Genomic DNA, 56,350 nt, shown 5'->3' with positions numbered 1-56,350 from the left:
AAGCATCACCCCTGAGCAAGGACGCTCACGATGCTGCGTTTGTTGTCAGTTCTACTATTAAGCCTCACCAGCCTGATCAGCCATGCCAACTGTCCGCAATGGTCTTCTGATCAGGCACAGCGTGAAATCACCACCCTGCAAAACCAGATCAACCAATGGGACGACGCCTATCACCGCGAGGGTCGCTCCCTGATCGCCGATGAACTCTACGATCAATCCCGAACCCGACTGAGCGAATGGCGTCAGTGTTTCAATCTGCCATCGGCATCCGAACCGTTGCGCACGGCAGCAGGCCCCATCGCACATCCGATAGCCCATACCGGCCTGGATAAAATCCGTGACGCAGCAGCCGTCGAGGCGTGGCTTCGAACCCGCCAGGATATCTGGGCACAACCCAAAGTGGACGGAGTTGCAGTGACGCTGATTTATCGCGGCGGCCTGTTGCAGCAGGCGATCAGTCGCGGTGACGGAATCAAGGGACAGGACTGGAGCGCATCGGCAAAAAAGATCGGCGCCATCCCTCAACGACTGACGCAACCGCTGGACTTGCTGGTGCAGGGCGAACTCTATTGGCGCTTGAACGAACATGTTCAGGCCCGCTCCGGCAGCGTCAACGCTCGCGCCACCATTGCCGGGCTGATGGGGCGCAAAGACTTGAGCACGGAACAAGCGGCAGGCATCGGGTTATTCGTCTGGGACTGGCCGGAAGGCCCGGACAATCTGCCTGAACGGATTTCCACGCTAACGACGCTGGGCTTCGCTTCAACTGAAGCCTACAGCCACCCCGTCAGCAATCTTGCAGACGCGCAGCAGTGGCGCGATCACTGGTATCGCTCGCCACTGCCCTTCGCCAGCGATGGCATCGTTCTGCGCCAGAACCAAAGACCTGTTGCCGAGCGCTGGCAGGCACGCCCACCTTACTGGGCCGTGGCCTGGAAATATCCGTTCGCCCAGGTTTTGGCCGATGTGCGCGGCATCAATTTCAAGATCGGTCGTACGGGGCGCATCACCCCGGTGCTGGAACTGACGCCGATCACGCTTGATGACCGGCAGATCAAGCGCGTCAGCGTCAGTTCGATGAAGCGCTGGCAGGAAATGGACATCCGTCCGGGTGATCAAGTCGCGATCAGCCTCGCGGGCCTGACCATCCCGCGTCTCGATAGCGTCGTACTGCGCACAACTGAACGTGCAGAGATGAACATCCCGAATGCCGGTGACTTCCATGCCTTGAGTTGCTGGCAACCAACGCCAGACTGCAAAAGCCAGTTTCTCGCCCGCCTGACCTGGCTTGGCGGCAAACAAGGGCTGGCGATGCCACATGTCGGTCGCGGCACCTGGGAGAAACTTCTGGAAACAGGCCGTCTGAACAACCTGCTGGATTGGTTGACCCTCGATGAGCCAGAGCTTGCTAACATTGCTGGCTTCGGCGAGCGCAGCAGCGCCCGCCTGATTCACAGTTTTCACAGCGCCCGCCAACGACCATTTGTTCAATGGTTGAAAGCGCTGGGCTTGCCGCCCACAGGTCAGGCAATACTCAGCGATTCGTGGCAGACGCTGGCACAACGCGACATCGAACAATGGCAGGCAGAAGCCGGTATCGGCCCGGGCCGCGCGGCGCAATTGAGCGCATTCTTCCGCGACCCGCAGGTGCTGGCCCTGAGTGAAACCTTACGTGCCGCCGGAATCGACGGTTTCTGAATACGCAATCCCCGGCAGCGGGAACCCAAGGGCCGCCAAGCGCTCCAACAGCGCAGTGCCCCACCGACCCGATTGCTTTTGCACATGGAGCTTTTATGAAATTTCTCGCACCACTTGCCCTGCTGACTCTTTGTGGCGTCCTGGCCGCTCCGGTGATGGCCGACGAAGACGCCCCGGGACTGACCGGCTGCGCAGCCAAGAAGCAGGGCATCATCAACCAGATCGAACAAGCCAAGTCGCGCGGCAACGCCGATCAGCAGGCAGGTCTGGAAGCAGCGCTGGACGCAGTGAAAAAGAACTGCACCGACGCCGGCCTGAAAAAGGAACGCGAGAACAAGGTTCTCGATGCCAAGCACGAAGTGAGCAAGCGTCAGGCTGATCTCGACAAAGCCATGAAGAAAGGCGATGCCGACAAGATCAACAAGCGTAAGGACAAGCTCGCCGAGTCGCGCAAGGAACTGCAAGACGCGCTGGATGAAATCGACAAGTAAGCATCGGGTATCGCGCTGAAGGTCAAACCGCCTTCGCGACCAGGCTCGCTCCCACAGGATATACATTTCAACTGTGGGAGCGAGCTTGCTCGCGAAGGCGTCAGATCAAACTACACAGATCAGTGGTCGCGAAACTCTTTATGGCAGGCACTGCAGGCATCTTCGACTTTCTGCACCGCAGGCCCCAGGTTGCTGGCCTTGTAGGGCTGGACCTTGCTGGCGATCACCAATTCACCGGTGGCCGCTTCAAGATTGCGGGCCATTTCCTGAAAACGTGCCTGTCGCGACCAGACAGCGTCCTTGGCGCTGGTGTGATCTTCTTCGCGCACCTGCGGGAAATGCTTCCACGGCTCATGCGACAGAGCATCGAGTTTCACCGCACCTTCGGCGAATTTCGGCCCGTCGAACGGAATGCGTCCGCGCAACATGCCGCCCAGGTCTTCACCGGTCTTGAGCATTTGCTTGAAGATCGCCTTGCGTTGACCCAAAGGGGAATTCGGATCGACACCGCCGCAGGCGGACAAGGTCAGACAGGCCAGCAATACAACAGAAATTCTTTTAAGAGTCATGGTGGCTTCAGGTCACGGAATTCGGCGGCCAGTATCCTCGCGTCACCGGCAAACACCAATAGCCCTATTAAAAATACGGGTTGCTTGAGCGCATGGAGCACTTCGGCAACCGACACAGGAATTACTCCATGAACAGCCGCTTCAAGGCCTGGCGCCATCCACTGCTCGCAACCCTGCCGTTGCTGGCGATTCTTGCCGGCTGCACCGGTGGCGACAGCGCCAAGCCGAAAACCCACGCATTGGCGACTTATTCCAGCGCAACGTGGGAAGCTCTGCCGGCAGTGTCCGACAGCGATCTGGTGGCCGGTTTCGGCTCATGGCGCAGCGCCTGCACCCGACTCAAGGCTGATCCGGTCTGGGGCGGCACCTGCGCGGCAGCGGCCAATGTGCCGCAGAGCGCCAGCGAGATCCGCGCCTTTCTCAAGCAGAACCTCGATGTCTTCGGCCTGCGCGCTGAAAACGACAATTCCAATGGCCTGATCACCGGCTACTACGAACCGGTCTACCCCGGCAGCCTGACGCCAACCGAAACCGCGAACGTACCGGTTTACGGCGTTCCGGAAGACATGATCATTGTCTCGCTCGACAGCATTTATCCCGAGCTGAAAGGCAAACGCCTGCGCGGACGCCTTGAAGGTCGGGTGCTCAAACCTTATGACGATGCAGCGACCATTGAGTCCAAAGGGGTAAAAGCGCCGGTGGTTGCCTACCTCACCGACCCGATGAACCTGCAATTTCTGCAAATCCAGGGTTCCGGGCGAATCCAGACCCAGGACGGAAAACAGCTGCGGATCGCCTATGCCGACCAGAACGGCCATCCGTACCGGCCAATCGGTCGCTGGCTGGTGGAACAGGGCGAGCTGAAAAAAGAAGACGTGACCATGGGCGCGATCAGCAACTGGGCCAAGGCCAATCCAGCGCGCATCCCGGAACTGCTGGGCAGCAATCCGAGCTACGTGTTCTTCACCCGTAACCCGGACAGCAACGAAGGCCCGCGCGGCTCACTGAATGTACCGCTGACCGCCGGTTACAGCGCAGCGGTGGATCGCAAGGTGATTCCATTGGGTAGCCTGTTGTGGCTGTCGACCACTCGCCCGGATGGCACCGCACTGGTTCGCCCGGTAGCGGCGCAGGACACTGGCGGCGCGATTGCTGGTGAAGTTCGCGCGGATCTGTTCTGGGGCACTGGCGATGCAGCCGGGCAACTGGCCGGGGACATGAAGCAGCAAGGGCAAATCTGGATGCTCTGGCCTAAAGGCGCAGCGTTGCCGCAAGTGCCGCAGGTGGCGGATGCAGTAAAAAATTAATCGTTGAAATCAGCGCTGCCTGTTAGATAGCTATCGCGAGCAGGCTCACTCCCACATGGACACGTATTCCAATGTAGGAGTGAGCCTGCTCGCGATGAGGCCAGTCATTACACTCTGAAATCAGGCTGACACCACAAAGAAACTGATGATCAACCCCATCCCGACAAACCACACCAGCGAACGCGCAACCGCCCAGTCCGCCAGATAGCAAATGATGTACAGCAGGCGGCTGGTGATAAACAGCACCGCCAGCACATTGACCGTGACCAACTGCGCGGTCCCCACCAGGTGCGCAACGAGCACCGCCGCCGTAAATGCCGGCATCACTTCAAAACTGTTCAGTTGCGCCGCATGCGCCCGTCGAGCCAGCCCGTTGAGGCTTTCCATGAAATCCCGTGGATCATGGTTGTCACTCAGCCGGTAACCACCCACAGCCTTGGCCACGCCCGTACACACATACGGTAAAAAGATCGCGATCAACACACACCATAGAGCCACCGTCATAACGCCATCCTTTTTTCGAGTTATAGAATTCGCGGGCCATCAGAACTTCATTATCAGTATGCCGATCAGCACCAGCCCACAGGCTAAGAGCCGCGGCCTGCCAAAAGGTTCTTTCAGGTAACGCATACCGAACAGCACCACCAGAATCACGCTGATCTCGCGCAATGCCGCCGCTTCGGCAATCGAGCCCAGCTGCATCGCCCACAGCACCAGAGCGTAGCTGAACAACACGCAGAACCCGACCGCCAGCCCCAGACGCCATTGCTCACGCCAGAACTGCAAGAACGCCGGACGTTTTGCGACCCACGCCAGCAACGGAAACGGCCAGGCGCTGAGCAGCGTGACCCAGACCAGGTAATCCAGCGGATGCGACCAGCGCCGCAAGGCCTGACCATCGATGTAGGTGTAACAGCCGATGCACAGCCCGATCAGCGCCACCACCGGCAGCATCGTCCATGGCAAATGCTTTCCGCCGCCGCCCTGCCAAAGCAGGCAAGCCATGCCGAACGGGATCAGCATGATGCCGAAGATCTGCTGCGTGGTGAGCACTTCACCGGCGAAGATCAAGGTCAGCGCCAGCACCACCAGCGGCGACAGTCCACGCATCAGCGGATAGACCAGCCCCAGATCACCAACCCGATAAGCCTGAATCAGCAAATAGCGATACAGCAGCTCGAACGCCGCTGAAGCCAGAATCCACGGCCAGATTTCCACGGGTGGCAAGTTCACGAACGGCAGTGCGACGGCGACAAACAGCAGCGCCACAGTGTCCATGCACGCCACCACCAGCAGCCGCTCAGCGCTGAATTTGATCAAGGTATTCCACGCCGCATGCAACAGCGCCGCCACCAGTACCAACCCCGTTGCAAGCACGACCCACTCCTTATTATTTTTCACACGTCTGATGTTGACGGTGCCGCAGACTGAAACTCTTTGATGTTCAAAAAACAAAGAGTACCGCCAAGACTACCTACCGAGATCCAGAACATTCAATCTCTGCAACGCCGAGGCATGGTTGTGGTCAATGTGTCCGGCTGAACCACACATTTTCGCCAGGCAACCACTTACTCCGTGGTGAGGGGATTTATCCCCGACCGGCGGCGGAGCCGCCGTAAACCGGACAAACCGATTGCTCCTGACTCAATGCGATTGAATGGTTTGGGGCTGCTTCGCAACCCATCGGGGATAAATCCCCTCACCACAATTGAATCTTCGCTGTGTCGTCTATCGGTGTCAGCCCATCAAACCCTTGCGCCCAAACATCGGTGCACTCTTCTCACCCTCCATCCAAAGGACCCCGGATGCTTGAACTCGTCGCCGCTTTTATCTGCCTCACCACCCTCCTCACGTTCGTGAACTTCCGCTTCATCGGCCTGCCGCCGACCATCGGTGTGATGGTCACTGCACTGATGTTTTCCCTGTTGCTGCAAGGCCTGAGCTTCATCGGCTACCCCGGCCTCGAAGAGCGCGTGCAGCAACTGATCGGCCAGATCGACTTTGGCGATCTGCTGATGAACTGGATGCTCTCGTTCCTGCTGTTCGCCGGCGCGCTGCACGTCAACCTGAATGACCTGCGCAGCTATCGCTGGCCCATCGGCCTGCTCGCGACTTTCGGTGTATTAATCGCCACAGCAGTGATCGGCAGCCTCGCCTATTACATCTTCGCCCTGTTCGGCTGGCACGTGAGCTTCCTCTACTGCCTGTTGTTCGGCGCGCTGATTTCCCCGACCGACCCGATTGCGGTGCTCGGCGTGTTGCGTACCGCCAATGCTTCGAAACCGCTGAAAACCACCATCGTCGGCGAATCACTGTTCAATGACGGCACCGCCGTGGTGGTGTTCACCGTGCTGCTGGGCATCGCCCAACTCGGCGAAACCCCGACCGTCAGCGCTACGGCCATGCTGTTCGCTCACGAAGCGATTGGCGGCGTGTTGTTCGGCGGGCTGATCGGTTATCTGGTGTACCTGATGATCAAGAGCATCGAGCAGCACCAGATCGAAGTGATGCTGACCCTGGCGCTGGTGATCGGCGGCTCGGCGATGGCCAGCGAACTGCACGTCTCGGCACCGATTGCGATGGTGGTCGCCGGTCTGATCATCGGCAACCTGGGGCGCAACCTGGCGATGAACGACATGACCCGCAAATACCTCGACGGTTTTTGGGAGTTGCTCGATGACATGCTCAACGCGCTGCTGTTTGCGCTGATCGGCATGGAGCTGTTGCTGCTGCCGTTCAACTGGCTGCATGTGGCGGCGGCAAGTCTGCTGGCGTTGGCGATTCTGCTCTCGCGCCTGCTCACCGTGGCCCCGGCGATTGTGCTGCTGCGACGCTGGCGCACGGTGCCGCGCGGCACCATCCGGATTCTCACCTGGGGCGGTTTGCGTGGCGGTGTCTCGGTGGCACTGGCGCTGGCCCTGCCGCTGGGCCCGGAGCGTGATCTGATCCTGAGCATCACTTACATCGTGGTGCTGTCGTCGATCCTGTTGCAGGGTTTGAGCATCGGCAAACTGGTGAAACACGTCACCCGCGACGAACCGGCGAGCGTCGCCGAACCGGTTCGCCACTGATCATTTCTTGAGTTTCTGCGGATCAGGTTGCCCGGCCTGATCCGTAGCTTCCTTGGGCGGGCCGCCCTCGCTGCGGATCTGCGCATGGCTGATCAGAGCAAAAATGAAGCTGCCGCCAATGATGTTCCCGGCCAATGTCGGCCCGGCGAACACCAGCCAGAAATCACTCCACGGCAACTCGCCGGCAAACACCAGATATGACACCTCTGCCGAGCCAACGACGATGTGGGTGAAGTCGCCCAGCGCCATCAGGTAAGTGATGAGGATGATGATCCACATCTTTGCGCTTTCCATGGACGGGATCATCCATACCATTGTGGCGATCATCCACCCGGAAATAATGCCTTTGGCGAACATCTGGCTGGCGTGGTTTTCCATGACCTTGCGACCGATTTCAAGAAAGGCCAGATCGGTCTTGCTGTCGAAGATCGGCAACTCCAGCATCACGTAAGCCACGAGGATCGTGCCGCACAGGTTGCCGAACAGCACGACCGTCCACAGGCGGATCAGCCGGCCGAAATTGCCTAACGTCGGTTTGGTCATGACCGGCAGAACCGCGGTCAGGGTGTTTTCGGTGAACAATTGCTGACGGGCAAGAATCACCGCGAGAAAGCCTGCGCAGTAGCCGAAACTGGCGATCACCTTGAACTCGTCGCCCTCTGGCAACCGTGAGTTGAGCAGACCCATGCCCATCAGCGACAAGCCCATGGTCAGCCCTGCCGCGAGCGCCGACCACCACAACGCAGCGATGCTGCGCTCCAGTTCCTGATCGCCCTGAGTGCGGATGATTTCGTGCAACACCGCCGCACGGGGCGGCTGGCTTTTCTCGACTTCGTGTTTTTCTTCGGCCGAGAGGTCGGGGGTCTTGCCGTCGGTGGGCGTGGTCATGGCGTGGGAACCGGTGGGGGGCTTTTAGCTACGACCCCCACGGTTCACGGCTGTTCAGTGGCCAGATGAATCTTCGGTGACAGAACAATCGCCATCGCTAGCAAGGCTAGCTCCCACAGTTGACCGTGTTGCCAGGTAGGCCTCAGCCTAGTGTGGGAGCTAGCCTGCTAGCGATGGCCACGCCGCCGATGTCACTTGGTGACTAATTCATCTTCCTGGAACTGGTCTTTGACGTACTTGATCTCGGTCCGCCCATGCGGGGCCGGCAGGCCGTCTTCGCCGAGATTGACGAAGACCATTTTCTCGACCGTCAGAATGCTCTTGCGGGTGATTTTGTTGCGCACTTCGCAGGTCAGGGTGATCGAGGTGCGGCCGAACTCGGTGGCGGTGATGCCCAGTTCGATGATGTCGCCCTGGCGCGAGGCGCTGACGAAGTTGATTTCGGAAATGTACTTGGTCACCACGCGCTGATTGCCCAACTGGACGATGGCATAGATCGCCGCTTCTTCGTCGATCCAGCGCAACAGGCTACCGCCGAACAGCGTGCCGTTGGGGTTGAGGTCTTCGGGTTTTACCCATTTGCGGGTGTGGAAATTCATCTTCACTCCTGAGTGTCTTGCCGAACGATGGACGGTATCTTGGCAGACTGAGCGGTCATGCTCCATGCGGCTTCGACTATGGTCGCGATTAACGATCTTCATCTGGCCGACAGAAACCCTTTGGAAGATCAGTCTAGACGGCTATAATCGCCACCGTTTCAAAACGGTCATCTTCAATTGATACCGTTTTCCCGCCACCTGTCCGAGGGGCGCTGCAGCAGGTTCAACCTGTCAGGCTCGGATGGGGCGTTGACTGGCACTAAGCCGGACACTAAACGCACAACGGCGCCCATTCGCATACATTACGAATGGAGGCTCTTCATGAGCGCTGTTATCACGCCTGCAGATTTTACCGATTACAAAGTTGCCGACATGTCCCTGGCTGCCTGGGGCCGTCGCGAAACCATCATCGCCGAGTCGGAAATGCCAGCTCTGATGGGTCTGCGTCGCAAGTACTCCGGCGAACAGCCGTTGAAAGGCGCGAAGATCCTCGGCTGCATCCACATGACCATTCAGACTGCCGTACTGATCGAAACCCTGGTTGCCCTGGGTGCCGAAGTTCGCTGGTCGTCGTGCAACATCTTCTCGACTCAGGATCAGGCCGCTGCCGCTATCGCTGCTGCCGGCATCCCGGTTTTTGCCTGGAAAGGCGAAACTGAAGAAGAGTACGAGTGGTGCCTGGAACAGACCATTCTGAAAGACGGCCAGCCATGGGCTGCCAACATGATCCTCGACGACGGCGGCGACCTGACCCAGCTGCTGCACGACAAGTACCCACAGGTTCTGGATCGCGTTCACGGCGTGACCGAAGAAACCACCACTGGCGTACACCGTCTGCTGGACATGCTGGCCAAGGGCGAGCTGAAAATCCCGGCCATCAACGTCAACGACTCGGTTACCAAGTCGAAGAACGACAACAAGTACGGCTGCCGTCACAGCCTGAACGACGCGATCAAGCGCGGCACCGACCACCTGCTGTCCGGCAAGCAAGCGCTGGTCATCGGTTACGGTGACGTGGGCAAGGGTTCGGCCCAGTCCCTGCGTCAGGAAGGCATGATCGTCAAAGTTTCCGAAGTTGACCCGATCTGCGCCATGCAAGCCTGCATGGACGGCTTTGAACTGGTTTCGCCATTCATCGACGGCATCAACAACGGCACCGAAGCAAGCATCGACAAAGCACTGCTGGGCAAGATCGACCTGATCGTGACCACCACTGGTAACGTCAATGTTTGCGACTCGAACATGCTCAAAGCCCTGAAGAAGCGCGCTGTTGTCTGCAACATCGGTCACTTCGACAACGAAATCGACACCGCTTTCATGCGCAAGAACTGGGCATGGGAAGAAGTTAAGCCACAGGTACACAAGATTCACCGTACCGGCCCGGGCGCTTTCGACGCTCAGAACGACGACTACCTGATCCTGCTGGCCGAAGGCCGTCTGGTAAACCTGGGCAACGCTACAGGTCACCCGAGCCGCATCATGGACGGTTCGTTCGCCAACCAGGTTCTGGCGCAGATCTTCCTGTTCGGCCAGAAGTACGCCGACCTGTCGCCAGCCCAGAAAGCCGAGCGTCTGACCGTTGAAGTTCTACCGAAGAAACTCGACGAAGAAGTGGCCCTGGAAATGGTTCGCGGCTTCGGCGGCGTGGTCACTCAACTGACCAAGCAACAGGCTGACTACATCGGCGTAACCGTCGAAGGCCCGTTCAAGCCGCACGCTTACCGCTACTAACAGGCGCTGATTGCTCGCTCTCCCTGTGAGAGCGAGCTTGCTCGCGAAGGCGGTCTATCATTCAGCACCCATGTTGTCTGACTCACCGCCTTCGCGAGCAGGCTCGCTCCCACACGGGACTGCAGCGCCTCGAAGGTTCTTGTTTCCAAGGGTATGACCATGTCCCAAGACCGTCGCTACAGCTTCGAGTTCTTCCCGACCAAGACCGATGCTGGGCATGAAAAGCTGCTCAACGTTGCCCGTCAGCTGGCAACGTACAATCCTGATTTCTTCTCCTGCACCTATGGCGCTGGTGGTTCGACCCGTGATCGCACCCTCAACACCGTTTTGCAGCTGGAAAGCGAAGTCAAAATTCCCGCCGCACCGCACCTGTCGTGCGTCGGCGACAGCAAGGACGACCTGCGCGGCCTGCTGAACGAGTACAAGGCTGCCGGCATCAAGCGCATCGTTGCCCTGCGCGGCGACCTGCCGTCCGGCATGGGCATGACCAGCGGTGAGCTGCGTCACGCCAATGAACTGGTTGAATTCATTCGTGAAGAAACCGGTGATCATTTCCACATCGAAGTTGCCGCTTATCCGGAGATGCATCCGCAAGCGCGTAACTACGAAGATGATCTCGCCAACTTCGTGCGCAAGGCCAAGGCCGGCGCCGACAGCGCGATCACCCAGTATTTCTTCAACGCCGACAGCTACTTCTACTTTGTCGACCGTTTGCAGGCGCTGGGCATCGATACGCCAATCGTGCCGGGGATCATGCCGATCACCAACTACAGCAAGCTTGCGCGCTTCTCCGATGCCTGCGGTGCGGAAATTCCGCGCTGGATTCGCAAGCAACTGGAAGCCTACGGCGATGACACGCAAAGCATTCAGCGTTTCGGTGAGCAAGTGGTCAGCGAAATGTGCGAACGCTTGTTGCAGGGCGGCGCACCAGGGCTGCATTTCTATTCCATGAACCAGGCCGAACCTAGCCTGGCGATCTGGAATAACCTGAAGCTGCCGCGCTAAAAGTCGCAAAGAAAGATCAAAAGATCGCAGCCTTCGACAGCTCCTACAGGGGTTTCGTAGCTGCGATCTTTTGCTTTTAACGCCCGAAACAGAGCTTCTGCAGGCACTTTCTGGCTCTTTCGCATTTCTCGTCGTAATCTCAAGCCATGCCTTTGATCACGCAGTTATTCGCCGTGCTGGTTTTTGCTTGCCTGAGCTTCGCCGCTCGGGGCGAGAAGTTGCGTATTGTCACCGAGCCATGGGCCCCTTACGTGTACGAAGAAGGCGGCAAAAACCTCGGACTCGACTACGAAACCACCGCTGTCGTGTTCAAGCGCCTCGGGATCGAAGTCGAATGGCAATTCCTGCCGTGGAAGCGCTGCCTGTCGATGCTCGAAACCGGTCAGGCCGACGGCGCGCTGGATATTTTTCACAGCGATGAACGCGACGCCACCCTGCTCTACCCTGTCGAACCGCTGTCGGACGTCGAATTCGTGATGTTCTACGCCAACGACCGACCACACCCCTTCAGCAAGCTCGAAGATTTAAAGGGCCTGACTATCGGCACTTCACCGGGTTATCTGTACAGCCCCGACTTCAGTCAATCGACCTTGTTCACCCGCGAGCCCGCGCCGACCCACGAAGCCAACTTCGGAAAACTGGTGCGTGGACGTATCGACCTGTTGATCACTGATCGCCGTGTCGGTCAGCATTTGCTTGATCAGCTGGATATCCGCGATCAAATCACCGAAAACCCCATGGTCATTAGCCGTCAAAGCCAGTATCTGGCAGTTCGACGCAATGCCGGGATGGATTTGCTGGTGCAGCGTTTCGGCGCAGAACTAAAACGTTTCAAGCGCGAACCGGCGTATGCCGAGCTCAGCGCACGCTATGGCGCGGCTCCCGCAGGCGTCGCGCCGCTGGGCAATGCATCGGCCAACAGTAAAACCGTTGAGCAGCAGGAAAGCAGCGCGCAGTGATTGCTCTGTTATACTCCGGCGTTCCCGCCAGGCTCACGCCCGGACGCCCGGAACCGTAACAGGCCTCTCGACCGCTACAGCGCAGCTTTTCAGCCCGCGCGAGCGCTCCGGACGTGCCTTCGGAACCGCAGCAGGACCGGACGGGATTGCGTCCTCTTAAACGTGATTCGCGCCAGGCAAGACTCCCATTGGGCCAAGCCCTAACTAGAACAGGATTACTCATGTCCTTTGCTTCCCTCGGTCTCTCCGAGGCTTTAGTCCGTGCCATCGAAGATGCGGGCTATACCGAGCCTACTCCGGTGCAACAGCGGGCTATTCCCGCCGTGTTGCAAGGTCGCGACCTGATGGTTGCGGCACAGACAGGTACTGGTAAAACCGGTGGCTTCGCCCTTCCGATTCTGGAGCGGTTGTTCCCTAACGGTCACCCGGACAAATCCCAGCGTCATGGCCCGCGTCAACCGCGCGTACTGGTCCTGACCCCGACCCGCGAACTCGCGGCCCAGGTTCACGAGAGCTTCAAGATCTACGCCCGTGACCTGAAATTCGTCAGCGCCTGCATCTTCGGCGGTGTCGGCATGAACCCGCAGGTTCAGGCCATGTCCCGTGGCGTTGACGTTCTCGTCGCCTGCCCGGGTCGTTTGCTCGACCTGTGCGGCCAGGGCAGCGTTGATCTGTCCCACGTCGAAATCCTCGTGCTCGACGAAGCCGACCGCATGCTCGACATGGGTTTTGTGCATGACGTGAAGAAAGTCCTCGCGCGTCTGCCGGCCAAGCGTCAGAACCTGCTGTTCTCGGCGACGTTCTCCAAGGACATCACCGACCTCGCCGGCAAGCTGCTGCACAACCCGGAACGCATCGAAGTGACGCCGCCGAACACCACGGTCGAGCGTATCGAACAGCGCGTATTCCGTCTGCCGGCCAGCCACAAACGTGCGCTGCTGGCTCACCTGATCACCGCTGGCGCCTGGGAACAGGTGCTGGTGTTCACTCGCACCAAGCACGGCGCCAACCGTCTGGCCGAGTACCTGGACAAACACGGCCTGCCGGCTGTGGCGATCCACGGTAACAAGAGCCAGAACGCTCGCACCAAAGCCCTGGCCGACTTCAAGGCCGGCGAAGTGCGCATTCTGGTAGCCACCGACATCGCTGCTCGTGGTCTGGACATCGACCAGTTGCCACACGTGGTCAACTTCGAGCTGCCGAACGTCGATGAAGACTACGTACACCGTATCGGCCGTACCGGCCGTGCCGGTCGTTCGGGCGAGGCGATCTCGCTGGTCGCGCCGGACGAAGAAAAACTGCTGAAAAGCATCGAGCGCATGACCAAGCAGAAAATCGCCGATGGCGACCTGATGGGCTTCGACTCCAGCACCATTGAAGCCGAGAAGCCAGAAGTGCGTGAGCGTCCGGACGTTCGCAACCCGCGCAATTCCCGTGGCCCGCGTGGCGACGGTCCGAATGGCGGCGGCGGTGGCGGCGGTCGTAAAGACAAAGGCAAAGACAAGGGCAAGGAAAAACCGGCCGGCGAACGTGGCGAACGCGGTGAGCGTCCAGCCCGTCAGCAGAAGCCACGCGAAGGCACTCCGGCACGCGAACAGCGTCAGCCGAGCCAACCGCCACGCGCTTCCGCTGACCGTGCACCGGACGAGTTCCTTGATGACGATGTCGATAACTTCGGCAACCGCGTTGACTACGTACCGAAGCCGGCACCTAACGGCGGCCGCGGACGTCGTCCAGGCGCACCGGCTCAGGGCGCAGCTGCAGGCACCGGCGCACCGCGTGGTGGTCAGGCGCAAGGTCGTCAAAACGGCCCGCGCAACACCAACGGTTCGAGCACCGGCACGCCGCCAGCCAAACGCAGCGGCCCACGCAATGGTGCTCCGCGTGACGGTCAAGGTCGTCGTGACGAGGCGCCACGCAACCGTCGCCCGGCCCGCGAAGATCAGCCAAGCGCTGAACCAGCCGTGCAGAACCCGCGCAGCAATGGTCCGAAGATCATGCACAAAGAGTCGAAAGCCGACCGCTTCCCGACGCCTGAGCAGCTCGATCAACTGCCAAGCCGCCCGCGTGGCGAAAAACCGGCATTGCTGACCCGCAATCGCTGATTTGACGCTGCAATGAAAAATGCCCCGACTCGAAAGAGCCGGGGCATTTTTTACGCCTGCAAATACGCGCCCTGTGGGAGCTAGCCTGCTAGCGATAGCAGTGGGTCAGTCAGCACAAGTTTTGAATGTGTTGTCCTCATCGCCAGCAGGCTGGCTCCCACAGGGGTCTGCGGTGATTAGCAGAATGTGACAGACAAAAAAACGCCCCCGGCCTTATGACCGGGGGCGTTTTTGTGTGGCGGGCGAAAGTTACTTCGCTTTCACACCTTCAAACGAGATGTACAGCTCGACAGCGTCGGACTGAGGGCCCAGGTCCATCATCTTGCCGAAATCAGAACGCTTGATGCTGGTGGTGCCTTCGAAGCCGGCACGGTAGCCGCCCCATGGATCTTTGCCTTCACCCAGGAAAGTGGCCTTGACCACGATTGGCTTGGTCACGCCGTGCAGGGTCAGGTCGCCAGTCACGTCAGCAGTGTCTTTGCCAGCGGCGTTCTTGCCGGTGGATTTGACGCTGGTGGAGACGAACTTGGCGTCAGCGTATTTGCCCACGTCCAGGAAGTCTTTACTGGCGATGTGCTTGTCGCGCTCGGCGTGGTTGGTGAACACGCTGGCGGTTTTCACGTTGAATTCGATTTTGCTGTCTTCAGGCTTGGCAGCGTCAAAGCTGAACTTGCCGTCGATGTCCTTGAAAGTACCGGTGATGTAGCTGTAGCCCAAGTGGCTGATCTTGAAGTCAACGAAGGCGTGCTGGCCTTCTTTGTCGACGGTGTAATCAGCAGCCATCACGTTTGCGGACAGCACGGCAGAACCGATTGCCAGAGCGGCCAGAGTCTTTTTCAACATGCTTTCTTTTCCTTTGAGTCGAGGTTGAATTTCAGGCTTTGCGACCGAGCATTCGCGTAAGGGTCGCATCACGATCGATAAAGTGGTGCTTCAATGCTGCCAACGCATGGAGGCCGGAAAAAATTACCAGCGCCCACGCCAGCCAGAGATGAATCACCCCAGCGGTGTCTGCCTGATCCGGTAGCCCGGAAACCAGTGCAGGAACTTCAAACAGGCCAAACACCGGAATCCCGACACCGTCTGCGGTGGAAATCAGGTAACCGGCAAGCATCACAGCGAACAGCGCGAGATACAGAAACCCGTGGCCGAATTTGGCGCCGATGCGGGTCATGCGGCTGTAGCTTTGCAGCGTTGGCGGCGGCGGGCTGATAAAACGCCACAACACCCGCAACACCATCACACCCAGCAGCACCAGACCGATGCTCTTGTGCAGGTCCGGCGCGTCTTTGCGCCAGGTGCTGTAGTAATCCAGCCCAACCATCCACAGGCCGAGGGCGAACAGTCCAAAGACCACCAGCGCCACACCCCAGTGCATGAAGATGCTGACCCAACCATAGCGCGAAGAAGAATTACGTAGCTGCATTGCCCAAATCCTGTGAGAACTGCGAACCAAGACTAGCGAGTTATCTATCGAATTAAAGCGGAAAATTTCGCTTTGAAATATCGAGAAATACGATGAAGAGTGTTTAACAGGCGAGTTAAGGAAAGATTAAAAGCGAAAGTGTGACGGGATGTCTGGTATCTGACCCGAGATATGTGCAGTCAGATCCGGCCTCATCGCTGGCAAGCCAGCTCCCACAGGTTTCAGGGTTGAGCCCAAATTTTGTGAACGACTCGAATCACTGTGGGAGCTGGCTTGCCAGCGATGAGGCCCTTGCAGGCAATAAAAAAGCGCGGCATGAGCCGCGCTTTTTTTGTTCACCGCAAAGCCTTACTGCGCTTTGGCATCCGTCGCCGCTGCCGGAGCAGTCGCGGGTGCTGCCGGTTTGGCCGCTGGCTTCTTCGCCGGTTCAGCCTTTTTCGCCGCAGGCTTGGCCGGAGCTTTTTTCGCCTCGGTTTTGGCTGCTGGCTTCTTCGCTGCCGGTTTGGCCGCCGCTTTCTTGGCTGGCTCGGCTTTTACCGGAGCCGCTGGCTTCGGTGCTTCCACCGGAGCTGGCGCAGGTGCCGGAGTCGGTGCAGGCGCTGGAGCCACTGGAGCTGGAGCCGGCTCAGGTGCCTTCACCGGTTCTGGTTTCTTGTCATCATCCGAACCGCCGAACAGGTTGCTGAAGAAGTTGCCCTTCTTCGCTGCCACGGCACCCGCCGCGCCTGCCGCTGCTGCAGCCGGAACCACTTTGGCCGGTTCAAACGACTTGCCCGCCGCCAGGTCTTCCACCTGACTGGCTGCACGCTGACCAGTGCGCAATGCGCCTTCCAGAGTGCCCGGATACAAGGAGTCGGTGTGTTCGCCGGCAAACGTTACACGTTGCAGCGGACGTTCCCACAGACGCCAGAACTTGCTGATCTGCCCTGGGCCATAAGCCAGGTAAGCGCCACCCATCGACGGGTCGGTGCTGTAGCGACGGATTTCATAACCGGTGAACGAGCCACGGGCCTGTGGATAAAACGCGTGCAGACGGATCAGTACCTGATCGACCATCTGCTTGTCGCCGAACGCCTGCATCACCCGAGCGTTGTCGCCGGACAGGTTGATCACCACGTTGGCGCCGCCCTTCAAGGCTGGTTCGATCCAAAGCATGCCCAGACCGGCGTTGCTGTAGATCTCGCCGGACATCCGCGCCTTGCTTTCCCACACTGGCGTCTTGAACTTCAGCATGATCTGGTCGCGCCAGCCGTAGTTGGTGCCCTTGATCGCCGCCAGGTGCTGAGCATCCAGCGCCGGGGTCATCTGAATCTTGTTCAGGGCACGCAACGGCACCGCCAACACCACGTAATCCGCCTGATAGCCAACAGCGCCGACCTTGACGGTCACGCCGTCCTTGTCCTGGCTGATGGCCGATACCGGCGAATTGGTCTTGATGATTTTCAGTTGCTTGACGAAAGCCTGAGCCAGCACCGCGCTGCCGCCGACCAGACGCGAGGCGCGCAGGTCACGGTCGGACACGCCGCGATAAACCCGGCTCTGCTGTGCAAAGTACAGCAGCGACAGACGCGACGGTTCGTCGTAGTGGGTGCGGATATCCTGGTTGATCAACTGACGCGCAGTGGCCGGCAGATTCTGTTTGTCGAGCCAGCTCGACACGGTGATCTGGTCCAGTGCATGCAGGGTGTTGGTCGCCGTCGGGTTCTGCGGATCGTCAATCGAACGCGCCAGATCATCGAGGGTTTTCTCGTAACGCTTGATCGCTTCGGCAGTCGCGGGCTGCTTGGTCGCCAGATCAGCGGCGGAGAAATACTCGCCGTCGATCAGATAACCCGGAGTACGCACGAATTCCGGCGCAGGCGTGGTGCTCAGCTTGAACGTCGAAACGTACTTGTTCAGCACCGGCTGAGTCTTGTCGTTGCCGATCCATTCGCTGGTGGCCATGCCGGAGCGACCGCCCAGGCTCGGTTTGGCTTCCAGCAGCGTGACCTGCCAGCCTTTGTTTTGCAGCTCATAAGCAGCAGTCAGGCCCGACAGGCCGCCGCCGATCACGATCGCCGTTTTATCCTTGGCCAGCGCAGTCACGCTGAACAGCCCCAACATCACCAGCGCACAGGCGCGCAGCCAACCGACAGACATTCAGCGAACTCCGGAAATACACAGAAAAAAGCAGTTTTGCGGGTCAGACGACCCAAAGAACCGCGAAGAATACGTCAGCCATCAAAACGCCGCCAGCGACGTCTATCGGCCCATACAAAGTAGCTCAATCGACACAATGGGTTGTCCCCGTGCGACGCATTGCATAGGCTTGCGCGATTGTTTGCCCGCGCCTGACGCGAGCCGCCTCGAGGAGACTGTAAATGGGCCTGAATAATCAGTGGATGCAACGCGACCTCGCGGTGTTGTGGCATCCCTGCACCCAGATGAAAGACCACGAACAGCTGCCGCTGATCCCGATCAAGCGCGGTGAAGGCGTTTGGCTCGAAGACTTCGAGGGCAAGCGCTATCTCGATGCGGTCAGCTCGTGGTGGGTCAACGTGTTCGGCCATGCCAACCCGCGGATCAACCAGCGCATCAAGGATCAGGTCGATCAACTGGAGCACGTGATTCTCGCCGGTTTCAGCCATCAGCCAGTGATCGAGCTGTCCGAGCGTCTGGTGAAAATGACGCCGGAAGGCCTGAACCGGGTGTTCTACGCCGATAACGGGTCGTCCTGCATCGAAGTCGCGCTGAAAATGAGCTTTCACTACTGGCTCAACTGCGGCAAACCTGCGAAAAAGCGCTTCGTCACCCTGACCAACAGCTACCACGGCGAAACCATGGCCGCGATGGCGGTCGGCGACGTGCCGCTGTTCACCGAGACCTACAAAGCGCTGCTGATGGACACCATCAAGGTGCCGAGCCCGGATTGCTATCTGCGTCCGCAAGGCATGAGCTGGGAAGAACACTCGCGCAATATGTTCGCCGCCATGGAACAAACTCTGGCAGAGAATCATGACAGCGTTGCTGCGGTGATCGTCGAGCCGCTGATTCAGGGCGCGGGCGGCATGCGCATGTATCACCCGGTGTATCTGAAACTGCTGCGCGAAGCCTGCGACCGTTACGGCGTGCACCTGATCCTCGACGAAATTGCCGTCGGCTTCGGCCGCACCGGAACCATGTTCGCCTGTGAACAGGCGGGTATCCGCCCGGACTTCCTCTGCCTGTCGAAAGCCCTGACCGGCGGCTATCTGCCGCTGGCGGCGTGCCTGACCACCGACGAGGTCTACAGCGCGTTCTACGATGACTATCCGACCCTCCGCGCCTTCCTGCACTCGCACAGCTACACCGGCAACCCGCTGGCCTGCGCGGCGGCACTGGCGACGCTGGATATCTTCGAGCAGGACAACGTCATCGAGAACAACAAGGCGCTGGCCCAGCGCATGGCTTCGGCCACTGCGCATCTGGTCGATCATCCGAACGTCAGCGAAGTGCGCCAGACCGGCATGGTGCTGGCCATCGAGATGGTCAAGGACAAGGCCACCAAGGAAGCCTACCCTTGGCAGGAACGCCGTGGCCTGAAGGTGTTCCAGCATGCACTGGGGCGTGGCGCGCTGTTGCGTCCGCTGGGCAGCGTGGTGTATTTCCTGCCGCCGTACGTGATTACCCCGGAGCAGATAGACTTCCTCGCCGAAGTCGCCAGCGAAGGCATCGACATCGCCACCCGTGACAGCGTCAGCGTGGCCGTGCCGAAGGACTTCCACCCGGGTTTCCGCGATCCGGGCTGATTGCCATTTGAAGGTTTGAAGAGAACCTTGTGGTGAGGGGATTTGTCCCCTCACCACAAAAGCAAGCCACTGTAATGCAAGATCCAATTTTCCAGAGACCCACCATGAGACTGTCCCGCTTCTTTATCGACGCCCCGCTGAGCATCGGCGATCACGAATTGCCGGAGGCTCAGGCGCATTACATCAGCCGGGTGCTGCGCATGGCCGAGGGCGATGCGGTGCAGATGTTCGACGGTTCCGGCCATGAGTTTCGCGGTTCGCTGAAAGAAGTCGGCAAGAAACGCGTGACGGTGCAGATCGACGAGCAACTCGCCGGTCAGATCGAATCGCCACTGCACATCCACCTCGGTCAGGGCCTGTCCCGTGGCGAGCGGATGGACTGGGCGATCCAGAAAGCCACCGAGCTGGGCGTGAACGAAATCACGCCGATTTTCAGCGAGCGCTGCGAAGTACGCCTGAAGGACGAACGCGCCGACAAACGCCTGCTGCACTGGCGTCAGGTGGCGATCAGCGCCTGCGAGCAGTGCGGTCGCTCACGAGTGCCGGTGATTCATCCACCGGTGTTGCTGGCGGACTGGATCAAGCAGACCGAAGCCGATCTGAAACTGGTGCTGCACCCGGTGGCCGAGCCGCTGGTGAGTCATGCCAAACCGGCGACGCTGGCGTTTTTGATCGGGCCGGAGGGTGGGTTGACCGATGCTGAGGTCGAGCAGGCCAAGGGCAATGGTTTCCATGCTGCACGCCTTGGGCCTCGGGTGTTGCGTACCGAGACTGCGCCGGTAGTGGCGCTAGCGGTCGCCCAGCAACTTTGGGGTGACTTTTAAGGCCCCATCGCTGGCAGGCCAGCTCCCACAGGTTTTTGTGGGGTTCACAAAATTCGAGTACGCCTCGGACACTGTGGGAGCTAGCCTGCTAGCGATTGGCCGCAACTCGGTCTACAAGACGTAAAACAGAATCGCCACAAAGTGCAGCAGACTCCCGGCGATCACGAACAAATGCCAGATCCCGTGCGCATGCCGCAACCGGTGATCGAGAGCAAAAAAGATGATCCCTACGGTGTACAACACACCGCCCGACGCCAGCCAGGCAAACCCGGTCGGGCCCAGCGCCGCGATCAGTGGCTTGACCGCCACCAGCACAATCCAGCCCATCACCGCATAAATCACGATCGACAGAATCCGCGCCTCGGAGCGCGGTTTGATCTCTTGCAGAATGCCGATCAGCGCCAGCCCCCAGACAATCCCGAACAACGTCCAGCCCCACGGCCCGCGCAGCGTCACCAGACAAAACGGGGTGTAGCTGCCGGCAATCAGCAGGTAGATCGAAAAGTGATCGACCTTCTTCATGATCGCTTTCTTGCGCCCGCGCACGCTGTGGTACACGGTCGATGCGCTGTAGAGCACCAGCAGGGTAAACGCGTAGATCGCAACGCTGACAATCTTCCACGGACTGCCATCGAGACTGGCAATCACCAACAACCACACCCCGCCGACAAATGCCGCCACCGCCCCGACCAGATGCGTCCAGGCGTTCAATCGTTCTCCGTGATACATGTGTTGCTCACCTCAAATTCGTTACCGCAACGCGCAAGGCTCGGGCCTTGAGCGTAAAAGCGCAATGTTTCTGTTCAACGCCAGGATCAAAAGATCGCAGCCTTCGGCATCTCCCGCTGGGGAATGCGATCTACTGTAGGAGCTGCCGAAGGCTGCGATCTTTTGATCTTCAAGGCACAATCGAGCCATTCCAAAAAGAGTCCGCGACATGCTGATCGACGAAGAATTGACCCTGAAAAAACTCGAGGTGTTCCTCGCCTTCATGCGCACCGGCAACCTCGCCCGCGCCGCCGCCGAGTTGCAGACCAGCAATGTCAGCGTACACCGCGCGATTCATTCGCTGGAAAGCGCCCTGCGCTGCCCGTTATTCAAACACGAAGGGCGCAACCTGACGCCACTGGAAAGCGCCTACGTACTCGAAGAACGCGCACAGAAGCTGATTCAGGACGTGGTCGAAAGCGTGCGCCTGACCCGTGAAGCGGCCGGGTTCTCGGCTGAGCGCTTCAAGCTGGGGTCGCTGTACTCACTGACGGTGAAGACCGTGCCGCAGTTGATCATGGGTCTGAAGATCCGCCGCAGCGAACTCAACATCGACCTGATTCTCGGCTCGAATATCGACCTGTTGTACAAGCTGAAGAACATGGAAGTCGATGCGATTCTGGTGTCGCTGGACGACAGCATCAACGATCCGGACTGCGAGCAAATTGCGCTGTTCTCCGATGATATTTTCCTCGCCACGCCCGCCGACTCAAGGTTCGCCCAGCGCCAGGAAGTCGATCTGGCCGAAGTGCGCGACGAGACCTTCATCACCCTGACCCAAGGCTTCGCCACCCATCAGGACGGCAACCGGGTATTCAAGCAGGCGGGGTTCGAGCCGAAAGTGGCGATGCAGGTCAACGACATCTTCACCCTGCTGAGCATGGTCAGCTCCGGTGTCGGTTATGCGTTGCTGCCCGGAAGGATTGCGGCGGTGTACGAGAACCGGGTGAAGCTGATCCCGTTGCAGGAAAAGTACCGCTTGCAGCAGCATATTGGCGTGGTGTTTCTCAAGGCCAAGGAGCGTGATCCGAATCTGCTGGCGTTGCTGGCGGAGTGTCGGATGTACGCCAATCGCCAGGCTTGAGACGGAGTTGTCTGCATCGCTGGCAAGCCAGCTCCCACAGGGTTTTGTGTCGATCAGGAAATCAGCATTCAACACAAAACCCTGTGGGAGCGGGCTTGCCCGCGATGGCGTCAGCCCGAACGACAACTAATCTTCTGCTTAGCCCATCAACCCACGCATCGCCAGAAACAACACCGAAGGCCCAAGCAAACAACCCAGTGCGGTATAAAACGCCGCCGTCAGACACCCATAAGGCACCAGTTTAGGATCCGTCGCCGCCAACCCGCCGGCCACGCCGCTTGAAGTGCCCATCAGGCCGCCGAAAATCACCGCACTGCGCGGATTGTTCAGGCCGATCATCGGCGCCACGAACGGCGTCATCACCATCACCAGAATCGCCTTGATCAGCCCCGCCGCAATCGACAGCGCCATGACCTCGGAACTCGCACCAATCGCTGCCCCCGTCACCGGCCCAACGATATACGTCACCGCACCTGCACCAATGGTGGTCAGACTCACCGCATCGGTATAACCAAACGCCATTGCCACACCGACCCCGGCCACGAACGACGTGCCAACCCCGATAAACAGCGCCAGCACACCCACAAACCCAGCCCTTTTGAGTTCATCGACACTCACGCCGAACGCCGTGGCGACAATCGCAAAGTCGCGCAGCATCGCGCCACCGAGCAAGCCGATACCCGACAGCAGCGGAATATCCACCACGCCCTTCTGCCCACCGGTCAGCGCACCGCCGACATACGACAGCAACAGACCGAGCAAAATCGCAATGGCCGAGCCGTGCAGACGGCCCTTGGTAAAGGTGTTGGATATCCAGTAGGACACCCACATGGTCACGCCGACTATCAGGAAACCACTGATCAAACCGTAGCCGGTGATCGCTTTCATCATCGATTCGTACATGGCAATCACCCCGCAGTCTTGGCTGGAGTGATCGGCGCCGGGTCCTTGTTGCCGAGGCGCGTCAGCACCGGCACCAAAGCAAAGGCAATCACCACCGCGAGCGTCCCGGCGAGAATCGCCATCGGTCCGCCCTTCAGCGCGCCGTAAACGTTTTGCTGGGCGGCCATGGCGACGACGATGGGAATGTACACCGCACTCCAGAACTCGACGCCCTGCTCGGTCTTGCCCTTGAGCCAGCCGCTCTTGTTGAGATAACTGCCGATACCGATCAGCAGCAACATCGCAATGCCGACCCCGCCGACGTTGGCCGGCACACCGATCAGTTTGCCGAGCAGTTCACCGATGAAGATGCCCACCAGGGTACAAAAGGCGAGAAACGCCACACCGTAGATAATCATTGTTGTTGTCCTCAAAGTGCATCGTCGAATGTTGTTTTTGTTGTTCGAAGCTTGAGTCGGCGGTTTAAGGTCGGCGGCTTCCCTCCTCACGCAACAGCGCCTGCAAGGTGTCGAGGCGGGCACTGTCGAAGGCAATGACGGTTCCCTGTTCGAACACCCGGCGCGCCAGCCCGGTCAGCACCGCAGCGGGCGGCAGTTCGATCTGTAGACGTACGCCGCGCTCATAAGCGCTTTGCACGGTGCCGCGCCAATCCACCACGCGGCACATGTTGAAAGCCAAATCATCACGCAGGGCGTCGGTCTTGATGACCGGACGGGCGCGACTGCCACTCAGATAAGCGATTTTCGGAGTTTTCAGCTCGACGTTGGCGAAGGCTTCTGCAAGCTTTGCCGCCGGTTCATCCAGCAACGGACAGTGCGACGGCACGCTGACGGCCAGACGTTTTGCCAGACCGGCGCCACGACTGCGCGCCAGTTCGGCGACGGCTTGCATCGCCGCATCGCTGCCGGCAATTACCACTTGGTTATCGGCATTGATGTTCGCCAGATAAACCGGCGTTTCGGCGCTGTGAACCTGCGCCAGCAATGTTTCGACTGTGGATAATTGCAGGCCGATGATCGCGGTCATGCCGTAGCCCTGTGGATAAGCCTGCTGCATCAACTCACCGCGCAGGCTGACCAGATGCAACGCATCGCCGAAATCCAAAGCCCCTGCCACCACCGCTGCCGGGTAGGCACCGATGGACAGACCCGCGACGAAATCCGCTTGCAGTCCGTCCTGCAACAACTGTCGCGATGCCGCGACTGCGGCGATCAGCAAACACAACTGCACCGCCCGCGTGCCACGCAACACTTCGGGCGAATCCAGTTGCAGGACGTCTTCGCCCAGCACATCACTGGCCTCGATCAGGGTTTCCCGAGGCAAACGCTGGAGCATGCCCGGCTGCTGCGCGCCTTGCCCCGGGAACACCAGCAAACTGCTCACGCTGCCTGCTCCTGCGGATTCCATGGATCGCTGACCAGGCAGGCCTGATGCGCATTTTTCAGCAACACCTTTGCGGACTGCCCGGCCCATTCGCGCAGGGCGATTGCGCCAAATGGCGTCTGCAATTGCATATCGACCCGGCACGCCACCTGATCGAAAAGCTCAACAAGTTTGCGCGCCTGATTACGCGGCAACAGCTGCGGCGTGCGCAGGATCAGATCGAGATCGCTGTCGGCATGCATCGCCGCAATCCCGCTGGCCAGTTCGAACCCGGCACTGCCGCTGACACCCCAGACCCAACCGCAATCATCGAGCATCGGCCGCAATTGCTTGAGGGCATGAACCACCGGCAAATCTCTCAGGCTTTCAACATTGCACAGCGCTTCAGGACTGACGCGGCAAGCTATCGAATCAACAGCCATGAACGCCGCCAATCGTTGCTCTCGCGCCACACCGCGCACGCCGACAGCGACGAATCCCGAGTCCGCCAACGCCCGCCGCACCACCACCGGTTGCCCGGCCTTCAGCGACTCGACCGCCCACTCCGGCGCATCCGCCGGCAACTGCGCCGGGGTCATGCCCCAGAGCAGATCGTGAGCGAACAAGGTGCTCACCACTGCGCCCTCAACAATTCCCGCACGCGGCTGGACGCAGCACGATTTTTCGCGCCAAGACGATTGCTCAGATCTGTACCGGAGATATCGCTGATCGCCTGAGTCAGGCACTCGGTGACCCGCGCCAGATCTTCTGCGCTCGGCTGTTCAATCTGCTGCACCGACAAGGTTTCCCACAGCAGACCGAGGCTGGCGTAGCTGTCGATGTCATAGGCCATCGGCGGCACGCTGGCGGCCAACGCCTCAAGTTCTTCAACGCTGCGCAATGTCACCCGAGCCGCCGAGGCCTTGCCCATCGCATGCACCATCACCCCCGGATCACGCAGGGCGATCATGCGATTGGCCTGATAACCGTGGGCGAGAAACGCCCCGGACATGGCTTTGCCCACCAGCAGCGCAATCACCGGATGCCCGGCCAGTCGGGCGCGGGCATAACTGTCCGCCGCACCCGCCAGGGCCTGATGAATGCCGAGGGCTTCTTCGCGGCGACCGTAAGCCTGACTCGGCACATCGACGATGGCGATCAGCGCACGCTTCTGCGACTTGTCACGGTCGGCAGTGATCGCATCATCCACGGCCTTGGCCAGGCCCCAGCCTTCGAGCAGCCCGACTTCGCCGTTGCGGGCGCGAGGAAAACGGTTGTCAGGATCGGCCACCACCGCGAGCAAACGCCCGAGTGCGGTGTCGGCGACTTTCAGCGATGGCGGTAAACCTTCGACCGTCGCAGCGCCCGCGCTCAAGGCGTTGAACCAGTTCAAACCCCGCAGGGAATAGCCACTCATGAGCGCGCTCCTTGATACAGATCGCGAACCACCGAAGGTTCGATTTGCGGCTCGGCGTTCAACTGCGCCAGCCGTTGCAGAAACAGCGCCGACTGCTGACTCCGTGGCTGCGCCGGCAAGCCTTGCTGCAACAATTCGCCGACTTGCTGGCGAATCTGCGCCACGTCATCGGCGACATAACGATCCACCAGACCACTGGCGAAACGTTGCTCGCCACCGGTCAGGCTCCAGATGAATGGCCGATCACGCGAGTCGTATTCCTCGATCCCGGCTTCCTGCTCGATTACTTGCGGGCCATTCAGACCGAGGCGTGCTTCGCGGGTCACCAGCAAATAACTGCACAACCCGGCGGCAATCGACATGCCGCCAAAACAACCGACGCTGCCGGCGACCACGCCCACCACCGGTTGGTATTGCTGCAAATCGACAATCGCTGCATGGATGTCGGCAATCGCCGCCAGCCCGAGGTTGGCTTCCTGCAAACGCACGCCACCGGTTTCGAGCAGCAACACGGCGCGGGTCGGGATGCCTTTGCGGTTGTCTTCGGCGGCCAGTTCCAGCGCGCCGGCAATCTTCGCCCCGCCGACTTCGCCGAGGCTGCCGCCCTGAAACGCGCCTTCGATGGCGGCAATCACCACCGGCAAACCGTCTAGGCTGCCCTTGGCAATCACCACGCCGTCATCGGCCTGCGGCACCACGCCCTGACGCTCCAGCCACGGCGACATCACCCGCTGGAACGGATCGAGCAACTCACGGAAAGTACCGGCATCGAGCAAGGCTTTCGCCCGCTGCCGCGCACCGAGTTCGACGAAGCTGTGTTTGCTGAGAAGTTCTGCACTGTCAGTCATGGCCGATCTCCTCGAAGCCTTGTTCCAGACGCAGACGCACCACGCCCGGGGTTGCGCCGAAATCGTGGATATCGATGGCCATCGCCGGAGGCGTGGTGCCGTCGAACATCCGCGCAAACAGATGCTGCCAGCGCAACTGAGCACCGTTGACCGAGGTCTGCACATTGATCGTCAACTTGCCGGCCAGTCCCGGTTCGATCAGCACTTCCAGATCGCCCGAGCCGACACAACCCACCAGCGCACGACCGCGTGGCGGCTGCCCGGCGGGGAATTCAAACGATAGGGTTTCCATCAAAACGCTCCCTGAAGAATGCCGTCGCGCTCGATTCGGTCGAGCAATAAAGTGGCCGCAAGCAGGTCAGCGGCTCCACCGGGCGAGGCATTCAATGCGATGAGTTGTTGATCCAGTTCATTCAGGCGTCGCCGCCCGGCAAGGCTGGCGCTGCCGCCAGCGTCTAGCACCGCTTGCGCGCCGTGCTGCATGGCTTGCAGGCCTTGCTCGCCGGCGCGATAGAGCACGCAGGTATCGGCCAAGTCGGTCATGATCGCCAGCAGCGCGTCAAGCCGGGCGTTCTGTTCGCCATGCCCGGCAGCGCGGCTGCTTTTGAGTTGCGGCAGTCCGCGTTGCAGCACCGACGGGAAGCCGAGTTGCGCTTCTTCACGGGCGCCGCGAGCGCCGTAACGCAGGGCAACTTGGGCGCCGTGGCTCAGCGGACGCGGTGCGTAACGATCATCGAGCAATGCCAGACGTGCGGCGCGCAGGGTGACGGCGTTGGCGCTATTGGATTGCGGTTTCAGCGCGGCGGCAGTCACCAACAATCCCAAGGCCCAGATCGCCCCGCGATGAGTGTTCACACCGTTGGTGGTGGTGAGCATCGCTTGCTCACCTTCGCGACCGATCCGGCCAATCGCTTCACGCAGCGCCAGACCGACTTCGCCGATCTCGACCGCCGCTTCAGCCATCTCCTTGAACGCCGGCCACAACGACAGCGCCGAGGCGTGCATCAGCCCCAAATGCAGATCGGTGTGCGCGCCGTTGCCACGACGGTCGACCAGTGCCGGTTTCGGCGACAGATCGGCTTCGTCGATCAACGCATCCACGGCCAGATCTGCCAGCCGTTCGGTCAGCGACAGTGGTTTCGCTTGCAGGTTAAGTGCGTGCATTACCAACTCCTGAACTTGGCGGGCGGGTTGTAGAGGCCGCCGGACCACTCGACCAGATCGGCCACGCTCTTCGCCGCCAGCAGTTCGCGGGTGGCGTCGGTGCGGCGGATGCCGAGGTCTTCGGGCAGCGCGATCAAACCTTCGCGGCGCATGCGTGCGGTGTCTTTCGGGTTGTGGCCCAGGCCGATGGCGGTGACCCCGGCGACAGCGGCGATCATTGCCTGGCGCTCTTCCAGCGAGCGCGCCTTGTACAGATAGGCGATGCCTTCTTCGGTCAGCAGGTGAGTGACGTCGTCGCCGTAGATCATGATCGGCGCCAGCGGCATGCCGCTTTTCTTCGCCACTTCCACCGCGTCGAGGGTTTCGACGAAGGTCGGTTTGCCGCCCTCCTGAAAAGTCTCGACCATTTGCACCACGAGTTTTTTGCCGCGTTCGAGCATTGGTTGCTCGGCATCGGCGTGGCGCATGTCGAGCCACGCCGGGGTGCTGTGACGACGGCCACGCGGGTCATGGCCCATGTTCGGCGCGCCACCGAAACCAGCAAGTCGCCCACGGGTGACCGTGGATGAATGACCGTCGCCATCGACTTGCAGTGTCGCGCCGATGAACAGGTCCACCGCGTACTGTCCGGCCAGTTGGCTGTACATGCGGTTGGAGCGCAACGAACCGTCGCGCCCGGTGAAGAACACGTCCGGGCGCGCGGCGATGTAGTTCTCCATGCCCAGTTCGGTACCGAAGCAATGCACGCTTTCGACCCAACCGCTTTCAATCGCCGGGATCAGCGTCGGGTGCGGGTTGAGCGTCCAGTTGCGGCAGATCTTGCCTTTGAGGCCGAGGGATTCGCCGTAGGTCGGCAGGATCAATTCGATGGCGGCGGTGTTAAAACCGATGCCGTGATTCAGCGACTGCACGTTGTGTTTTTCGTAGATGCCGCGGATCGCCATCATCGCCATCAACACATGCACGGGTTTGATGTGCCGTGGGTCGCGGGTGAACAGCGGTTCGATGTAGAACGGCTTGTCGGCCACCACCACGAAATCCACCCATGAAGCGGGAATATCGACGCGGGGCAAGTCGCTGACGTCATCGACCAACTGGTTGACCTGGACGATGACAATACCGTCGCTGAACGCCGCCGGTTCGATCAGCGCCGGAGTGTCTTCGGTGCTTGGCCCGGTGTAGATGTTGCCGGCCCGATCGGCCATGAATCCGGCGGAGAGCACGACGTTGGGGATCAGGTCCACCACCAGTCGCGCATAGAGTTCGATATAGGTGTGAATCGCGCCGACTTCCAGCAGACCGTCTTCGAGCAACTGGCTGATGCGCAGGCTCTGGGTGCCGGCGAAAGAGAAATCGAGCTTGCGGGCGATGCCGCGTTCGAACAGATCAAGGTGCTCGGAGCGGCCGACGCTGGGCATGATCATGTGCAAATCGTGGAGCTTGGCCGGATCAGCCTTGGCCAATGAGCGAGAGAGGAAATCTGCCTGCTTCTGGTTATTGCCCTCCAGCACTACACGGTCGCCGGGCAGGATCAACGCCTCAAGCGCGGCGACGATCTTGTCGGTGGGCAACACCACACCGTCGGCCAGATCGCGTACCTGCTCAAGGCGACGCTTCTTCTCATCACGCCGCCGCGTCCAGCGCGAGTCGGGGGATATTGTTGTTGTCATGCTCACTCCACGGGGTTCGCTTTCGTGGAGGTAAGTTAGGCGTGTGGATGCAGGGCATCAATCAAGCGCGGCGGTGAATCATTACGCTCAGCGTAACGTTTACCACCGCTATCGCGAGCAGGCTCACTCCTACAGGGGCCAGCGTCGTTCACAAATTCTTTGGCCGACGCAAAGTCCTGTAGGAGCTGCGGCACGCTGCGATCTTTTGATCTTGCTCCTTAAAAAGTCAGGATCAAAAGATCGCAGCGTGCCGCAGCTCCTACAGGGGAGCGTATTTCAAATGTGGGAGTGAGCACGCGGTTGACGGCCATTTCCGCCACCATCACCACCTGGGCGATGCCTTGCAGGGTTTTTCGGTGTGAGCCTTCAACCAGCGCCGCGTGGTTGTTGAGCATGACCGTGACCGACCCAAGCGATTCGCGCGCAAGGATTTGTAGGCTGTAGGGCGTAACACTGAGTGTCTTTAAACAGCATAAGTGCAAGGTGTTTATTGCCTTCCATAAACCGATGATTTATCTGTCGGATTCAGGTGATGCAACAGACGCCATCGCGAGCAGGCTCGCTCCCACAGGGTTCAGCTTCGTTCGCAAATTCTTTGCCCGACACAACCCCCTGTAGGAGTGAGCCTGCTCGCGATGAGGTCAGCGAGATCACTGAAGATTCTAGATCAATGGACCAGGCCAGCATCCACCAACAACTGCTCCAGCCCCAACAGATCCGGCACTTTCGCCACTTGCTCGCCCACTTGCACCGCCGCCTGTTCCAGCGCGCACAACGGCACGTCGACGTAACTCAACTGGCTGTCGAGCTTGTACGAGCGCGGAATCCCCTGCACCAGCAGTGCGATGAATTTCAGCTCGGGCAAGCCGCCGAGGGCGTTGAGGATGACGATTCGGGCGCGTTCGCCGATGACGATTTTCTGCCCGCAGGCCGACTCGAAACTCAGCAACGGAATCTGCCGCTGGCGCCATGACACGCGCCCGAGATACCACGGCGGCGTATCGAGATCGAACGCGCTGGACTGGTAGTCAATCAACTCGGCCACCGCGACGTTGGGCAGGATCAGGTTGCGATCCGCCAGCGGCAGCAACAGCCCGGTGAGTTGGCTGCTGCGCTGATTGTGCCGGCGTTCATGCATGTTTCTTGCTCCATTGGGCAATGCTTTCGAGCAGCACCGATTCCTGGTACGGCTTGCCGAGGTAGTCGTTGACGCCGATGGCCATCGCCCGGTCGCGGTGCTTCTGGCCGGTTCGCGAGGTGATCATGATGATCGGCAGGTGTTGCAGGCGTTCGTCGTTACGCACTTGCGTGGCGACTTCGAAGCCGTCCATGCGCGGCATTTCGATGTCGAGCAGCATCAGGTCCGGCATGTGCTCTTCAAGCAGCAACATCGCATCGACCCCGTCCTTGGCGGTCAGCACGTTCATGCCGTGGCGTTCGAGCAAGCGACTGGTGACCTTGCGCACCGTGACCGAATCGTCGACCACCAGCACCAGCAGTGGTTTCTGCGGTTCGCTCTCTAGTTCGGCATGCGCCGGATGCTGCGGCAGGCGCGCCTGCATGGCACGAATCGGCGCCAGCAGATCGAGAATCAGCACCACCCGGCCATCGCCGAGAATGGTCGCGCCGGACACGCCCTGCACCGCGCCAAATTGCGGGCCGAGGCTCTTGACCACAATCTCGCGAGTGCCGGCCATGGCATCGACTTGCACCGCGATGTGCCGGTCGTTGCACTGCACCAGCAGCACCGGCAACGGCAGACTCTGGCCGAGCAGTTTCGGACGTGGCGCGGTTTTCAGCAGTTCGCCGAGATAGCACAGTTCATAACGTTGCCCGGCGTAGTGATAGCTCGGCGGATCAAGACGGAAATGCCCTTCCAGATCATTCGGCAACACACGCACGATGCCGTCGATGGTGTTCAGCGGGATCGCGTATTGATCCTCGCCGCTCTGCACCATCAGCGCCCGGTTGACCGATACGGTGAACGGTAGCCGGATGCGGAAATGCACGCCCTGCCCCGGCACCGAATCAATGCTCATGCTGCCGCCGAGTTGGCGCACTTCTTCGTGCACCACGTCCATGCCGACGCCACGCCCGGAAATCTGCGTGATCTTCTCGGCGGTGGAGAACCCCGGCTGCAAGATGAACTGCAACACGTCGCGGTCGCTGATCTCGGCATCCGGCGCGAGCATTCCACGCTTGATCGCCTTGCGCCGCACGGCATCCAGCGGCACGCCCGCGCCATCATCGCGGATGTCGAAAATGATATCGCCACCTTCGCGGGACAGATCGAGGGTAATGTTGCCCTGCGCCGGTTTACCCGCCACCAGCCGTGCCTCGGCCGATTCCAGACCATGATCGACGGCATTGCGCAGCATGTGTTCCAGCGGTGCGGCCATGCGTTCCAGCACGTTGCGGTCCATCTCGCCCTCGGCGTTGCCGACAGTGAACGCGACGTCTTTATTCAGCTCTTCCGAGACCTGGCGGACGATGCGTTTGAGCCGCGGCAACATCCGTTCGAATGGCACCATGCGCGTACGCATCAGGCCTTCCTGCAATTCGGTGTTGATCCGGCCCTGCTGTTGCAGCAGGTTCTCGGCATCGTGATTGCGCCGGTCGAGGGTTTCCTTCAAATCGAGCAAGTCGGAGGCGGATTCGAACAACGCCCGCGACAGTTGCTGCAACTGCGAATGACGGTCCATTTCCAGCGGATCGAATTCTTCATAGCCCAGACGTTCGGCGTCGACTTGCTGACGACTGAGAATCCGCCCCTGGGTTTCGGTGTCGAGGCGGCGCAACTGATCGCGCATACGCTCGATGGTGGTTTCCATCTCGTTCAGCGCGACTTGCGCATCGTTGACCTGCTGTTCGATTCGGCCACGAAAAATCGAAGTCTCACCGGCCAGATTGACCAGTTCATCCAGCAACTCGGCGGAGACTTTGACCATGTCCGCACCCGCATCGGCGGCGGGTGCAGCGGCTTCGGTCTTCAGCGGGATTGGCAACAGCGGCGGTGTGTCGAGGGTCGCCGGGTGACTGAAATTCTGGATCGCATTGATCAGTCGATCTGCCGGTGGGCATGGCTGACCGGCGCGCACTGCGTCAAGCATCTGCGCCAAGCGGTCATGCCCGCGCTGCACCAGCGCGAACAGTTCGGCGCTCGGTTGCAGCACGCCACCGGAGAGGCTTTCGTAGAGATATTCCAGCTCGTGGGCGAGGTCGCCAATCGGGCCGATTTCGACCATCCGCGCGCCGCCCTTGAGGGTGTGCAGATCGCGCAGCAGGGTTTCCACTTCCTGACGATTGCCCGGCTCGGCCTGCCAGCGCAGCAGCGCGGCGCCGGAGTTTTCGATGATGTCGAAACCTTCTTCGAGGAAGATTTCCAACAGTTCAGGATCGTGGCCGGCGCTGTCGTGGCTGAGTGCGGGCGGGGTTATTTCGGAGTGGGCAGTCTGACCCTGGCGGAACTGACGAATCGCTTCGATCAGATCGGCTGCCGGGCTCAATGGCTGATGGTTTTGCAACTGCTCAAGCAACTGCGCCAAACGGTCGTGGCTCTTGTGCAGCAACTGGCCCAAGGCTTCGCTGTAGCCGCTGCGCCGATCAATCAGCACCTCGTAGAGACTTTCCAGTTCATGGGCCAAGTCGCCTATGGCATCGACTTCGGCCATCCGCGCACCGCCCTTGAGCGTATGCAAATCACGCTGCAACGATGACAGTGGTGCGGCGTTCTCTGGATCAGCCAACCAGCGCTGCAAGGCCTGGCCGGCGCTGTCGAGAATATCCACCGCCTCTTCAAGAAAGATCTCGACGATCTCGTCGTCTTGCTCGGTTTCATTGCCGGTTTGTGCCAGCTCAGCCGTGGCGGCACCCAATTCGTGGATGCTCAGCGTGCGACTGCCGTCGCTGCGGATCAGGCCCATCGCCGTCGGGTCGAGGCTCTCATCCAGCAGATCGTGCAAGGCGCGAATACGCTGCGGCTGCGGAGTGACTTCCTGGCCGGCAGCCAGTTCGTCGAGCATGTTGATCAGCGCTTCGTGGGCGTTCTGCGCTTCCTGAAAAAACCGTTCGCTGACCGCCAGACTGCTTTCTTCAACAGCGCCATACAGGTCGAGCAAGGCTTCACACAGCACGTCCACCGGCAGCAGATCGGCGAGGTGCGCGCCTTCGCCGAGGGTGGTCAATTCATCCAGCAGCGCGCTGAGTTCCTGACGTTCGCCGGGGTGTTGCTGCCAGCGCTGCAACAGGCTTTCGGCGTCGAGCAGAATGTCCATGCCCTGGGCGAGGAAGTTGTTGATCAGTTGTGGATCGCGCTTGACCCGCAAGCCACCGCTTGGCGCATCGAGGATCGATTGCAGGCGCTCGGCCAGTAACGTTTCGGTGCGTTTGATCAGCGCTTGCGCACCGGCAATCGGCGCCAGCGGATCATGCTTGAGCTGACGCAGGCCTATGCGGAACAAGCCTTCGGCTTCGAGCAGCAGTTCCACTTCGTCGAGGTCGAGCGGCAGTTGATGGGCCTTGAACTCGCGGGCCAGTTGATCGAGCGGCGCCGCCAGTGCGGCAATCGGTAAAACTCCGGCCATCGACGCGCTGCCCTTGAGCGTGTGCAAGGCGCGCTGCAATTCATCGCTGGCCTGCAACGGCACGTGTTCGGCGGCTTGATCAAGGAAACGATTGAGGCTGGCGAGATGGGTTTCGGCCTCGTTGCGGAAGATTTCCAGCAACAGTGGATCAAGCGCCGCGACGTCTTCCACGTCCTCGGCAGCCAACGGCGTATCACCCTTGGCCAGCGCATGGGCGCGGGCGGCCAGTTGATCGACATCGCTGCGCTGACGCTGGGCATTGGCGGCGAATTCGTTGATCAGTTCCGGCAACAGCTGCAAGGTGTCGGCGAGCAATTGCTGCACCACTGAGCCCGGCTCGACGCTGTGCTCCAGCACGCGGTTGAGCAGGTTTTCCACGGCCCACGCCAGCTCGCCGAGGATCAGCGCACGGACCATCCGCCCGCTGCCCTTCAAGGTATGGAAGGCGCGGCGCAATTCGGTCAGCGCGGCGCGATCCTGCGGATTGGCCGACCAGCGCGGCAGGTATTCGCGCAGGACATCCAGCACCTCGTCGGTCTCTTCGAGGAACACTTCGAGCAGTTCGTCATCCACCGGTTCTTCATCGTCCGGCGGCGGCATCAGGCTGCCGGGGGTGATCAGCGCTGGCGGGTTGAGCGCCGACACCGGGCTGGCCAGCACATCGGCCAGCGACTGGACGATTTGCGGGTCATCCAGCGCCTGCATGTCTTGCATCACCAGCGCTTCGCTGGGGCTGAGCACGTCGTCGAGCAGCGGCACATGCTGTGCGCCGGGTTGCTCGTCGGGATAGAAACCGAGGCTGGCGAGGCTCTTCTGGGTGATATCCAGCAGTTGTTCGCTCGGCGCTTGCGGGTCATCGCTCAAGCGTTCGAGGTAATACTCAAGACCGCTGATGACATCGGCGAGGCTGTCCAGTTGCTGCCAGCCTGGCGCGTGCTGGTCGAGCAGCAGATGCTCGCGGATGAAACCGTTGCACGCCTCGACCAGACTCGCCGCGCGACTCAGACCAATCACCGCCAGTGCGCCACGCACCTGGGTCAGCAGCTCCGGCAACGGTTGCAGTTGCTGGCGATCCCAGTCGGCGTCGATGTAGTCGACGATCATGTCCTTGGCCTGTTGCAGGCAGATGCGCGCTTCCTTGATCACGATCTGATGAATCTGCGTCAGGTCGGTGGTCGGCAGGCGCGAGTCTTCCTGGCTTTCCGTTTCGACCGTGCCGACCATCCCGGCCAGATTCGCTTCGACGTAGAGCAAAGCACCGGCAACGTCCATCAGCGTCGCGTCATTCGGTTCGCGCTGGCCTTGGGCGAGGCTCAGCACCACCGCCAGTTGATCGATGATGACTTTGCGTGGCTGGCCGAAACCAAGCACCGCGAGGGTGTCGGCGATCTGTCGCAACGGCGCCAACAGACTCTCCAGATCCGAGGTGTGCTGACGGTCGCTGCGCACGAACAGATCCAGCCGCTCCTTGACCCGCACCAGTTCTTCGCAAAGCGCGGCGAGCACCGAGCGCATCGCATCGCGGTCGGGGCCGGCCAGCCGCGCCCGTTCTTCGTCGACCATCGCGGTGTCGGGCAGCGCGTCGTCCAGAGAGTAGCGATCTTTCATGGTCAGCATCTGCCCGGTGGGATGTTCGGCTTTGGCAATATAGAACAACAGGCTCTTGAGCAGCTCTGGCGGTGGCGGCTGGTTGATCCCGGACAGGCCCTGTTCAAGCAAGCGCTTGAGCTCCTTGTCGGCATCCTTCAACAGGCTGCGCAGCGCCGGGCTGTTGGCGATGGCGCCTTCACGCATGCCTTCGACCAGCGCCGAGGCGACCTGCCACAACGGGCTCAACGGCGCGTCACCGCTCAGCGCTTCGAGCCGGGTGAAGACTTTGCCGAGGTAGCCGAGGTGGGTTTGATCGTCCTGCTCGCGCAGTAACCCGAGCAAGGCCATTTGCAAGGTCTGGCGCAACTTGCGCAGCACGTTCGGCAGCTCTGGGGGTTCGAGCAAGGCGAGTTCTTCGTCGCTCAGTGGCGGCAGTTCCGGCAGTTGCGGGCTGAACAGGCTGGTCTCGGACAACAGACTTTCACCGCGAGCGCTGCGCAGATCGTTGATCAGCGGCAGCACCACCAGCGGCAGATCGCGACGGGCGTTCTGCACCCGGTCGAGGTAGATCGGCAATTGCCCGAGGGCCTGCATCAGCAAGTGCAAGGCTTCGTCGCGATGGCTGACACGATCCTGCAACAACGCTTCGGCCAGATGTTCCATCTCTTCGGCCAGCAATGCGGCGCCGTAGAACTCGACCATTTGCAAGCTGCCGTGTACCTGATGGATGCACGCCAGGCACTCGGCCAGCCCGGGCGTTGCCTGCTGATCATCGAGCACGGCTTCAATCGCCTGATGCGCCTGTTTCAGCGTTTCGGCAATTTCGCCCTTGACCCATTCGAGGGCCACATAGTCGTGCCGATCACCCATAACCACTTCGCTCAGCGCCTCACGCTTTATCAGTCACCGGCGCGGACGCCGGCAAGGTGAAACCGGACACCGAGCGCCGCAACTGACTGGCCATTTTCGCCAGGTTGCCGATGCTCTCGGCGGTGGCCGTGGAGCCGGACGAGGTCTGCGAAGTGATCTGCTGGATCACGTTCATCGTCAGGGAAATCTGTCCGGCCGAAGACGTCTGTTGCTGCGCCGCGTTGGAGATACTCTGGATCAGCGCCGCGAGGGTCTTGGACACGCCTTCGATTTCTTCCAGGGCCACACCGGCATCCTGCGCCAGCCGCGCGCCGCGCACCACTTCGGTGGTGGTTTGTTCCATGGAAATCACGGCTTCGTTGGTGTCGGTCTGGATCGCTCGCACCAGGGTTTCGATCTGTCGGGTGGCGGCGGACGAGCGCTCGGCCAGCCGCTGGACTTCGTCGGCAACCACCGCGAAACCGCGTCCGGCATCCCCGGCCATCGAGGCCTGAATCGCCGCGTTGAGCGCCAGAATGTTGGTCTGGTCGGCAATGTCATCGATCAGGCTGACGATGTCGCCGATTTCCTGCGACGACTCGCCAAGGCGCTTGATGCGTTTGGCGGTGTCTTGAATCTGTTCACGGATGTTGTCCATGCCGTGGATGGTGTTGTGCACCACCTCGTTGCCCTTGTTGGCGATTTCCACCGAGCGCTCGGCCACGGCTGACGACTCGGCGGCGTTGGCCGAGACCTGATCGATGGATTGGGCCATGTCGCTGATCGCGGTCGAGGCTTCGGAAATCTGTTGCGCCTGATGCTCCGAGGCCTGAGCCAGATGCATGGCGGTGGCCTGGGTTTCCTGCACGGCGGCGGCGACCTGGCCGGCGGTGAGGTTGATGGTCGCGACCAGATCGCGCAGCTGATCGACCGAGTAGTTGATCGAGTCGGCGATGGTCCCGGTGAAGTCTTCGGTCACCGAGGCGGTCACGGTCAGGTCGCCGTCGGCGAGGTCTTCGATTTCATCGAGCAGGCGCATGATCGCGTTCTGATTGCGTTCGTTCTTCTCGGCCGTCTCGCGCAACTGACGGTTGGTTTCGCGCACCATGACCATGCCGATCAGGATGATCGAGGCCAGCGCCAGCAAGCCCAGCACATAACCGCCGATGGTGTCGGTGCTGCGCCCGCCCGCCAGGTTTTCAAAACCGTTGGCCAGGTGTGATGCTTCATCGAGCAGGGTCTGCGACAGGCTGAAGATATTGCTCGCCGACTCGCGAACCTTGAACAGCTCCGGCGAGGTTTCGAGGATTTCATCCACCGAGCCCGAGACAAACTGGAACAGTTCGGCAATCTCGCTCAGGCGCGCACGCGCATCGCGGTCTTCGACCTGGCTGATTTTCAGCGCCGGGTCGCCTTGCAACATACCGTTGAGTACCTGGCCAAAACGTGTGGCGTCACGGCCGAAAGCGTCGGCGGCCTGTTGCGAGTTTTCGTCGCCGGCCAGCACGGTGTTGACCGCGCCGAGGATGCGTTCCGCCAGCAGCGATTGACGCTGGGCCATCGCCACCTGTGCGGCCGGGGCGCCGCGTTGCAGGAGGATTTCCACGACTTTTTCGTATTCGATCTGCAACTGCGGCACGGTTTCGGCCAAAGTCGCGGCGACTTGATGCAGGGACAGCACCGTCTGTTCGCTGGAAAGAATCGCGTCGGTGTTTTTCAGCAGGCGTTCCCAATCCAGCTGCACGGCGCGCATTTCCGGGCGCACGGTGGACGGTGCCGGAGGCAGGCCGGTGGCCGCGTCACCCTTTTTCAGGTAACCCCAGCGCTGGGCGAAATCGTTGCGCGCATCGCTCAGCAACTTGAACGCGGCAGCCTTGCCGGCGGCGGCTTCGGTGGCGTTCTTGGCGATGCGCTGCGAGAGCACGCGCAGTTCACCGGCGTGACCGATGTACTGCTTGTCGTAGTTCGCCTGGGTGTTGAGGTACGCGAAGTTGGCGAACAGCAACATGATGAACACGATCAGTGCGATGAACAGCACGATGATCTGCGAGCGACTGCGCGATCCTTCCGCCGACTTGCCTGTTTTTGCTTTTATCATCGGTCCTCGCCTAATTTGAAGCTCACCGAAAGAACCTGTGGGAGCTAGCCTGCTAGCGATTGAACGATGGCGCGGTGTGCTTGATGCACTGCGGCGCCTGAATCGCTAGCAGGCTAGCTCCCACATGGGTTCTCTGTTGTTGCGGTTATATTGCTACGTGCATGAATACCGGCGACCGCGCCAGCGCAAACAGGCTGAACACCCGCCAGTTCTGCTCACGTCGAAAATACCCGGTGACGAACTCGGCCTTGGAACCCTGTCGTTTGCTGATCGAGATCGGCTCGAAGCTGTCCTGTTCGAAATGCTGCAAACCGAACACCTCATCGACCATCAACCCGGCGAACACGTCCTGATGCTCGACCACCAGCACTCGCCGCTGTTTGCGCAGCGGCGACAGCTCATGGCCGAAGAAACCGCACAGGTCCATGATCGGCAACAACCGTCCGCGCAGATTAGCCACACCCTTGACCCATGGCTTGACCCCGGGCAACTGAGTGAAGCGCGGTTCGTGCAGCACTTCACTGACTTCACCCATCGGCGCGACATACCAGTGCTCGCCGAGACGAAAGCCGATACCGCTCCAGCGATCCTGACGGCCGGGCTGCGACGGCAGATCCGCCGCCAGCAGGCGGCAGCGCTGGTCGATCTGCCACAGCAGTTCGAAAGCGGTCAGCGATTGGCTCATGGTCGCGCGATCAACCCTTCAGTACGTTGTTCAGGGTCTTGATCAGGGTGTCTTCGTCGACCGGTTTGGTCAGGTAATCCTTGGCGCCCTGGCGTGTGCCCCAGACCTTGTCGGTTTCCTGATCCTTGGTGGTGATGATGATCACCGGGATGTGCCCGGTTTCCGGGTCTTTGGTCAGCTGTCGGGTGGCCTGAAAACCGTTAAGGCCGGGCATGACGATGTCCATCAGCACCGCGTCGGGTTTTTCCTGGCGGGCCAGTGCCACGCCATCGGCGCCGTTTTCGGCTTTCAACACTTCATGGCCGTGCTTTTCGAGCATGCCGGTCAGTTTGTACATTTCGGTCGGCGAATCATCGACGATCAGGATACGTGCCATGGTCTTCCCCATTTTTCTTGTCGACATCCGGCCCGCTGGCCGAGCGTCTCTGTACGTGTCTTACTGCGGCAAAACGGCGGCGAAGCCCGGAACATGGGCCTGAATCGCACTGAGCAGTTCTTCCTTGCTGAAAGGCTTGGTCAAAAATTGATCAGAACCGACAATCCGCCCCTTGGCCTTGTCGAACAGTCCGTCCCGGGACGACAGCATGATCACTGGCGTGGCCTTGAACGCACTGTTGTTCTTGATTAAAGCGCAGGTCTGATAACCATCCAGACGCGGCATCATGATGTCGACAAAAATGATCCCGGGATGGTTGTCGGCGATCTTCGCCAGAGCGTCGAAACCGTCGATCGCCGTGATGACTTCACAACCCACATTTTTCAACAATGTTTCGGCGGTGCGGCGAATCGTTTTCGAGTCGTCGATCACCATGACCTTCAAGGCGCTGGACTGCTGTTCCATAAGAGGGCTCTACCGTCGCCTTTGCGAATCAATTTGTCCGTTTACGAGTAATCGATAGCTCGAAACCCTTGATGCTCAAGGGCCAGCATGACTTGGCAGCCTTTTTAGCACAGTCTCCTTATCCAATCTATCGACGGGTTTTTCCTTGACCGAAAACCCGCCCGGAGCCACTCTGACGCCACTTTTTCAATACCGATCCGGTAGCCAATTTTCGAGGAAAACCCAATGAGCGTTCGCGTCGGGATTGTCATGGACCCTATCGCCAGCATTTCCTATAAAAAGGATAGCTCGCTGGCCATGCTGCTGGCCGCGCAAAAGCGTGGCTGGGAACTGTTCTATATGGAACAGCGCGACCTGTATCAGGCCGAAGGCCAGGCCCGGGCGCGGATGCGCCCGCTGAAAGTCTTCGCCAACCCGGAAAAATGGTTCGAACTGGATGCCGAGCAGGATTCGCTGCTCAGCGACCTCGACGTGATCCTGATGCGCAAGGACCCGCCGTTCGACATGGAGTTCGTCTACTCCACTTACCTGCTCGAACAGGCTGAAGCCGCTGGTGTACTGGTGGTCAACAAACCGCAGAGCCTGCGCGACTGCAATGAAAAGCTGTTCGCCACGCTGTTCCCGCAGTGCACGCCGCCGACCGTGGTCAGTCGTCGTGCCGATGTCCTGCGCGAATTTGCCGCCAAGCACGGCGACGTGATCCTCAAGCCACTCGACGGTATGGGCGGCACGTCGATCTTCCGCCATCGCGTCGGTGATCCGAACCTGTCGGTGATTCTGGAAACCCTCACCGCCCTCGGTGGCCAGCAAATCATGGGCCAGGCTTACCTGCCCGCGATCAAGGATGGCGACAAACGCATCCTGATGATCGACGGCGAACCGGTGGATTACTGCCTGGCGCGGATTCCGGCGCAAGGTGAAACCCGTGGCAACCTCGCCGCCGGTGGTCGTGGCGAAGCCCGTCCGCTGACCGACAAGGATCGCTGGATCGCCGCACAAGTCGGCCCGACCCTGCGTGAAAAAGGCCTGCTGTTCGTCGGTCTGGATGTGATCGGTGAGCATCTGACCGAGATCAACGTCACCAGCCCGACCTGCATCCGCGAAATCGACAACGCCTTTGGCACCGACATCGGCGGGATGCTGATGGATGCCATCGATCAGAAGCTCAAGGCTCGTTGAGATAGAACAACCAAGATGAAACCAACATTGCGTTATCATGCGCGGCCTGTGAAAAACGCGATGTTGGTTTTCTTGTCATGACACTTCCGTCCGAACTGCCCGCTGAACTCGCCCACCGTGGCGCGCGCCCGGCCGATCGCCTCGGATTTACCCTGTTTCTCGCGGCGCTGATTCATTTGGCGCTGCTGCTCGGCGTCGGCTTCACGATGGTCGAGCCCAAGCAAATCAGCAAAACCCTGGAAATCACCCTCGCCACGTTCAAGAGCGAGACCAAGCCCAAAAAGGCGGATTTCCTCGCTCAGGAAAACCAGGAAGGCAGCGGCACCCTGGACAAGAAGGCGATTCCCAAGACCACCGAGGTCGCGCCGTTCCAGGACAATCAGGTCAAGAAGGTCACTCCGCCACCGGCCGCCAAGGCTGAAGTGAAGGAAGCGGCGCCCAAGGCAGCCGTGACCACCATCGCGCCAAAACCGCAAAAGGCCCCGACCAAGAAGGAAGAGGCCAAGACCGAGACCAAACCGGCGGTCGAGGCGCCAACCTTCGACAGCTCGCAGCTGTCCAGCGACATCGCCAGCCTCGAAGCGGAACTGGCCAACGAACAACAGCTGTACGCCAAGCGCCCGCGCATCCACCGCCTCAGCGCGGCGTCGACCATGCGCGACAAGGGCGCCTGGTACAAGGACGACTGGCGCAAGAAGGTCGAGCGCATCGGCAACCTCAATTACCCGGAAGAAGCCCGCCGCAAGCAGATCTACGGCAACTTGCGGTTGATGGTTTCGATCAATCGCGACGGTTCGCTGTATGAAGTGCTGGTGCTGGAATCATCCGGCCAGCCGCTGCTGGATCAGGCGGCGCAGCGCATCGTCCGGCTGGCAGCACCGTTTGCCCCCTTTACCGGGGACCTGTCGGACATCGACCGCCTGGAAATCATCCGTACCTGGAAATTCGCCCGCGGCGACAAGCTCTCCAGTAACTGAACAGCACCCTGAAGGACTTTTGTGGCGAGGGGATTTATCCCCGTTGGGGTGCGAAACGCCCCCAAAACCCAGAGACCCGGCCATCCCTGACACACCGAGCCGAATGATTTTGCGACTGCTGCGCAGCCGAACGGGGATAAATCCCCTCACCACAGAGGCTCGCTCGCACATTGGGACTGTGGTGGTGCAAGTATCTCCAGCTTGTCAGTTTGCCCCCCGAACGCCACACTAGCGCACATGAAAAACGTCAGCCCCAGCTACCTCAAGCATCACTTCCTGATCGCCATGCCACACATGGCCGACCCGAACTTTGCCCACACCTTGACCTACATCGTCGAGCACACGGCCGATGGCGCCATGGGGCTGGTGGTCAATCGACCGCAAGAGCTGAATCTGGCCGACATCCTCGAACAATTGCGCCCCGACATCGATCCGCCAGTGCTGTGCCAGCATGTGCCGATCTTCATCGGCGGCCCGGTGCAGACTGATCGCGGTTTTGTCCTGCATCCTTCGGGCAAGACCTTCCAGGCCACCGTCGAGCTGGACGGTGATCTGGCGCTGTCGACTTCGCAGGACGTGCTGTTCGCCATCGCTGACGGCGTCGGCCCGGCGAAAAGCCTGATCGCCCTCGGCTACGCCGGTTGGGAAGCAGGGCAACTGGAGGCCGAAATGGCCGACAACGCCTGGCTGACCTGCCCGTACGACGCCGACATCCTGTTCAACACCAGCAGCGAGTTGCGCCTTGAAGCAGCGGCCCGGCACTTGGGGATCAACCTCAACTTGCTGACCAGCCAGGCGGGGCACGCCTGATGGCTCTGCGCCTGATTCTCGGCTTCGACTACGGCACCAAGCAGATAGGCGTGGCGGTCGGCCAGGTAATTACCGGCCAGGCCCGCGAACTCTGCACCCTGAAAGCGCAAAATGGTGTTCCCGACTGGAATCAAGTTGAAGCGCTGATAAAGGAATGGAAGCCCGACGCCGTAGTGGTTGGCCTGCCGCTGAACATGGACGGCACGCGCAGCGACATGTGCGAACGCGCCGAAAAGTTCGCCCGCCGCCTCAACGGCCGCTTCAACCTGCCGTTCTATACCCACGATGAACGCCTGACCACCTTCGAAGCCAAGGGCGAACGACTGGTGCGCGGCGGACAGAAAGGCAGTTACCGCGACAACCCCGTGGACGCCATCGCCGCCGCCCTGCTGCTGCAAGGCTGGCTCGACGAAAACACCGCATTGTTTGAATCCTGAAAAGCGCTACGGCGCTTCTCTTTTAAGTGATAACCCGCGCCAACGATCCGTGCTGTATCCGGACAACGAGGCTCGGGCCAAGAAGGAGCAACCATGAGCCTGCCAAATCCCGCCGAACTGATCACTCAGATGGCGATCCGCCTCAAGGCGCACCTTGCCCACCGTGGTATCAGCGAACCGCGTTACATCGGCATCCGCACTGGCGGTGTCTGGGTGGCTCAGGCCCTGCTTGCCGAGCTGGGCAGTGATGCGCCGCTAGGCACGCTGGATGTTTCCTTCTACCGCGACGACTTCAGCCAGAACGGCCTGCACCCGCAAGTGCGTCCGTCCGCCCTGCCCTTCGAGATCGAAGGCCAGCATCTGGTGCTGATCGATGACGTATTGATGAGCGGCCGCACCATCCGCGCCGCTCTGAATGAATTGTTCGACTACGGCCGCCCGGCCAGCGTGACGCTGGTCTGCCTGCTGGACCTGGACGCCGGCGAACTGCCGATCCGCCCGAATGTGGTTGGCGCGACCCTGAGTCTGGCCGCCCACGAACGGGTCAAGCTGTCCGGTCCGTCGCCGCTGACGCTCGAACTGCAAGACTTTGCCCTTTAATCCGCCCTATTGAGAGTCCCCCTCGCGATGACGCCTCTAGATACCAAGCGCCCGCTGCAGCTCAATGATCAGGGCCAGCTGCGCCACTTCCTCTCGCTCGACGGCCTGCGCCGCGAGTTGCTGACGGAAATCCTCGACACCGCCGACTCGTTCCTCGAAGTCGGTGCCCGGGCTGTGAAGAAGGTCCCGTTGCTGCGCGGCAAGACCGTGTGCAACGTGTTCTTCGAAAACTCGACCCGCACCCGCACCACCTTCGAACTGGCAGCCCAGCGGCTGTCGGCGGACGTGATCACCCTGAACGTCTCGACTTCGTCGGCGAGCAAGGGTGAAACGCTGCTCGACACCCTGCGCAACCTGGAAGCCATGGCCGCCGACATGTTCGTCGTGCGCCACGGTGATTCCGGTGCCGCGCACTTCATCGCCGAACATGTTTGCCCACAAGTGGCGATCATCAACGGCGGTGACGGCCGTCACGCGCACCCGACGCAGGGCATGCTCGACATGCTGACCATCCGTCGGCACAAGGGCAGCTTCGAGAATCTCTCGGTGGCCATCGTCGGCGACATCCTGCACTCGCGGGTGGCGCGCTCGAACATGCTCGCGCTGAAGACCCTCGGTTGCCCGGACATTCGCGTGATCGCGCCGAAAACCCTGCTGCCGATCGGCATCGAGCAATACGGCGTGAAGGTCTACACCGACATGACCGAAGGCCTGAAAGATGTCGATGTGGTGATCATGCTGCGCCTGCAACGCGAGCGCATGACCGGCGGCCTGCTGCCGAGCGAAGGCGAGTTCTATCGCCTGTTCGGCCTGACCACCGCACGTCTGGCCGGCGCCAAACCGGATTGCATCGTCATGCACCCGGGGCCGATCAACCGGGGGGTGGAAATCGAGTCTGCAGTGGCCGACGGCCCGCACTCGGTGATCCTCAATCAGGTGACCTACGGCATCGCGATTCGTATGGCCGTGCTGTCCATGGCCATGAGCGGGCAGACAGCCCAGCGCCAATTCGAGCAGGAGAACGCCCAGTGAAGCTCAGCATTCTCGGCGCACGCGTCATCGATCCGACCTCGGGTCTGGATCAAGTCACCGACATTCATATCGAAGCCTGCAAGATCGTCGCCCTTGGCGCCGCTCCGGCCGGTTTCAGCGCTCTGGAAACCATCGACGCCCAAGGGCTGGTGGCAGCTCCAGGGCTGGTCGACCTCAACGTCGCCCTGCGCGAGCCGGGTTACAGCCGCAAAGGTTCGATTGCCAGCGAAACCCGCGCCGCCGCAGCCGGTGGCGTGACCAGCCTGTGCTGCCCACCGCAGACCAAACCGGTGCTCGACACTTCCGCCGTGACCGAGCTGATCCTCGACCGCGCCCGTGAGGCCGGCAACACCAAAGTCTTCCCGATTGGTGCACTGAGCAAAGGTCTGGATGGCGAACAGCTGGCAGAACTGGTGGCACTGCGCGACGCCGGTTGCGTGGCGTTCGGCAACGGTCTGGAAAGTTTCCGCAACACCCGCACCCTGTGCCGGGCGCTGGATTACGCGGCGACGTTTGACCTGACGGTGATTTTCAACTCGCAGGATCACGACCTCGCCGATGGCGGTCTGGCCCACGAAGGCCCGACGGCAAGCTTCCTTGGTCTGCCGGGGATTCCGGAAACTGCGGAAACCGTGGCTTTGGCCCGGGATCTGTTGCTGGTCGAGCAGACCGGCGTGCGCGCGCACTTCAGCCAGCTCACCAGCGCTCGCGGTGTCGCGTTGATCGCTCAGGCGCAGGCGCGTGGCTTGAAGGTCACGGCGGATGTCGCGTTGTATCAACTGATCCTGACTGACGAAGCGCTGATCGACTTCAGCAGCCTGTACCACGTCCAGCCGCCACTGCGCACCCGCGCTGACCGTGATGGCCTGCGTGCAGCGCTCAAGTCCGGCGTGGTTTCGGCGATTTCCAGCCATCACCAGCCGCATGAGCGTGACGCCAAACTGGCGCCGTTCGGCGCGACCGAGCCGGGCATCAGCAGTGTTGAGCTGTTGCTGCCACTGGCGATGACGCTGGTCGAGGATGGCTTGCTGGATCTGCCGACCTTGCTCGCTCGTCTGAGCGCTGGCCCGGCCGAGGCGCTGCGCCTGCCGGCGGGCAAGCTGGCGGTGGGTGGCCCGGCGGATATCGTGCTGTTCGATCCGAAGGCCTCGACGGTTGCTGGCGAGACCTGGCTGTCGAAGGGCGAGAACTGCCCGTTCTTCGGCCATAGCCTGCCGGGTGTGGTGCGTTACACCCTGGTGGACGGCCGGATCAGCCACCAGGCCTGATATCCAGTTGCCCCAATCGCCAGCAGGCTGGCTCCCACAGGGATTTGTGTAGATCACAGATCCCTTGTGGGGGCCAGCCTGCTGGCGATGGCTTACTGGAAGGCGCCGCGGTTTTGCGCGTTACGCACCGAGACCTGATCGTTCAGCGTCCAGAAGTCATACAGCACGCCAATAAAGAACAACCCGCCCGTCAGCAAGTACAGTAATCCGCTGATCCACTTGCCCTGATACATCCGGTGCACGCCGAACACCCCGAGAAACGTCAGCAGAATCCACGCCACGTTGTATTCGATCGGCCCTGCGGCAAACCGCAGATCCGCTTCCCGGTCCATTGCCGGGATCAGAAACACGTCGATCAGCCAGCCAATGCCCAGCAAACCGAAAGTGAAGAACCAGATCGTCCCGGTCACCGGTTTGCCGTAGTAGAAGCGGTGAGCGCCGGTAAAACCGAAAATCCACAACAGGTAACCGATCACCTTGCTGTGGGTGTCTTTTTGCTTCACACGGGGAAGCTGATAGCTGTTCATGAATGGCCTCATTTGCGTCGATAGATAAATTTTTTCTGCATTTCTGTGACTTTTTTATGTCCAGCCGACAAGTGGTTCGCCAACGTTACACTTTGCTGAAAGCCTTGTGGGGCTTGGGTTGTGTCCGACAATTGCGCCAAATTGCCGCTTGTTGGGCGAAATTGACCGCCGGGTTGAATCGACCAACGGCCCCGGAAGGGACAAAAAAGCTGTTATAAAGTTGCGCGCTAACACATAAGAGCCACGCCTAATGCGACCATTCTTCAAGACATGGCTAACCATCTGCCTATTAATGCCACTGGCCGCCCACGCCACCAATCGTGAGCAACGTCTTCCCAACGTTAACGGTTTCACCCCTAAATCCCATGCTTCTGCCCCTTCGAGCAAAAGCAGCAAAAGCAAAACCACCACGCTGAGCAGCAAGAGTCACAGCAAGCTGGTGCCACCGATGGCGAACAAGGAAAGCAGCAACGTCCTGAGTCGCGCGGTAAACGTCCTCGGTACTCCTTATCGTTGGGGCGGCAGCAGCCCAAGTAAAGGCTTTGATTGCAGCGGTCTGGTGAAATATGCGTTCAACGACGCCACATTCGACCTGCCACGCACCTCCAACGCCATGGCCAGCGGTCACGGCGAGAAAGTCGAACGCAAGGATCTGAAACCGGGCGACCTGATTTTCTTCAACATCAAGAGCCGTCGGGTCAACCACGTTGCCATCTACCTGGGCAACGACCGCTTCATCCACGCACCTCGTCGTGGCAAAGCGGTGAGCATCGATACGCTGAACAAACCGTACTGGCAGCAGCATTACGTAGTCGCCAAGCGCGTACTGCCGAAAGAACCTGCCGGCAAGCAAATGCGCGTGGTTCAGCGCTAAGGCTTCAGGAAAGGCAAGATCAAAAGATCGCAGCCTTCGGCAGCTCCTACAGTTGATCTGTGTAGGAGCTGCCGAAGGCTGCGATCTTTTGCTTTCAGAAGTTATCCGGCGTACGCGCCTTCTCCCGCGCATGTTCACGGCTGATCAAGCCCTTGGTCACCAGGTCCTTCAGGCACATGTCGAGTGTCTGCATCCCCAGCGACCCACCCGTCTGAATCGCCGAATACATCTGCGCCACTTTGTCCTCGCGGATCAGGTTACGGATCGCCGACGTTCCCAGCATGATCTCGTGCGCCGCCACCCGTCCGCCGCCGATCTTCTTGATCAGCGATTGCGAGACCACGGCCAGCAAAGACTCCGACAGCATCGAACGCACCATCGACTTCTCGTCGCCGGGAAATACGTCCACCACGCGGTCGATGGTTTTCGCCGCTGAGGTGGTGTGCAGCGTGCCAAACACCAGATGCCCGGTCTCGGCAGCGGTCAATGCCAGGCGAATGGTTTCGAGGTCGCGCATCTCGCCCACAAGAATCACGTCCGGGTCCTCACGCAACGCCGAGCGCAGCGCCGTGGCGAAGCTGCGGGTGTCACGATGAACCTCACGCTGGTTGATCAGACATTTTCGCGATTCGTGGACGAATTCGATCGGGTCTTCGATGGTCAGAATGTGATGATGGCGATGGCTGTTGAGGTAATCGATCATCGCCGCCAGCGTGGTCGACTTGCCGGAACCGGTCGGCCCGGTCACCAGCACCAGCCCGCGTGGCGCATCGGTGATCTTGCGGAAGACATCGCCCATGCCGAGGTCTTCCATGCTCAGCACTTTCGACGGAATGGTGCGGAATACCGCCCCGGCGCCACGGTTCTGGTTGAATGCATTGACCCGGAAGCGCGCGACACCGGGGACTTCGAAGGAAAAGTCGGTTTCCAGATGTTTCTCGAAGTCCACCCGTTGGGTGTCGTTCATGATGTCGTAGATCAATTCGTGCACTTGCTTGTGATCCAGCGCCGGCAGATTGATCCGCCGCACATCGCCATCGACGCGGATCATCGGCGGCAGACCGGCCGACAGGTGCAGGTCGGAAGCTCCCTGTTTGGCGCTGAACGCCAGCAGTTCAGTGATATCCATGACGCTCCTCAATTCCAGTAGAATGCCGCGAACCTTCAGACCGCTGGCGCCTCTTGATGTCCACGATAGCAGACAACATTCAACTGGTTGGTTCACGCATCCGCGCCGCAGCCCAAGCCGCCGGGCGCGACGAAAACAGCATCCAGTTGCTGGCCGTGAGCAAGACCAAACCTGCCGAAGCACTGCGAGAGGCCCATGCCGCCGGCCTGCGGGACTTTGGCGAGAACTATCTGCAGGAGGCCCTGAGCAAACAGCTCGAACTGGCCGACCTGCCCTTGATCTGGCACTTCATCGGCCCCATTCAATCGAACAAGACTCGCGCCATCGCCGAGCATTTCGACTGGGTGCACTCCGTGGATCGCCTGAAAATTGCACAACGTCTGTCCGAGCAACGTCCGGAAAACCTGCCGCCACTGAACATCTGCATTCAGGTCAACGTCAGCGGCGAAGCCAGCAAGTCCGGCTGCACCCCGCAGGATCTGCCGGCGCTGGCGCAAGCCATCAGTGCCTTGCCGCGCCTGAAGCTGCGTGGGCTGATGGCGATTCCCGAACCGACCGAAGATCGCGCCGAGCAGGATGCCGCGTTCGCTGCTGTACAACGTTTACAGGCCAGCCTCGATCTGCCGCTCGACACACTTTCCATGGGCATGAGCCACGACCTCGAGTCGGCCATTGCCCAAGGCGCCACCTGGGTCCGTATCGGTACGGCCCTGTTTGGCGCCCGCGACTATTCCCAATCTTGAACATTTCCAGATAAGGACCTGACATGAGCAACACACGTATTGCCTTTATCGGTGCCGGCAACATGGCCGCCAGCCTGATCGGCGGCCTGCGGGCCAAGGGTCTGGAAGCCGCACACATCCGCGCCAGCGATCCGGGTGAAGAAACCCGCGCCCGGGTCAGCGCCGAACACGGCATCGAAACCTTCGCCGACAACGCTCAAGCCATCGATGGCGCTGACGTGGTCGTGCTGGCGGTCAAGCCGCAGGCGATGAAAGCCGCCTGCGAAGCCATTCGCCCAAGCCTGAAACCGCAGCAACTGGTGGTCTCGATTGCCGCCGGCATCACTTGCGCGAGCATGACCGCATGGCTTGGCGAGCAGCCAATCGTGCGCTGCATGCCGAACACCCCGGCGCTGCTGCGTCAGGGCGTCAGCGGTTTGTACGCGACCAGCGAAGTCACCGCCGAACAGCGTCAGCAGGCCGAAGAGCTGCTGTCCGCCGTCGGTATCGCCCTGTGGCTCAACGAAGAACAGCAACTGGACGCGGTGACTGCGGTGTCCGGTTCCGGCCCGGCGTACTTCTTCCTGTTGATCGAAGCCATGACTGCCGCGGGCGTCAAACTCGGTCTGCCGAAAGAAACCGCTGAACAACTGACGTTGCAGACCGCTCTCGGTGCCGCGCACATGGCCGTTGCCAGTGACGTCGATGCCGCCGAACTGCGCCGCCGCGTGACTTCGCCGGCCGGCACTACGGAAGCTGCAATCAAATCATTCCAGGCCGGGGGCTTCGAAGCTCTGGTCGAAAAAGCACTCGGCGCCGCCGCGCACCGCTCGGCCGAAATGGCCGAACAACTGGGCAAATAAGGAGCCTTACATGATTGGATTGAACACCGCAGCGGTTTACGTGCTGCAAACCCTCGGCAGTCTTTACCTGCTGATCGTGCTGCTGCGCTTCGTGCTGCAACTGGTGCGAGCGAACTTCTACAACCCGCTCTGCCAGTTCATCGTCAAGGCCACTCAGCCGCTGCTCAAGCCACTGCGCCGGATCATCCCGAGCGTGTTCGGCCTCGACATGTCGTCGCTGGTGCTGGCGATCCTGGTGCAACTGGCACTGATGGCGCTGACCCTGCTGCTGACTTACGGCACCACCGGTAACCCGCTGCAACTGTTTATCTGGTCGATCATCGGCGTGACCGCGCTGTTCCTGAAGATTTTCTTCTTCGCCCTGATCATCAGCGTGATCCTCTCGTGGGTCGCTCCGGGCAGCCATAACCCGGGCGCCGAGCTGGTAAACCAGATCTGCGAGCCAGCCCTGGCACCGTTCCGCAAATTCCTGCCGAATCTCGGCGGGCTGGATCTGTCGCCGATCTTCGCTTTTCTCGCGCTGAAGCTGATCGACATGCTGGTGATCAACAATCTGGCGGCAATGACGATGATGCCGGAAATCCTGCGCTTGCTGATGTGAGCTGGTTCCGCTGGGACGGTGACGACTTGATCCTCGAGTGTCACCTGCAACCGGCAGCCCGCAGCGATGACTTCGCCGGGCTGCACGGTGATCGCCTGAAGATCCGCCTCACCGCGCCGCCGGTCGAGGGCAAGGCCAATGCGTATCTGATCGGGTTTCTGGCCAAGGCTTTTGGGGTTTCCAAGAGCCAGGTCAGTTTGCTCAGCGGTGAGTTGAACCGGCAGAAGCGGGTGAAGATTTGCTCGCCGAAGAAGTTGCCGGAGTTGCCTGATCTGGTGCGTCCCTGACCCCTGTGGCGAGGGGATTTATCCCAGTTGGGTGGCGCAGCCGCCCCCTGCATTGCGGCAGGCAAACCCGGTCGGCAGGTTTCACGACTGCTGCGCAGCCGAACGGGGATAAATCCCCTCACCACAAGGGCTGCGTTCAATGATTGAATCAGGCCCGATGGTTGCTTGCCGCTAACCCCACCGGTCTTTAGACTTACGCCTCATTTCAACGAGAGCAGGGTCGATGCCAACTGCCTTTCCCCCCGATTCTGTTGGTCTGGTGACGCCGCAAACGGCGCACTTCAGCGAACCGCTGGCCCTGGCCTGTGGCCGTTCGCTGCCAGCCTATGACCTGATCTACGAAACCTACGGCACGCTCAACGCGCAAGCGAGCAACGCAGTGCTGATTTGCCACGCCTTGTCCGGCCATCATCACGCCGCTGGTTATCACAGCCCCGACGACCGTAAACCCGGTTGGTGGGACAGCTGCATCGGCCCCGGCAAGCCGATCGACACCAACAAGTTCTTCGTGGTCAGCCTGAACAACCTCGGCGGCTGCAACGGCTCTACCGGCCCAAGCAGCATCAACCCAGAGACCGGCAAACCGTTCGGTGCCGACTTCCCGGTGCTCACCGTGGAAGACTGGGTGCACAGCCAGGCACGTCTGGCCGACCTGATTGGCATCCGCCAATGGGCGGCCGTGATCGGCGGCAGTCTCGGCGGCATGCAGGCGATGCAGTGGAGCATCACCTACCCCGACCGCATCCGCCATTGTCTGGCAATCGCCTCGGCCCCCAAGTTGTCGGCGCAGAACATCGCCTTCAACGAAGTGGCGCGACAGGCGATCCTCACCGACCCGGAATTCCATGGCGGTTCATTCCAGGAAGCCGGGGTGATCCCCAAGCGTGGCTTGATGCTGGCGCGCATGGTCGGGCACATCACTTATCTGTCCGATGACTCGATGGGCGAAAAATTCGGGCGTGGCCTGAAGAGTGAAAAGCTCAACTACGACTTCCACAGCGTCGAGTTCCAGGTCGAAAGCTACCTGCGCTATCAGGGCGAAGAGTTCTCCGGGCGCTTCGATGCCAACACTTATCTGCTGATGACCAAGGCGCTGGATTACTTCGATCCGGCAGCCAACTTCGACGATAACCTGGCCAAGACCTTCGAAAACGCCAGTGCCAAGTTCTGCGTGATGTCGTTCACCACCGACTGGCGCTTCTCCCCGGCCCGTTCGCGGGAACTGGTGGACGCACTGATGGCAGCGCGCAAAGACGTCTGCTACCTGGAAATCGATGCGCCGCAAGGCCACGACGCCTTCCTGATTCCGATCCCGCGTTATTTGCAGGCATTCGGCAATTACATGAACCGAATCACGTTGTGAGAAAGCCATGAGAGCTGATCTGGAAATCATCCAGGAATGGATCCCCGCCGGCAGCCGCGTGCTCGACCTCGGCTGCGGTGATGGCGAACTGCTGACCTGGCTGCGCGACAACAAACAAGTCACCGGTTATGGCCTGGAAAACGACGCCGATAACATTGCCGAGTGCGTGGCCAAAGGCATCAACGTCATCGAGCAGGATCTGGACAAGGGTCTGGGCAACTTCGCCAGCAACAGCTTCGATATCGTCGTAATGACTCAGGCCCTGCAAGCCGTGCATTACCCGGACAAGATCCTCGACGAAATGCTGCGGGTCGGTCGTCAGTGCATCATCACCTTCCCTAACTTCGGGCACTGGCGCTGCCGCTGGTATCTGGCGAGCAAAGGCCGGATGCCGGTTTCCGAGTTTCTGCCGTACACCTGGTACAACACGCCGAACATTCACTTCTGCACCTTCGAAGACTTTGAAGAACTTTGTCGCGAACGTGATGCGAAGGTCATTGATCGGCTTGCCGTGGATCAACAGCACCGTCACGGGTGGGCCAGTAAGCTATGGCCTAATCTGTTAGGTGAGATCGGTATCTACCGCGTCAGCAGTCCGGGGCTTGCAGATCACCGGATCGCGGTCTGAACCACGACATTCCGAGGAGAACGATCATGGGTCGTCTAGCGTTGTTGTTAATTACTGCCTGCCTGAGCGTCAGCGCTCTGGCAGCCGACGTCATCAAAAGCGAGCGCCAGGAAACCTTCGGCGACGTGACGGTGCACTACAACACTTTCAACTCCACTTACCTGCAACCGGACATCGCCAAGGCTGCCGAACTGATCCGCAGCAAGAATCAGGGCGTGATCAATGTCTCGGTGATCAAGGACGGCAAACCGTTGATCGGCAACGTCACCGGCACCGTCAAGGACCTGACCAGCCAGAGCGTGGCGCTGAATTTCCGTCAGGTCAGCGAACAGGGCGCGGTCTATTACATCGCGCAATACCCGGTCGATCAGCAGGAAATCCGCACCTTCGAGATCAAGGTGCAGACCGGTGACAAAATCAACACCATCAACTTCAACCAAGAGCTCTTCCCCGGCGAATGATGAACCTCAAGCAACTCGTACTGGCCAGCCATAACGCCGGCAAACTCAAAGAACTCCAGGCGATGCTCGGCGAATCGGTGCAACTGCGCTCGATTGGCGAGTGGAGCAAGGTCGAGCCGGAAGAAACCGGTCTGTCGTTCGTCGAGAACGCGATTCTCAAGGCACGCAACGCTGCACGCATTTCCGGTTTGCCGGCGCTGGCCGACGACTCGGGACTGGCGGTGGATTTCCTCGGCGGTGCGCCGGGCATCTATTCGGCGCGTTATGCCGACGGCAAGGGCGATGCGGCGAACAACGCCAAACTGCTTGATGCCTTGAAAGACGTACCGGAAGCAGAACGCGGCGCGCAATTCGTCTGCGTTCTGGCGCTGGTGCGGCACGCCGATGATCCGTTGCCGATCCTTTGCGAAGGCCTGTGGCACGGGCGCATCCTGACCGCCGCCAGCGGCGAACACGGTTTTGGTTACGACCCGCTGTTCTGGGTGCCGGAGCGCAATGTCTCCAGCGCTGAACTGAGCCCGGCCGACAAGAACCAGATCAGCCACCGCGCCCGAGCAATGGATCTGCTGCGCCAGCGTCTGGGCTTGAAATGACCCATGATTCCTCCGCGTCGTCGCTGATTATCGGCGGCGCCGACTCCTCGCCTCGGGCCCCGTTGCCAACGCTGCCGCCCTTGGCGCTGTACATCCACATCCCGTGGTGTGTGCGCAAATGCCCGTATTGCGACTTCAACTCGCACACCGCCAGCCCGGTGTTGCCGGAGCAGGAATACGTCGACGCGCTACTGGCCGATCTCGATCAGGACCTGCACGCGGTGTATGGCCGGGAAATCAGCTCGATCTTCTTCGGTGGCGGCACGCCCAGCCTGTTCAGCGCCGAAGCGCTTGGGCGGCTGCTGGAAGGTGTCGAGGCGCGCATTCCGTTTGCCAGTGACATTGAAATCACTCTGGAAGCCAACCCCGGCACCTTCGAACAAGAGAAGTTCGTCGCGTATCGCAAACTTGGCATCAATCGCCTGTCGATCGGCATCCAGAGCTTCCAGCCAGAAAAGCTCAAAGCGCTCGGCCGCATCCACAACGGCGACGAAGCAGTACGCGCCGCCGGCATGGCGCGTCAGGCCGGGTTCGATAACTTCAATCTGGACTTGATGCACGGCTTGCCCGATCAATCGCTGGACGATGCGCTGAGCGACTTGCGCCAGGCTATCGAACTGCAGCCGACGCACATTTCCTGGTATCAGCTGACTCTGGAGCCGAATACGGTGTTCTGGAACCAGCCGCCAGTGCTGCCGGAAGACGACACGCTGTGGGACATTCAGGAAGCCGGGCAAGCGCTGTTGGCCGAGCACGGTTACGCGCAATACGAAGTCTCGGCCTATGCCCAGGCGGGTCGCCCGGCACGGCACAACCTCAATTACTGGAGTTTCGGCGACTTCATCGGCATTGGTGCAGGCGCGCACGGCAAGCTCAGCCATCCGGACGGGCGCATTGTGCGCACCTGGAAAACCCGCCTGCCGAAGGACTATCTGAATCCGGCGAAGAGCTTCCTCGCTGGCGAGAAGGCCCTGACCAATGACGAGATGCCGTTCGAGTTCCTGATGAACGCGCTACGCCTGACTGAAGGGGTGGAATCGCGCCTGTATCCGGAACGCACCGGCCTGTCGCTGGAGAGTCTCGCCGAACACCGGCAAGAGGCCGAACAAAGTGGCTTGTTGCAGGTCGAACCGTCACGTCTGGCGGCCACCGAGCGCGGACAGCTGTTTCTCAACGACTTGCTGCAGAAATTTTTGAGCTGAGCCCGATCCCAAACGGCAGCCCTAAGGAAAAACCCATGGATTTGATACTCGACCTGCTTGCCACCGTCTCGCGCTGGAGCCGTAGCAACCTCTCGGAAATCGCTTTGGCACTGGTGGGCTGCTTGCTGGTGCTGTTCGGCGCCGACTTCAAAGGCTGGGTCGAGCAACGCCTGGGCAGCATCGCCGGCGCCTTGCGCGTCCCGCTGATGGCCCTGCTGTGCGTGATCGGCAGCGGCGCTGCGTTGATCTACGCCACACCGTGGGTGGTCAAGGGCTTGAGCCAGTTCAACAACTACAGCCTGGCGCCGGTGTTGTTGGTGGTACTGGTGTTGATCGGCGTAGTCGCCGACCGCCGCTGATCTTTCAGCACACCCAAAAAAACTGTAGGAGCTGCGGGGCGCGGGGGTATTTTTTTTTTTTTTTTTTTTTAATAATAAAAATATATCAACGGGGCGGCACGCATAACAGGGGTTGTGGTGGGGCACAAAGAATTGT

General features: G+C 60.4%; 55 protein-coding genes, 1 pseudogene and 1 riboswitch. Of the genes and pseudogenes, 29 read left to right on the top strand and 27 right to left on the bottom strand.

Annotated elements, in window-relative coordinates:
- The first annotated feature begins 30 nt into the window (after window positions 1–30).
- Both ligB and ACIOZM_RS12100 read left to right on the top strand, forming a co-directional pair.
- Window positions 31–1,698 carry an NAD-dependent DNA ligase LigB gene (ligB, locus tag ACIOZM_RS12105; protein WP_401213731.1) on the top strand — a complete coding sequence of 556 codons (1,668 nt, stop codon included), beginning with the start codon at window positions 31–33 and terminating at the stop codon, window positions 1,696–1,698.
- A gap of 95 nt (window positions 1,699–1,793) precedes the next feature.
- Window positions 1,794–2,189 carry a DUF1090 domain-containing protein gene (locus ACIOZM_RS12100; protein WP_401213728.1) on the top strand — a complete coding sequence of 132 codons (396 nt, stop codon included), beginning with the start codon at window positions 1,794–1,796 and terminating at the stop codon, window positions 2,187–2,189.
- 119 nt (window positions 2,190–2,308) lie between these two features.
- On the opposite strand, the gene ACIOZM_RS12095 is transcribed toward ACIOZM_RS12100, so the two are convergent.
- The gene (locus ACIOZM_RS12095) at window positions 2,309–2,758 is read right to left on the bottom strand and encodes a c-type cytochrome (protein WP_401213726.1); all 450 of its coding nucleotides are present in this window, start codon (window positions 2,756–2,758) and stop codon (window positions 2,309–2,311) included.
- A gap of 128 nt (window positions 2,759–2,886) precedes the next feature.
- Between ACIOZM_RS12095 and ACIOZM_RS12090 the strand changes: the two genes are divergently transcribed.
- Window positions 2,887–4,065: a murein transglycosylase A gene (locus ACIOZM_RS12090; protein ID WP_401213723.1), complete on the top strand. Its 1,179-nt coding sequence runs from the start codon at window positions 2,887–2,889 to the stop codon at window positions 4,063–4,065.
- 120 nt (window positions 4,066–4,185) lie between these two features.
- Here ACIOZM_RS12090 and ACIOZM_RS12085 read toward each other — a convergent pair whose 3' ends face one another.
- Together ACIOZM_RS12085 and ACIOZM_RS12080 are read right to left on the bottom strand one after the other, a co-directional pair.
- Window positions 4,186–4,569, bottom strand: coding sequence for an MAPEG family protein (locus ACIOZM_RS12085; protein ID WP_401213721.1), 384 nt, complete (start codon window positions 4,567–4,569; stop codon window positions 4,186–4,188).
- A gap of 39 nt (window positions 4,570–4,608) precedes the next feature.
- Window positions 4,609–5,442, bottom strand: a complete 834-nt coding sequence (locus tag ACIOZM_RS12080) for an EamA family transporter (protein ID WP_401213719.1) — start codon at window positions 5,440–5,442, stop codon at window positions 4,609–4,611.
- A gap of 428 nt (window positions 5,443–5,870) precedes the next feature.
- Between ACIOZM_RS12080 and ACIOZM_RS12075 the strand changes: the two genes are divergently transcribed.
- Entirely contained in the window at window positions 5,871–7,136 is a 1,266-nt protein-coding gene (locus ACIOZM_RS12075) for a cation:proton antiporter (protein WP_401213717.1), read from the top strand.
- On the opposite strand, the gene ACIOZM_RS12070 is transcribed toward ACIOZM_RS12075, so the two are convergent.
- Window positions 7,137–8,024 (bottom strand): formate/nitrite transporter family protein, encoded by an 888-nt coding sequence (locus tag ACIOZM_RS12070; protein WP_401213714.1) that lies wholly within the window; start codon window positions 8,022–8,024, stop codon window positions 7,137–7,139.
- 191 nt (window positions 8,025–8,215) lie between these two features.
- Window positions 8,216–8,623, bottom strand: a complete 408-nt coding sequence (locus tag ACIOZM_RS12065) for an acyl-CoA thioesterase (RefSeq protein ID WP_016984776.1) — start codon at window positions 8,621–8,623, stop codon at window positions 8,216–8,218.
- Window positions 8,624–8,821: 198 nt separating this feature from the next.
- Window positions 8,822–8,921: riboswitch (S-adenosyl-L-homocysteine riboswitch) on the top strand.
- Between the two features lie 23 nt (window positions 8,922–8,944).
- Here ACIOZM_RS12065 and ahcY point away from each other — a divergent pair.
- From ahcY to ACIOZM_RS12045, 4 genes are all read left to right on the top strand, one after another.
- Window positions 8,945–10,354 carry an adenosylhomocysteinase gene (gene ahcY / locus ACIOZM_RS12060; protein ID WP_401213711.1) on the top strand — a complete coding sequence of 470 codons (1,410 nt, stop codon included), beginning with the start codon at window positions 8,945–8,947 and terminating at the stop codon, window positions 10,352–10,354.
- Between the two features lie 159 nt (window positions 10,355–10,513).
- Complete coding sequence (gene metF, locus ACIOZM_RS12055) at window positions 10,514–11,359, top strand: methylenetetrahydrofolate reductase [NAD(P)H] (protein ID WP_401213709.1); 846 nt, start codon at window positions 10,514–10,516, stop codon at window positions 11,357–11,359.
- A gap of 146 nt (window positions 11,360–11,505) precedes the next feature.
- Entirely contained in the window at window positions 11,506–12,318 is an 813-nt protein-coding gene (locus ACIOZM_RS12050; RefSeq protein ID WP_401213706.1) for a substrate-binding periplasmic protein, read from the top strand.
- A 221-nt stretch (window positions 12,319–12,539) separates the two neighbouring features.
- Entirely contained in the window at window positions 12,540–14,423 is a 1,884-nt protein-coding gene (locus tag ACIOZM_RS12045) for a DEAD/DEAH box helicase (RefSeq protein WP_401213704.1), read from the top strand.
- A gap of 249 nt (window positions 14,424–14,672) precedes the next feature.
- On the opposite strand, the gene ACIOZM_RS12040 is transcribed toward ACIOZM_RS12045, so the two are convergent.
- From ACIOZM_RS12040 to ACIOZM_RS12030, 3 genes are all read right to left on the bottom strand, one after another.
- Window positions 14,673–15,266, bottom strand: a complete 594-nt coding sequence (locus ACIOZM_RS12040; protein WP_401213703.1) for a YceI family protein — start codon at window positions 15,264–15,266, stop codon at window positions 14,673–14,675.
- Between the two features lie 31 nt (window positions 15,267–15,297).
- A complete protein-coding gene (locus ACIOZM_RS12035; protein WP_150597553.1) occupies window positions 15,298–15,849 on the bottom strand; it encodes a cytochrome b in 552 nt (183 codons plus the stop codon).
- A gap of 348 nt (window positions 15,850–16,197) precedes the next feature.
- Complete coding sequence (locus ACIOZM_RS12030; protein WP_401213700.1) at window positions 16,198–17,988, bottom strand: flavin monoamine oxidase family protein; 1,791 nt, start codon at window positions 17,986–17,988, stop codon at window positions 16,198–16,200.
- Between the two features lie 221 nt (window positions 17,989–18,209).
- Here ACIOZM_RS12030 and ACIOZM_RS12025 point away from each other — a divergent pair, with 221 nt between their 5' ends.
- Both ACIOZM_RS12025 and ACIOZM_RS12020 read left to right on the top strand, forming a co-directional pair.
- Window positions 18,210–19,616 (top strand): adenosylmethionine--8-amino-7-oxononanoate transaminase, encoded by a 1,407-nt coding sequence (locus tag ACIOZM_RS12025; protein WP_401213698.1) that lies wholly within the window; start codon window positions 18,210–18,212, stop codon window positions 19,614–19,616.
- A 104-nt stretch (window positions 19,617–19,720) separates the two neighbouring features.
- Window positions 19,721–20,440, top strand: a complete 720-nt coding sequence (locus ACIOZM_RS12020) for a 16S rRNA (uracil(1498)-N(3))-methyltransferase (protein ID WP_401213695.1) — start codon at window positions 19,721–19,723, stop codon at window positions 20,438–20,440.
- A gap of 111 nt (window positions 20,441–20,551) precedes the next feature.
- On the opposite strand, the gene ACIOZM_RS12015 is transcribed toward ACIOZM_RS12020, so the two are convergent.
- A complete protein-coding gene (locus ACIOZM_RS12015) occupies window positions 20,552–21,169 on the bottom strand; it encodes a hemolysin III family protein (RefSeq protein ID WP_401213692.1) in 618 nt (205 codons plus the stop codon).
- A gap of 208 nt (window positions 21,170–21,377) precedes the next feature.
- Here ACIOZM_RS12015 and ACIOZM_RS12010 point away from each other — a divergent pair, with 208 nt between their 5' ends.
- Complete coding sequence (locus tag ACIOZM_RS12010) at window positions 21,378–22,292, top strand: LysR substrate-binding domain-containing protein (RefSeq protein ID WP_401213689.1); 915 nt, start codon at window positions 21,378–21,380, stop codon at window positions 22,290–22,292.
- A gap of 138 nt (window positions 22,293–22,430) precedes the next feature.
- Here ACIOZM_RS12010 and madM read toward each other — a convergent pair whose 3' ends face one another.
- From madM to pilG, 16 genes and pseudogenes are all read right to left on the bottom strand, one after another.
- Window positions 22,431–23,195, bottom strand: coding sequence for a malonate transporter subunit MadM (gene madM / locus ACIOZM_RS12005; protein WP_401213687.1), 765 nt, complete (start codon window positions 23,193–23,195; stop codon window positions 22,431–22,433).
- 5 nt (window positions 23,196–23,200) lie between these two features.
- Window positions 23,201–23,593, bottom strand: coding sequence for a malonate transporter subunit MadL (gene madL / locus ACIOZM_RS12000; protein ID WP_401213684.1), 393 nt, complete (start codon window positions 23,591–23,593; stop codon window positions 23,201–23,203).
- A gap of 64 nt (window positions 23,594–23,657) precedes the next feature.
- On the bottom strand, window positions 23,658–24,578 hold the full coding sequence (gene mdcH, locus ACIOZM_RS11995) for a malonate decarboxylase subunit epsilon (RefSeq protein ID WP_401213681.1): 921 nt from the start codon (window positions 24,576–24,578) through the stop codon (window positions 23,658–23,660).
- The gene (locus ACIOZM_RS11990; protein WP_401213678.1) at window positions 24,575–25,195 is read right to left on the bottom strand and encodes a malonate decarboxylase holo-ACP synthase; all 621 of its coding nucleotides are present in this window, start codon (window positions 25,193–25,195) and stop codon (window positions 24,575–24,577) included. Before ACIOZM_RS11990 ends, mdcH begins: the two co-directional genes overlap by 4 nt.
- Window positions 25,189–25,974: a biotin-independent malonate decarboxylase subunit gamma gene (gene mdcE, locus ACIOZM_RS11985; RefSeq protein WP_401213675.1), complete on the bottom strand. Its 786-nt coding sequence runs from the start codon at window positions 25,972–25,974 to the stop codon at window positions 25,189–25,191. The genes ACIOZM_RS11990 and mdcE overlap by 7 nt, the downstream gene beginning before the upstream one ends.
- Entirely contained in the window at window positions 25,971–26,822 is an 852-nt protein-coding gene (locus tag ACIOZM_RS11980; RefSeq protein ID WP_401213673.1) for a biotin-independent malonate decarboxylase subunit beta, read from the bottom strand. Before ACIOZM_RS11980 ends, mdcE begins: the two co-directional genes overlap by 4 nt.
- Complete coding sequence (locus ACIOZM_RS11975) at window positions 26,815–27,114, bottom strand: malonate decarboxylase subunit delta (protein WP_007913697.1); 300 nt, start codon at window positions 27,112–27,114, stop codon at window positions 26,815–26,817. The genes ACIOZM_RS11980 and ACIOZM_RS11975 overlap by 8 nt, the downstream gene beginning before the upstream one ends.
- Window positions 27,114–27,986, bottom strand: coding sequence for a triphosphoribosyl-dephospho-CoA synthase (locus ACIOZM_RS11970; protein WP_401213670.1), 873 nt, complete (start codon window positions 27,984–27,986; stop codon window positions 27,114–27,116). Before ACIOZM_RS11970 ends, ACIOZM_RS11975 begins: the two co-directional genes overlap by 1 nt.
- Window positions 27,986–29,656: a malonate decarboxylase subunit alpha gene (gene mdcA, locus ACIOZM_RS11965; protein WP_401213667.1), complete on the bottom strand. Its 1,671-nt coding sequence runs from the start codon at window positions 29,654–29,656 to the stop codon at window positions 27,986–27,988. Before mdcA ends, ACIOZM_RS11970 begins: the two co-directional genes overlap by 1 nt.
- A gap of 218 nt (window positions 29,657–29,874) precedes the next feature.
- Window positions 29,875–30,081, bottom strand: a pseudogene (locus ACIOZM_RS11960) (DUF6124 family protein); the annotation flags it as partial.
- A gap of 242 nt (window positions 30,082–30,323) precedes the next feature.
- Complete coding sequence (locus ACIOZM_RS11955) at window positions 30,324–30,794, bottom strand: chemotaxis protein CheW (protein ID WP_401213665.1); 471 nt, start codon at window positions 30,792–30,794, stop codon at window positions 30,324–30,326.
- The gene (locus ACIOZM_RS11950; RefSeq protein ID WP_401213662.1) at window positions 30,787–36,699 is read right to left on the bottom strand and encodes an Hpt domain-containing protein; all 5,913 of its coding nucleotides are present in this window, start codon (window positions 36,697–36,699) and stop codon (window positions 30,787–30,789) included. The genes ACIOZM_RS11955 and ACIOZM_RS11950 overlap by 8 nt, the downstream gene beginning before the upstream one ends.
- A 19-nt stretch (window positions 36,700–36,718) precedes the next feature.
- The gene (locus ACIOZM_RS11945) at window positions 36,719–38,776 is read right to left on the bottom strand and encodes a methyl-accepting chemotaxis protein (RefSeq protein ID WP_401213659.1); all 2,058 of its coding nucleotides are present in this window, start codon (window positions 38,774–38,776) and stop codon (window positions 36,719–36,721) included.
- Between the two features lie 145 nt (window positions 38,777–38,921).
- Window positions 38,922–39,461 (bottom strand): chemotaxis protein CheW, encoded by a 540-nt coding sequence (locus tag ACIOZM_RS11940; protein WP_401213656.1) that lies wholly within the window; start codon window positions 39,459–39,461, stop codon window positions 38,922–38,924.
- 10 nt (window positions 39,462–39,471) lie between these two features.
- Window positions 39,472–39,837 (bottom strand): twitching motility response regulator PilH, encoded by a 366-nt coding sequence (gene pilH, locus ACIOZM_RS11935; RefSeq protein ID WP_026000666.1) that lies wholly within the window; start codon window positions 39,835–39,837, stop codon window positions 39,472–39,474.
- 60 nt (window positions 39,838–39,897) lie between these two features.
- On the bottom strand, window positions 39,898–40,302 hold the full coding sequence (gene pilG / locus ACIOZM_RS11930) for a twitching motility response regulator PilG (protein ID WP_116028398.1): 405 nt from the start codon (window positions 40,300–40,302) through the stop codon (window positions 39,898–39,900).
- A gap of 225 nt (window positions 40,303–40,527) precedes the next feature.
- Between pilG and gshB the strand changes: the two genes are divergently transcribed.
- The 7 genes from gshB (at window position 40,528) to ACIOZM_RS11895 (ending at window position 46,605) form a co-directional block, all read left to right on the top strand.
- Complete coding sequence (gshB, locus tag ACIOZM_RS11925) at window positions 40,528–41,481, top strand: glutathione synthase (protein ID WP_401213652.1); 954 nt, start codon at window positions 40,528–40,530, stop codon at window positions 41,479–41,481.
- A 77-nt stretch (window positions 41,482–41,558) separates the two neighbouring features.
- Complete coding sequence (locus ACIOZM_RS11920; protein WP_401213649.1) at window positions 41,559–42,458, top strand: energy transducer TonB; 900 nt, start codon at window positions 41,559–41,561, stop codon at window positions 42,456–42,458.
- 237 nt (window positions 42,459–42,695) lie between these two features.
- Complete coding sequence (locus ACIOZM_RS11915; RefSeq protein WP_401213646.1) at window positions 42,696–43,268, top strand: YqgE/AlgH family protein; 573 nt, start codon at window positions 42,696–42,698, stop codon at window positions 43,266–43,268.
- Window positions 43,268–43,705, top strand: a complete 438-nt coding sequence (ruvX, locus tag ACIOZM_RS11910; RefSeq protein WP_401213643.1) for a Holliday junction resolvase RuvX — start codon at window positions 43,268–43,270, stop codon at window positions 43,703–43,705. Before ACIOZM_RS11915 ends, ruvX begins: the two co-directional genes overlap by 1 nt.
- 93 nt (window positions 43,706–43,798) lie before the next feature.
- Window positions 43,799–44,305 (top strand): bifunctional pyr operon transcriptional regulator/uracil phosphoribosyltransferase PyrR, encoded by a 507-nt coding sequence (gene pyrR / locus ACIOZM_RS11905; RefSeq protein WP_401213641.1) that lies wholly within the window; start codon window positions 43,799–43,801, stop codon window positions 44,303–44,305.
- Between the two features lie 27 nt (window positions 44,306–44,332).
- Entirely contained in the window at window positions 44,333–45,337 is a 1,005-nt protein-coding gene (locus ACIOZM_RS11900; protein WP_095164512.1) for an aspartate carbamoyltransferase catalytic subunit, read from the top strand.
- Window positions 45,334–46,605, top strand: coding sequence for a dihydroorotase (locus ACIOZM_RS11895; protein WP_401213638.1), 1,272 nt, complete (start codon window positions 45,334–45,336; stop codon window positions 46,603–46,605). The genes ACIOZM_RS11900 and ACIOZM_RS11895 overlap by 4 nt, the downstream gene beginning before the upstream one ends.
- Window positions 46,606–46,697: 92 nt before the next feature.
- On the opposite strand, the gene ACIOZM_RS11890 is transcribed toward ACIOZM_RS11895, so the two are convergent.
- On the bottom strand, window positions 46,698–47,132 hold the full coding sequence (locus ACIOZM_RS11890) for an NINE protein (RefSeq protein WP_401213637.1): 435 nt from the start codon (window positions 47,130–47,132) through the stop codon (window positions 46,698–46,700).
- A gap of 250 nt (window positions 47,133–47,382) precedes the next feature.
- Between ACIOZM_RS11890 and ACIOZM_RS11885 the strand changes: the two genes are divergently transcribed.
- Window positions 47,383–48,006 (top strand): C40 family peptidase, encoded by a 624-nt coding sequence (locus ACIOZM_RS11885; protein WP_401213634.1) that lies wholly within the window; start codon window positions 47,383–47,385, stop codon window positions 48,004–48,006.
- Window positions 48,007–48,100: 94 nt separating this feature from the next.
- Here ACIOZM_RS11885 and ACIOZM_RS11880 read toward each other — a convergent pair whose 3' ends face one another.
- Window positions 48,101–49,135, bottom strand: coding sequence for a type IV pilus twitching motility protein PilT (locus tag ACIOZM_RS11880; RefSeq protein ID WP_401213632.1), 1,035 nt, complete (start codon window positions 49,133–49,135; stop codon window positions 48,101–48,103).
- A gap of 56 nt (window positions 49,136–49,191) precedes the next feature.
- Here ACIOZM_RS11880 and ACIOZM_RS11875 point away from each other — a divergent pair, with 56 nt between their 5' ends.
- The 10 genes from ACIOZM_RS11875 to ACIOZM_RS11830 all read left to right on the top strand — a co-directional run bounded on the left by ACIOZM_RS11875 (window position 49,192) and on the right by ACIOZM_RS11830 (window position 56,214).
- Window positions 49,192–49,878: a YggS family pyridoxal phosphate-dependent enzyme gene (locus ACIOZM_RS11875; protein WP_401213630.1), complete on the top strand. Its 687-nt coding sequence runs from the start codon at window positions 49,192–49,194 to the stop codon at window positions 49,876–49,878.
- A 23-nt stretch (window positions 49,879–49,901) separates the two neighbouring features.
- Window positions 49,902–50,720, top strand: a complete 819-nt coding sequence (proC, locus tag ACIOZM_RS11870) for a pyrroline-5-carboxylate reductase (RefSeq protein ID WP_401213627.1) — start codon at window positions 49,902–49,904, stop codon at window positions 50,718–50,720.
- 10 nt (window positions 50,721–50,730) lie between these two features.
- Window positions 50,731–51,321 carry a YggT family protein gene (locus tag ACIOZM_RS11865; protein ID WP_401213626.1) on the top strand — a complete coding sequence of 197 codons (591 nt, stop codon included), beginning with the start codon at window positions 50,731–50,733 and terminating at the stop codon, window positions 51,319–51,321.
- Window positions 51,318–51,608 carry a DUF167 domain-containing protein gene (locus tag ACIOZM_RS11860; RefSeq protein WP_401213623.1) on the top strand — a complete coding sequence of 97 codons (291 nt, stop codon included), beginning with the start codon at window positions 51,318–51,320 and terminating at the stop codon, window positions 51,606–51,608. Before ACIOZM_RS11865 ends, ACIOZM_RS11860 begins: the two co-directional genes overlap by 4 nt.
- 223 nt (window positions 51,609–51,831) lie before the next feature.
- A complete protein-coding gene (locus ACIOZM_RS11855) occupies window positions 51,832–52,971 on the top strand; it encodes a homoserine O-acetyltransferase (RefSeq protein ID WP_401213621.1) in 1,140 nt (379 codons plus the stop codon).
- Between the two features lie 7 nt (window positions 52,972–52,978).
- Window positions 52,979–53,599, top strand: coding sequence for a methionine biosynthesis protein MetW (gene metW / locus ACIOZM_RS11850; protein WP_108591861.1), 621 nt, complete (start codon window positions 52,979–52,981; stop codon window positions 53,597–53,599).
- Window positions 53,600–53,625: 26 nt separating this feature from the next.
- Complete coding sequence (locus ACIOZM_RS11845; protein WP_401213618.1) at window positions 53,626–54,060, top strand: DUF4426 domain-containing protein; 435 nt, start codon at window positions 53,626–53,628, stop codon at window positions 54,058–54,060.
- Window positions 54,057–54,653 carry an RdgB/HAM1 family non-canonical purine NTP pyrophosphatase gene (gene rdgB, locus ACIOZM_RS11840; RefSeq protein ID WP_201147631.1) on the top strand — a complete coding sequence of 199 codons (597 nt, stop codon included), beginning with the start codon at window positions 54,057–54,059 and terminating at the stop codon, window positions 54,651–54,653. Before ACIOZM_RS11845 ends, rdgB begins: the two co-directional genes overlap by 4 nt.
- A complete protein-coding gene (gene hemW / locus ACIOZM_RS11835) occupies window positions 54,650–55,855 on the top strand; it encodes a radical SAM family heme chaperone HemW (RefSeq protein ID WP_401213615.1) in 1,206 nt (401 codons plus the stop codon). The genes rdgB and hemW overlap by 4 nt, the downstream gene beginning before the upstream one ends.
- Before the next feature lie 35 nt (window positions 55,856–55,890).
- On the top strand, window positions 55,891–56,214 hold the full coding sequence (locus ACIOZM_RS11830; RefSeq protein ID WP_003229134.1) for a DUF3392 domain-containing protein: 324 nt from the start codon (window positions 55,891–55,893) through the stop codon (window positions 56,212–56,214).
- Window positions 56,215–56,350 lie beyond the last annotated feature (136 nt).

This window comes from Pseudomonas sp. NPDC087346 (assembly GCF_044744235.1).
In the GTDB taxonomy this organism is placed as follows: domain Bacteria; phylum Pseudomonadota; class Gammaproteobacteria; order Pseudomonadales; family Pseudomonadaceae; genus Aquipseudomonas.
Note: the sequence above shows the minus strand (reverse complement) of the source record. Positions and strands in the feature narration are given on the sequence as shown.

Bases quoted from the DNA above. Each gene is read 5' to 3' on its own strand.
- ACIOZM_RS11830 (WP_003229134.1), top strand. From the start codon at position 55,891: ATGGATTTGATACTCGACCTGCTTGCCACCGTCTCGCGCTGGAGCCGT.
- ACIOZM_RS12020 (WP_401213695.1), top strand. From the start codon at position 19,721: ATGAGACTGTCCCGCTTCTTTATCGACGCCCCGCTGAGCATCGGCGAT.
- mdcA (WP_401213667.1), bottom strand. From the start codon at position 29,656: ATGACAACAACAATATCCCCCGACTCGCGCTGGACGCGGCGGCGTGAT.
- ACIOZM_RS11955 (WP_401213665.1), bottom strand. From the start codon at position 30,794: ATGCATGAACGCCGGCACAATCAGCGCAGCAGCCAACTCACCGGGCTG.
- ACIOZM_RS11845 (WP_401213618.1), top strand. From the start codon at position 53,626: ATGGGTCGTCTAGCGTTGTTGTTAATTACTGCCTGCCTGAGCGTCAGC.
- ACIOZM_RS11950 (WP_401213662.1), bottom strand. From the start codon at position 36,699: ATGGGTGATCGGCACGACTATGTGGCCCTCGAATGGGTCAAGGGCGAA.
- metW (WP_108591861.1), top strand. From the start codon at position 52,979: ATGAGAGCTGATCTGGAAATCATCCAGGAATGGATCCCCGCCGGCAGC.
- ACIOZM_RS12095 (WP_401213726.1), bottom strand. From the start codon at position 2,758: ATGACTCTTAAAAGAATTTCTGTTGTATTGCTGGCCTGTCTGACCTTG.
- ACIOZM_RS11920 (WP_401213649.1), top strand. From the start codon at position 41,559: ATGACACTTCCGTCCGAACTGCCCGCTGAACTCGCCCACCGTGGCGCG.
- ahcY (WP_401213711.1), top strand. From the start codon at position 8,945: ATGAGCGCTGTTATCACGCCTGCAGATTTTACCGATTACAAAGTTGCC.
- ACIOZM_RS12015 (WP_401213692.1), bottom strand. From the start codon at position 21,169: ATGTATCACGGAGAACGATTGAACGCCTGGACGCATCTGGTCGGGGCG.
- gshB (WP_401213652.1), top strand. From the start codon at position 40,528: ATGAGCGTTCGCGTCGGGATTGTCATGGACCCTATCGCCAGCATTTCC.
- mdcE (WP_401213675.1), bottom strand. From the start codon at position 25,974: ATGAGTGGCTATTCCCTGCGGGGTTTGAACTGGTTCAACGCCTTGAGC.
- ACIOZM_RS12070 (WP_401213714.1), bottom strand. From the start codon at position 8,024: ATGACCACGCCCACCGACGGCAAGACCCCCGACCTCTCGGCCGAAGAA.
- ACIOZM_RS12010 (WP_401213689.1), top strand. From the start codon at position 21,378: ATGCTGATCGACGAAGAATTGACCCTGAAAAAACTCGAGGTGTTCCTC.
- pilG (WP_116028398.1), bottom strand. From the start codon at position 40,302: ATGGAACAGCAGTCCAGCGCCTTGAAGGTCATGGTGATCGACGACTCG.
- hemW (WP_401213615.1), top strand. From the start codon at position 54,650: ATGACCCATGATTCCTCCGCGTCGTCGCTGATTATCGGCGGCGCCGAC.
- proC (WP_401213627.1), top strand. From the start codon at position 49,902: ATGAGCAACACACGTATTGCCTTTATCGGTGCCGGCAACATGGCCGCC.
- ACIOZM_RS11855 (WP_401213621.1), top strand. From the start codon at position 51,832: ATGCCAACTGCCTTTCCCCCCGATTCTGTTGGTCTGGTGACGCCGCAA.
- ACIOZM_RS12025 (WP_401213698.1), top strand. From the start codon at position 18,210: ATGGGCCTGAATAATCAGTGGATGCAACGCGACCTCGCGGTGTTGTGG.
- madL (WP_401213684.1), bottom strand. From the start codon at position 23,593: ATGATTATCTACGGTGTGGCGTTTCTCGCCTTTTGTACCCTGGTGGGC.
- madM (WP_401213687.1), bottom strand. From the start codon at position 23,195: ATGTACGAATCGATGATGAAAGCGATCACCGGCTACGGTTTGATCAGT.
- ACIOZM_RS11975 (WP_007913697.1), bottom strand. From the start codon at position 27,114: ATGGAAACCCTATCGTTTGAATTCCCCGCCGGGCAGCCGCCACGCGGT.
- ACIOZM_RS11980 (WP_401213673.1), bottom strand. From the start codon at position 26,822: ATGACTGACAGTGCAGAACTTCTCAGCAAACACAGCTTCGTCGAACTC.
- ruvX (WP_401213643.1), top strand. From the start codon at position 43,268: ATGGCTCTGCGCCTGATTCTCGGCTTCGACTACGGCACCAAGCAGATA.
- pyrR (WP_401213641.1), top strand. From the start codon at position 43,799: ATGAGCCTGCCAAATCCCGCCGAACTGATCACTCAGATGGCGATCCGC.
- ACIOZM_RS11940 (WP_401213656.1), bottom strand. From the start codon at position 39,461: ATGAGCCAATCGCTGACCGCTTTCGAACTGCTGTGGCAGATCGACCAG.
- ACIOZM_RS12065 (WP_016984776.1), bottom strand. From the start codon at position 8,623: ATGAATTTCCACACCCGCAAATGGGTAAAACCCGAAGACCTCAACCCC.
- ACIOZM_RS11890 (WP_401213637.1), bottom strand. From the start codon at position 47,132: ATGAACAGCTATCAGCTTCCCCGTGTGAAGCAAAAAGACACCCACAGC.
- ACIOZM_RS11970 (WP_401213670.1), bottom strand. From the start codon at position 27,986: ATGCACGCACTTAACCTGCAAGCGAAACCACTGTCGCTGACCGAACGG.
- ACIOZM_RS11885 (WP_401213634.1), top strand. From the start codon at position 47,383: ATGCGACCATTCTTCAAGACATGGCTAACCATCTGCCTATTAATGCCA.
- ACIOZM_RS12050 (WP_401213706.1), top strand. From the start codon at position 11,506: ATGCCTTTGATCACGCAGTTATTCGCCGTGCTGGTTTTTGCTTGCCTG.
- ACIOZM_RS12085 (WP_401213721.1), bottom strand. From the start codon at position 4,569: ATGACGGTGGCTCTATGGTGTGTGTTGATCGCGATCTTTTTACCGTAT.
- ACIOZM_RS12040 (WP_401213703.1), bottom strand. From the start codon at position 15,266: ATGTTGAAAAAGACTCTGGCCGCTCTGGCAATCGGTTCTGCCGTGCTG.
- ACIOZM_RS11900 (WP_095164512.1), top strand. From the start codon at position 44,333: ATGACGCCTCTAGATACCAAGCGCCCGCTGCAGCTCAATGATCAGGGC.
- ACIOZM_RS11875 (WP_401213630.1), top strand. From the start codon at position 49,192: ATGTCCACGATAGCAGACAACATTCAACTGGTTGGTTCACGCATCCGC.
- pilH (WP_026000666.1), bottom strand. From the start codon at position 39,837: ATGGCACGTATCCTGATCGTCGATGATTCGCCGACCGAAATGTACAAA.
- ACIOZM_RS11865 (WP_401213626.1), top strand. From the start codon at position 50,731: ATGATTGGATTGAACACCGCAGCGGTTTACGTGCTGCAAACCCTCGGC.
- ACIOZM_RS11945 (WP_401213659.1), bottom strand. From the start codon at position 38,776: ATGATAAAAGCAAAAACAGGCAAGTCGGCGGAAGGATCGCGCAGTCGC.
- ACIOZM_RS11880 (WP_401213632.1), bottom strand. From the start codon at position 49,135: ATGGATATCACTGAACTGCTGGCGTTCAGCGCCAAACAGGGAGCTTCC.
- ligB (WP_401213731.1), top strand. From the start codon at position 31: ATGCTGCGTTTGTTGTCAGTTCTACTATTAAGCCTCACCAGCCTGATC.
- metF (WP_401213709.1), top strand. From the start codon at position 10,514: ATGTCCCAAGACCGTCGCTACAGCTTCGAGTTCTTCCCGACCAAGACC.
- ACIOZM_RS11915 (WP_401213646.1), top strand. From the start codon at position 42,696: ATGAAAAACGTCAGCCCCAGCTACCTCAAGCATCACTTCCTGATCGCC.
- ACIOZM_RS12045 (WP_401213704.1), top strand. From the start codon at position 12,540: ATGTCCTTTGCTTCCCTCGGTCTCTCCGAGGCTTTAGTCCGTGCCATC.
- ACIOZM_RS12030 (WP_401213700.1), bottom strand. From the start codon at position 17,988: ATGTCTGTCGGTTGGCTGCGCGCCTGTGCGCTGGTGATGTTGGGGCTG.
- ACIOZM_RS12075 (WP_401213717.1), top strand. From the start codon at position 5,871: ATGCTTGAACTCGTCGCCGCTTTTATCTGCCTCACCACCCTCCTCACG.
- ACIOZM_RS12090 (WP_401213723.1), top strand. From the start codon at position 2,887: ATGAACAGCCGCTTCAAGGCCTGGCGCCATCCACTGCTCGCAACCCTG.
- rdgB (WP_201147631.1), top strand. From the start codon at position 54,057: ATGATGAACCTCAAGCAACTCGTACTGGCCAGCCATAACGCCGGCAAA.
- ACIOZM_RS12100 (WP_401213728.1), top strand. From the start codon at position 1,794: ATGAAATTTCTCGCACCACTTGCCCTGCTGACTCTTTGTGGCGTCCTG.
- ACIOZM_RS12035 (WP_150597553.1), bottom strand. From the start codon at position 15,849: ATGCAGCTACGTAATTCTTCTTCGCGCTATGGTTGGGTCAGCATCTTC.